The sequence below is a fragment of the Kocuria dechangensis genome (assembly GCF_014636775.1).
In the GTDB taxonomy this organism is placed as follows: Bacteria; Actinomycetota; Actinomycetes; order Actinomycetales; family Micrococcaceae; genus Kocuria; species Kocuria dechangensis.
This window is the reverse complement of record NZ_BMEQ01000001.1, coordinates 1-57,671: the sequence shown is the minus strand read 5'-3', so window position 1 is coordinate 57,671 and position 57,671 is coordinate 1. Positions and strand designations below refer to the sequence as shown.

47 protein-coding genes, 1 tRNA gene and 1 rRNA gene (1 of these 49 running past the window's edge) are annotated in these 57,671 nt (G+C 71.9%); 19 read left to right on the top strand and 30 right to left on the bottom strand.

All coding sequences use genetic code 11. From position 1 onward, the window contains the following. From IEW07_RS00245 to IEW07_RS00235, 3 genes are all read left to right on the top strand, one after another. On the top strand, positions 1 to 207 hold the 3' end of the coding sequence (locus IEW07_RS00245; protein ID WP_188533833.1) for a response regulator transcription factor. The gene continues 507 nt to the left of window position 1, outside the view; the window shows 207 of its 714 coding nt (coding positions 508-714); its start codon lies beyond the left edge, outside the window; the stop codon is at positions 205 to 207. 12 nt (positions 208 to 219) lie between these two features. Next, on the top strand, positions 220 to 1,686 hold the full coding sequence (locus IEW07_RS00240; RefSeq protein ID WP_188533832.1) for a sensor histidine kinase: 1,467 nt from the start codon (positions 220 to 222) through the stop codon (positions 1,684 to 1,686). Between the two features lie 173 nt (positions 1,687 to 1,859). After that, entirely contained in the window at positions 1,860 to 2,357 is a 498-nt protein-coding gene (locus IEW07_RS00235) for a hypothetical protein (RefSeq protein ID WP_188533831.1), read from the top strand. A 119-nt stretch (positions 2,358 to 2,476) separates the two neighbouring features. Here the strand turns inward: IEW07_RS00235 and IEW07_RS00230 are convergent, their stop codons facing one another. From IEW07_RS00230 to IEW07_RS00200, 7 genes are all read right to left on the bottom strand, one after another. Further along, positions 2,477 to 3,439 (bottom strand): ribonuclease HI family protein, encoded by a 963-nt coding sequence (locus tag IEW07_RS00230; protein WP_188533830.1) that lies wholly within the window; start codon positions 3,437 to 3,439, stop codon positions 2,477 to 2,479. Positions 3,440 to 3,501: 62 nt separating this feature from the next. Beyond that, positions 3,502 to 4,215: an MgtC/SapB family protein gene (locus tag IEW07_RS00225; RefSeq protein ID WP_188533829.1), complete on the bottom strand. Its 714-nt coding sequence runs from the start codon at positions 4,213 to 4,215 to the stop codon at positions 3,502 to 3,504. Between the two features lie 157 nt (positions 4,216 to 4,372). Beyond that, on the bottom strand, positions 4,373 to 6,004 hold the full coding sequence (gene groL, locus IEW07_RS00220; RefSeq protein WP_188533828.1) for a chaperonin GroEL: 1,632 nt from the start codon (positions 6,002 to 6,004) through the stop codon (positions 4,373 to 4,375). 252 nt (positions 6,005 to 6,256) lie between these two features. Beyond that, on the bottom strand, positions 6,257 to 6,856 hold the full coding sequence (locus IEW07_RS00215) for a GNAT family N-acetyltransferase (protein WP_188533827.1): 600 nt from the start codon (positions 6,854 to 6,856) through the stop codon (positions 6,257 to 6,259). Positions 6,857 to 6,921: 65 nt separating this feature from the next. Then, positions 6,922 to 7,200, bottom strand: coding sequence for a hypothetical protein (locus IEW07_RS00210; RefSeq protein WP_188533826.1), 279 nt, complete (start codon positions 7,198 to 7,200; stop codon positions 6,922 to 6,924). Beyond that, positions 7,197 to 7,457 (bottom strand): DUF3263 domain-containing protein, encoded by a 261-nt coding sequence (locus IEW07_RS00205; protein WP_229741453.1) that lies wholly within the window; start codon positions 7,455 to 7,457, stop codon positions 7,197 to 7,199. Before IEW07_RS00205 ends, IEW07_RS00210 begins: the two co-directional genes overlap by 4 nt. Then, entirely contained in the window at positions 7,454 to 8,155 is a 702-nt protein-coding gene (locus IEW07_RS00200; RefSeq protein ID WP_188533825.1) for an SDR family oxidoreductase, read from the bottom strand. Before IEW07_RS00200 ends, IEW07_RS00205 begins: the two co-directional genes overlap by 4 nt. 164 nt (positions 8,156 to 8,319) lie before the next feature. On the opposite strand from IEW07_RS00200, the gene IEW07_RS00195 reads away from it, so the two are divergent. Both IEW07_RS00195 and IEW07_RS00190 read left to right on the top strand, forming a co-directional pair. Further along, positions 8,320 to 8,997, top strand: a complete 678-nt coding sequence (locus IEW07_RS00195; RefSeq protein ID WP_188533824.1) for a uracil-DNA glycosylase — start codon at positions 8,320 to 8,322, stop codon at positions 8,995 to 8,997. A 26-nt stretch (positions 8,998 to 9,023) separates the two neighbouring features. Next, a complete protein-coding gene (locus IEW07_RS00190; RefSeq protein WP_188533823.1) occupies positions 9,024 to 9,854 on the top strand; it encodes a siderophore-interacting protein in 831 nt (276 codons plus the stop codon). Positions 9,855 to 9,902: 48 nt separating this feature from the next. Here IEW07_RS00190 and IEW07_RS00185 read toward each other — a convergent pair whose 3' ends face one another. From IEW07_RS00185 to IEW07_RS00155, 7 genes are all read right to left on the bottom strand, one after another. After that, on the bottom strand, positions 9,903 to 11,870 hold the full coding sequence (locus IEW07_RS00185) for a threonine/serine exporter family protein (RefSeq protein WP_229741452.1): 1,968 nt from the start codon (positions 11,868 to 11,870) through the stop codon (positions 9,903 to 9,905). A gap of 94 nt (positions 11,871 to 11,964) precedes the next feature. After that, the gene (locus IEW07_RS00180; protein WP_188533821.1) at positions 11,965 to 13,047 is read right to left on the bottom strand and encodes a lipid II:glycine glycyltransferase FemX; all 1,083 of its coding nucleotides are present in this window, start codon (positions 13,045 to 13,047) and stop codon (positions 11,965 to 11,967) included. Between the two features lie 202 nt (positions 13,048 to 13,249). Beyond that, the gene (locus IEW07_RS00175) at positions 13,250 to 13,528 is read right to left on the bottom strand and encodes an HPr family phosphocarrier protein (RefSeq protein WP_188533820.1); all 279 of its coding nucleotides are present in this window, start codon (positions 13,526 to 13,528) and stop codon (positions 13,250 to 13,252) included. 100 nt (positions 13,529 to 13,628) lie between these two features. Beyond that, positions 13,629 to 15,329 carry a phosphoenolpyruvate--protein phosphotransferase gene (gene ptsP, locus IEW07_RS00170; RefSeq protein ID WP_188533819.1) on the bottom strand — a complete coding sequence of 567 codons (1,701 nt, stop codon included), beginning with the start codon at positions 15,327 to 15,329 and terminating at the stop codon, positions 13,629 to 13,631. 66 nt (positions 15,330 to 15,395) lie between these two features. After that, positions 15,396 to 17,516, bottom strand: a complete 2,121-nt coding sequence (locus tag IEW07_RS00165; protein ID WP_188533818.1) for a PTS fructose transporter subunit IIABC — start codon at positions 17,514 to 17,516, stop codon at positions 15,396 to 15,398. 104 nt (positions 17,517 to 17,620) lie between these two features. Then, on the bottom strand, positions 17,621 to 18,595 hold the full coding sequence (locus IEW07_RS00160; RefSeq protein WP_188533817.1) for a 1-phosphofructokinase family hexose kinase: 975 nt from the start codon (positions 18,593 to 18,595) through the stop codon (positions 17,621 to 17,623). Then, positions 18,592 to 19,383, bottom strand: a complete 792-nt coding sequence (locus IEW07_RS00155) for a DeoR/GlpR family DNA-binding transcription regulator (RefSeq protein ID WP_188533816.1) — start codon at positions 19,381 to 19,383, stop codon at positions 18,592 to 18,594. The genes IEW07_RS00160 and IEW07_RS00155 overlap by 4 nt, the downstream gene beginning before the upstream one ends. Before the next feature lie 254 nt (positions 19,384 to 19,637). On the opposite strand from IEW07_RS00155, the gene IEW07_RS00150 reads away from it, so the two are divergent. The 4 genes from IEW07_RS00150 to IEW07_RS00135 all read left to right on the top strand — a co-directional run bounded on the left by IEW07_RS00150 (position 19,638) and on the right by IEW07_RS00135 (position 24,514). Then, positions 19,638 to 21,371: an ABC transporter ATP-binding protein gene (locus IEW07_RS00150; RefSeq protein WP_188533815.1), complete on the top strand. Its 1,734-nt coding sequence runs from the start codon at positions 19,638 to 19,640 to the stop codon at positions 21,369 to 21,371. Continuing rightward, positions 21,371 to 23,362 (top strand): ABC transporter ATP-binding protein, encoded by a 1,992-nt coding sequence (locus IEW07_RS00145; RefSeq protein WP_188533814.1) that lies wholly within the window; start codon positions 21,371 to 21,373, stop codon positions 23,360 to 23,362. Before IEW07_RS00150 ends, IEW07_RS00145 begins: the two co-directional genes overlap by 1 nt. Beyond that, a complete protein-coding gene (locus IEW07_RS00140; protein WP_188533813.1) occupies positions 23,349 to 23,804 on the top strand; it encodes a DUF3817 domain-containing protein in 456 nt (151 codons plus the stop codon). The genes IEW07_RS00145 and IEW07_RS00140 overlap by 14 nt, the downstream gene beginning before the upstream one ends. Before the next feature lie 107 nt (positions 23,805 to 23,911). Continuing rightward, a complete protein-coding gene (locus IEW07_RS00135; RefSeq protein WP_188533812.1) occupies positions 23,912 to 24,514 on the top strand; it encodes a TIGR03085 family metal-binding protein in 603 nt (200 codons plus the stop codon). Positions 24,515 to 24,599: 85 nt separating this feature from the next. Here IEW07_RS00135 and IEW07_RS00130 read toward each other — a convergent pair whose 3' ends face one another. From IEW07_RS00130 to IEW07_RS00080, 11 genes are all read right to left on the bottom strand, one after another. After that, entirely contained in the window at positions 24,600 to 27,119 is a 2,520-nt protein-coding gene (locus IEW07_RS00130; protein WP_188533811.1) for a hypothetical protein, read from the bottom strand. 20 nt (positions 27,120 to 27,139) lie between these two features. Further along, entirely contained in the window at positions 27,140 to 27,805 is a 666-nt protein-coding gene (locus tag IEW07_RS00125) for a hypothetical protein (RefSeq protein WP_188533810.1), read from the bottom strand. Between the two features lie 179 nt (positions 27,806 to 27,984). Next, the gene (locus tag IEW07_RS00120) at positions 27,985 to 29,010 is read right to left on the bottom strand and encodes a glycoside hydrolase family 26 protein (RefSeq protein ID WP_229741451.1); all 1,026 of its coding nucleotides are present in this window, start codon (positions 29,008 to 29,010) and stop codon (positions 27,985 to 27,987) included. A 322-nt stretch (positions 29,011 to 29,332) separates the two neighbouring features. Then, positions 29,333 to 30,082, bottom strand: coding sequence for a hypothetical protein (locus tag IEW07_RS00115; protein WP_188533809.1), 750 nt, complete (start codon positions 30,080 to 30,082; stop codon positions 29,333 to 29,335). Positions 30,083 to 30,573: 491 nt separating this feature from the next. Beyond that, positions 30,574 to 31,785, bottom strand: coding sequence for a heparan-alpha-glucosaminide N-acetyltransferase domain-containing protein (locus tag IEW07_RS00110; RefSeq protein WP_188533808.1), 1,212 nt, complete (start codon positions 31,783 to 31,785; stop codon positions 30,574 to 30,576). A 68-nt stretch (positions 31,786 to 31,853) separates the two neighbouring features. Then, positions 31,854 to 32,993, bottom strand: a complete 1,140-nt coding sequence (locus IEW07_RS00105) for a diaminopropionate ammonia-lyase (protein ID WP_188533807.1) — start codon at positions 32,991 to 32,993, stop codon at positions 31,854 to 31,856. A 6-nt stretch (positions 32,994 to 32,999) separates the two neighbouring features. Continuing rightward, positions 33,000 to 37,178, bottom strand: a complete 4,179-nt coding sequence (locus IEW07_RS00100; protein ID WP_188533806.1) for a Pls/PosA family non-ribosomal peptide synthetase — start codon at positions 37,176 to 37,178, stop codon at positions 33,000 to 33,002. 1,504 nt (positions 37,179 to 38,682) lie between these two features. Further along, positions 38,683 to 39,813 carry a sensor histidine kinase gene (locus IEW07_RS00095; protein WP_229741450.1) on the bottom strand — a complete coding sequence of 377 codons (1,131 nt, stop codon included), beginning with the start codon at positions 39,811 to 39,813 and terminating at the stop codon, positions 38,683 to 38,685. Then, complete coding sequence (locus tag IEW07_RS00090; RefSeq protein WP_188533805.1) at positions 39,810 to 40,532, bottom strand: winged helix-turn-helix domain-containing protein; 723 nt, start codon at positions 40,530 to 40,532, stop codon at positions 39,810 to 39,812. The genes IEW07_RS00095 and IEW07_RS00090 overlap by 4 nt, the downstream gene beginning before the upstream one ends. Positions 40,533 to 40,757: 225 nt before the next feature. Continuing rightward, positions 40,758 to 40,834, bottom strand: a tRNA-Thr gene (locus IEW07_RS00085). A gap of 188 nt (positions 40,835 to 41,022) precedes the next feature. Then, positions 41,023 to 41,907 (bottom strand): DsbA family protein, encoded by an 885-nt coding sequence (locus IEW07_RS00080; RefSeq protein ID WP_188533804.1) that lies wholly within the window; start codon positions 41,905 to 41,907, stop codon positions 41,023 to 41,025. A 142-nt stretch (positions 41,908 to 42,049) separates the two neighbouring features. On the opposite strand from IEW07_RS00080, the gene IEW07_RS00075 reads away from it, so the two are divergent. Both IEW07_RS00075 and otsB read left to right on the top strand, forming a co-directional pair. Further along, the gene (locus tag IEW07_RS00075; RefSeq protein ID WP_188533803.1) at positions 42,050 to 43,534 is read left to right on the top strand and encodes an alpha,alpha-trehalose-phosphate synthase (UDP-forming); all 1,485 of its coding nucleotides are present in this window, start codon (positions 42,050 to 42,052) and stop codon (positions 43,532 to 43,534) included. Next, a complete protein-coding gene (otsB, locus tag IEW07_RS00070; RefSeq protein ID WP_188533802.1) occupies positions 43,531 to 44,340 on the top strand; it encodes a trehalose-phosphatase in 810 nt (269 codons plus the stop codon). Before IEW07_RS00075 ends, otsB begins: the two co-directional genes overlap by 4 nt. A 100-nt stretch (positions 44,341 to 44,440) precedes the next feature. Here the strand turns inward: otsB and IEW07_RS00065 are convergent, their stop codons facing one another. After that, entirely contained in the window at positions 44,441 to 44,641 is a 201-nt protein-coding gene (locus IEW07_RS00065; protein WP_188533801.1) for a hypothetical protein, read from the bottom strand. Between the two features lie 311 nt (positions 44,642 to 44,952). Here IEW07_RS00065 and IEW07_RS00060 point away from each other — a divergent pair, with 311 nt between their 5' ends. From IEW07_RS00060 to IEW07_RS00045, 4 genes are read left to right on the top strand one after another with little or no spacing between them, the layout of a single operon-like run. Further along, positions 44,953 to 46,038 carry an ABC transporter substrate-binding protein gene (locus IEW07_RS00060; RefSeq protein WP_188533800.1) on the top strand — a complete coding sequence of 362 codons (1,086 nt, stop codon included), beginning with the start codon at positions 44,953 to 44,955 and terminating at the stop codon, positions 46,036 to 46,038. Then, positions 46,035 to 46,853 (top strand): ABC transporter ATP-binding protein, encoded by an 819-nt coding sequence (locus IEW07_RS00055; RefSeq protein WP_188533799.1) that lies wholly within the window; start codon positions 46,035 to 46,037, stop codon positions 46,851 to 46,853. The genes IEW07_RS00060 and IEW07_RS00055 overlap by 4 nt, the downstream gene beginning before the upstream one ends. Position 46,854: 1 nt before the next feature. Next, positions 46,855 to 47,739: an ABC transporter permease gene (locus tag IEW07_RS00050; protein WP_188533798.1), complete on the top strand. Its 885-nt coding sequence runs from the start codon at positions 46,855 to 46,857 to the stop codon at positions 47,737 to 47,739. Between the two features lies 1 nt (position 47,740). Then, on the top strand, positions 47,741 to 48,547 hold the full coding sequence (locus IEW07_RS00045; protein ID WP_188533797.1) for an ABC transporter permease: 807 nt from the start codon (positions 47,741 to 47,743) through the stop codon (positions 48,545 to 48,547). Positions 48,548 to 48,559: 12 nt separating this feature from the next. On the opposite strand, the gene IEW07_RS00040 is transcribed toward IEW07_RS00045, so the two are convergent. Further along, the gene (locus IEW07_RS00040) at positions 48,560 to 49,378 is read right to left on the bottom strand and encodes a MurR/RpiR family transcriptional regulator (RefSeq protein WP_188533796.1); all 819 of its coding nucleotides are present in this window, start codon (positions 49,376 to 49,378) and stop codon (positions 48,560 to 48,562) included. A 42-nt stretch (positions 49,379 to 49,420) separates the two neighbouring features. Between IEW07_RS00040 and IEW07_RS00035 the strand changes: the two genes are divergently transcribed. Beyond that, positions 49,421 to 50,695: a DUF4032 domain-containing protein gene (locus tag IEW07_RS00035; protein WP_188533795.1), complete on the top strand. Its 1,275-nt coding sequence runs from the start codon at positions 49,421 to 49,423 to the stop codon at positions 50,693 to 50,695. Positions 50,696 to 50,752: 57 nt separating this feature from the next. On the opposite strand, the gene IEW07_RS21370 is transcribed toward IEW07_RS00035, so the two are convergent. Together IEW07_RS21370 and IEW07_RS00025 are read right to left on the bottom strand one after the other, a co-directional pair. Beyond that, positions 50,753 to 51,328 (bottom strand): TetR/AcrR family transcriptional regulator, encoded by a 576-nt coding sequence (locus IEW07_RS21370; RefSeq protein ID WP_188533794.1) that lies wholly within the window; start codon positions 51,326 to 51,328, stop codon positions 50,753 to 50,755. 61 nt (positions 51,329 to 51,389) lie between these two features. Next, positions 51,390 to 53,648 (bottom strand): HAD-IB family hydrolase, encoded by a 2,259-nt coding sequence (locus IEW07_RS00025; protein WP_188533793.1) that lies wholly within the window; start codon positions 53,646 to 53,648, stop codon positions 51,390 to 51,392. A gap of 141 nt (positions 53,649 to 53,789) precedes the next feature. Here IEW07_RS00025 and IEW07_RS00020 point away from each other — a divergent pair, with 141 nt between their 5' ends. The 3 genes from IEW07_RS00020 to IEW07_RS00010 all read left to right on the top strand — a co-directional run bounded on the left by IEW07_RS00020 (position 53,790) and on the right by IEW07_RS00010 (position 57,092). Beyond that, the gene (locus tag IEW07_RS00020; protein ID WP_188533792.1) at positions 53,790 to 54,578 is read left to right on the top strand and encodes an SDR family NAD(P)-dependent oxidoreductase; all 789 of its coding nucleotides are present in this window, start codon (positions 53,790 to 53,792) and stop codon (positions 54,576 to 54,578) included. Then, positions 54,575 to 55,357, top strand: a complete 783-nt coding sequence (locus IEW07_RS00015) for a lysophospholipid acyltransferase family protein (protein WP_188533791.1) — start codon at positions 54,575 to 54,577, stop codon at positions 55,355 to 55,357. Before IEW07_RS00020 ends, IEW07_RS00015 begins: the two co-directional genes overlap by 4 nt. Positions 55,358 to 55,418: 61 nt before the next feature. Next, positions 55,419 to 57,092: an FAD-binding oxidoreductase gene (locus IEW07_RS00010; protein WP_188533790.1), complete on the top strand. Its 1,674-nt coding sequence runs from the start codon at positions 55,419 to 55,421 to the stop codon at positions 57,090 to 57,092. A 229-nt stretch (positions 57,093 to 57,321) separates the two neighbouring features. Here the strand turns inward: IEW07_RS00010 and rrf are convergent. Further along, positions 57,322 to 57,438 (bottom strand): 5S ribosomal RNA (rrf, locus tag IEW07_RS00005). Positions 57,439 to 57,671: the final 233 nt, after the last annotated feature.

Sequence of the window (57,671 nt, the reverse complement as noted above, 5' to 3'; positions counted from 1 at the left end):
CTCATGCTCAACCCGAACCGGGTGCTGTCCAAGGCGCAGATCCTGGACCACGTGTGGGAGTACGACTTCAACGGGGACGCCTCGATCGTGGAGTCCTACATCTCCTACCTGCGCCGCAAGATCGACAACGACCCCGAGCTGCCGCCGCTGATCCACACCAAGCGCGGCGTCGGCTACCTGCTGCGCTCCGCCCACAAGAACCACTGACCCGGCCCCGGGATGCAGTCGCTGTCCTCCCGGTGGCGCTCGGCGTCGCTGCGCTCGCAGCTGATGGTCCTCACCGGCCTGCTGCTGGCGCTGTCGATCCTGGTCACGAGCTTCGTGGCGATCTCGGTGCTGCGCAACTCGCTGGTGGACAGCATCGACGCCGACCTCAAGGACTCCGTCAACACGGTCTCCCCGGTCCTGGTCGCGGAGCTGCAGGGCGAGCGGGGCGGGCAGGTCCCGCACGCCGGGTACCTGCTCGACGCCGAGGGCCGGCTGCTCGTCGCGGCCGAGAACACCCCGGACGGCACCGGTGACCTCCGCCCGGACCTGACCGGGCTCGACCTCGAGTACGTGCAGGAGCACCCCTTCGAACCGTCGACCGTCGGGTCCGTGGGCGCCCCCGACCGCACCTGGCGGGTGCTCGTGGCCAAGCCCCAGGACCTGGACCTCGTGGTCGCGGTCGCGGAGCCGCTCGGCCCCACGAACTCCATGATCAGCGCGGTCACCCTGCTCACCCTGAGCTTCGGCACCGCGACGCTCTTCGCCGCCCTGGCGGTGGGCTGGGTCCTGGTGACGCGCGCGTTCGCGCCCCTGCACCAGGTGGAGCAGACCGCCGCCCGGATCGCCGAGGGCGACCTCTCCCAGCGCATGGAGGGCTACAACCCGCAGACGGAGATCGGCCAGCTCTCGGCCTCCCTCAACGCGATGCTCGGCCACATCGAGGACGCGTTCGACGCCCGCACCCGTTCGGAGGGGAAGCTGCGCCGCTTCGTGGCCGACGCCTCCCACGAGCTGCGCACCCCGCTCGTGACCATCCGCGGGTACTCCGAGCTCTACCGGCACGGCGCCCTGCAGGACCCGGAGGCCGTGGGCAACGCGATGCACCGCATCGAGTCCGAGGCCAAGCGGATGACGCAGCTCGTGGAGGACCTGCTGATGCTCGCGCGGATCGACGAGCGGCGGCCCACCGAGACCGTGGACGTGGACCTGCTGCACCTCGCCTACGACGCCGCCGGGGACGCCCGGGCCTCGTCCCCGGACCGGCCGGTCGAGGTCGTGGGCCTGCACGGCGCGGCCCCGGCGTCCGCGTGGGTGCACGGGGACGAGTCGCGGCTGCGCCAGGTCGTGGCGAACCTCGTGACCAACTCCCTGCGCTACACCCCGGAGACCACCCCCGTCGAGATCGCCGTGGGCGTGGAGCGCTCGGTCGACGAGACGTTCAACGCCGTCCTGCAGGTGCGCGACCACGGCCCCGGCATCCACGGGGAGGACGCGGAGCGCGTCTTCGAGCGGTTCTACCGCGCCGACTCCTCCCGCACCCGGGAGACGGGCGGCACGGGCCTGGGCCTGTCCATCGTGGCCGCGATCGTCCAGCAGCACGACGGCACGGTCCGGCTCACCGAGACCGAGGGCGGCGGCGCCACGATGACGGTGCGGATCCCCGGCATCCTGCGCGAGGACGACGCCCCGGAGGTCTAGACGGCCCGGGGTGGGCCGGCCCTCGCCGGTGATCGTTCGGGCCGTCGCGATCGACCCACCGGCGGCGTAGCCTGAGCCGTCCGGGGTCGGCGGTCCGTGCCGTCCCGACGGCACTGCCTGGGAGGTCTGCTGTGGAGCGTGAGCCGTTGGAGCCGCTGGTCCGGTTCTTGGCCGTGGATCATGCCGCGGACCTCACCGGGCTCTCGGCCCGGATCCCGGGATCGGGGTTCATCTGCTACTACCCCAACGAGGAGGAGTACGAGGGCTTCCTCGACGCCACGGGACGGACCTGGTGGCGCGGTGACGACGCCACTCCCGCCCAGGAGCTGCTGGAGGTGCTCGAGCCGCCGTTCCGGATCGCCTACCCGGTGGCTCCGGCGGTGACGGCCGACGAGGAGGTGGTGGTCTCGGCCGGGGTGCTGCACTCCCCCGAGGAGCTGGCCGCCTACCGTGCCCGCTTCAGCGAGGTGGACGGGGGCGTGGACCTGGACCACCAGGCCCACGCGGTGGACGCGACCGGGCAGCACTGGACGCTGATGCTGGGGGCGGACGCCGAGGTGGTGGTCGCGACCCGGGTGGGCCGCGACGAGGACGGCTCCCCGTTCTGGGAGCAGACCGCCTTCGACGCCGAGTCCCTGCCCCTGCCCGTCACCGTGGTGGAGCTCGACTAGACTCGCGCGCCCGGTGGCGGCGTGCACCGCCCCTCGGGGTCACGCCCTGTCCTTCCGGGAAGGCTGCGCACGGGGGAACCCGGTGCCGGGACCGTCCAGCTCCTCTCCCGGGACCGGCCCTAGGACTCGGGCGTGGTCTGGTGCAGCAGCAGCTGCCAGGGGCCGAGCTCGTTGCGGGCGTCCTGCCGGACCCACGTGGAGCTGCGCACCGTCGTGCGGGACGACGCGGTGAGCCGGTAGACCAGCTGGACGGCGGTGCCGCCCAGGCGCCGCCGGGCGAGCACGTCGAGGTCGTACGGGCCGGTCTCCGCCTCGGCCGCGAGGGCCTCGAGCGCGGCGCGGCGGTCCAGCCAGCGCCCGGTGCCCGCGACCTGGTGGAAGTCCTCGTGCAGCAGCTCCGCCGCGCGCCGGGGGTCCCGCCGCACCGCGGGGTCCAGCAGGCGGCGCTCGTGCTGCTCCACCTCCTGCTCCGGGGTCAGGCCGCGGGCGAGGCGCTGCTCGTGGGCGAGCAGCTCGCTCAGCAGGTCCGGGTCGTGACGGTCCTCGGCGGGCTCCTGCTCGTCCTCGCCGACCCGTCCCTGCGGCTCCGGGAGGGGGACGGCGCGGGCAGGAGCGGCGCCGTCGAAGCCGGGCCCCTCGGGGATGGGCCGGCCGGCCTGGAAGGCGGTGGCGACCGCGCGGGCGCGGACGTCGGCGGCCTCGTTGAGCTCGTGGCCGGCGTGGCCCTTGACCCACTCGAAGCGCACGTCCCGGCCCGCCATCGCGGCGTCGAGCGCCTTCATGAGCTCGACGTTGAGCACCGGCTTGCCGTCGCGCTTCTTCCAGCCCTTCTTCTTCCACCCGGGCATCCACTTGGTGATCGAGTTGATCACGTACTGGCTGTCGCACAGCACCCGCAGGGGCTCCTCCGGCCGGTGGGCGGTGGACTCGAGCAGGTCGAGGACGGCCTTGAGCTCCCCCATGTTGTTGGTGCCGTGCGGCCATCCGCCGGCCCGCCAGGTGTTCTCGTCGATGAACCAGGCCCAGCCCGCGGGGCCGGGGTTGCCCAGGGCGGAGCCGTCGGCGGCAGCAGTGATCGTCATGGGCTCCATCTTTTCACGGGGCCCGGACGCCGTCGGACGGACCCGGGCGGGTCCGCTCGCGCTCAGTCCCAGGTCTCCCGCTCGTGCTCGAGCGCCTCCTGGGCGACGTCGAGCACGCCGGGGACCGAGGACAGGTGCGTCGCGGCGACGCGCAGGTCCGTCTTGCCCTCGAGCCGCAGGAGGAGGTCGATCTCGGGGCGGTCGGCCGGGCCGGTCCGGCGGGTGGAGACCACGGAGGCGGTCAGCTGCAGGTCGTCGACGACGGCGAGCACGTCCCGCAGGACCCCGTGGCCGTCCTCGTAGCGCAGCCGCAGTCCCTGCGGGGCCACCATCGACGGCAGCCGGCGGGACAGGGGGGTCAGGATCAGGGCCGCGGCGAAGTGCAGCAGGGTGGCCGCCGCGGCCAGGGGCACCAGGCCCGCCCCGCAGGCCATCCCGATGGCCGCCGAGAGCCAGATGCTCGCGGCCGTGGTGAGCCCGTGCACCACGTCCCGGTTCGTGAAGATCACCCCGGCGCCCAGGAAGCCGATCCCGGTGATGATCTGGGCGGCGATGCGGGAGGGATCGGGGCCGGCGTCGACGCCCGGCAGGGGCGCGAAGCCGTAGGCGGACACGAGCGTGAACACCGCGGAGCCGGTCCCCACCAGGGCGTGGGTGCGCAGGCCCGCGCTCTTGCGCCGCAGCCGCCGTTCCAGCCCCACGAGGGACGTGAGCCCGAAGGCGGCCAGGAGGAGGGTCAGCTGGTCGGGGAACGTCCCCCAGTCGACGAACGTCACGGCTCCTCCTCCCGGTGGTGCTCCGATTGAACACCATGCCCGCCGTCCGCGGAACGGCGGGCGGTCCGGGGCCCGGAACGACGACGGGCCGGGCGCCCCGCGAGGGGTGCCCGGCCCGTGCCGGAGGCGTCAGGACGCCCGACGGATCACCCGTCGATCACATCATGCCGCCCATGCCGCCCATGCCGTCCTCGGCACCGGCGCCGGCGCCCGCGGGCTCCGGCTTGTCGGCCACGACGGCCTCGGTGGTGAGGAACAGGCCGGCGATGGACGCCGCGTTCTGCAGGGCGGAGCGGGTGACCTTGACCGGGTCGTTGATGCCCGCGGCCATCAGGTCCTCGTACTCGCCGGTGGCGGCGTTGAGGCCGTGGCCCTGCGGCAGGCCGCGGACCTTGTCCACCACGACGCCCGGCTCGAGGCCGGCGTTGAGCGCGATCTGCTTGAGCGGCGCGTCGATGGCGACCTTGACGATGTTCACGCCGGTGGCCTCGTCGCCCGTGACCTGCAGCTTCTCGAAGGCCTTCTGGCCGGCCTGGATGAGGGCCACGCCGCCGCCGGCGACGATGCCCTCCTCGACGGCCGCCTTCGCGTTGCGCACGGCGTCCTCGATGCGGTGCTTGCGCTCCTTGAGCTCGACCTCGGTGGCGGCACCGGCCTTGAGGACGGCCACGCCGCCGGCCAGCTTGGCCAGGCGCTCCTGCAGCTTCTCGCGGTCGTAGTCCGAGTCCGAGTTGTTGATCTCGGCGCGGATCTGGGCCACGCGGCCCTCGATCTCCTCGGGGGTGCCGGCGCCGTCGACGATGGTGGTCTCGTCCTTGGTCACGACGACCTTGCGGGCCTGGCCGAGCAGGTCGAGGGTGGCGGTCTCGAGGGAGAGGCCGACCTCCTCGGTGATGACCTGGCCGCCGGTGAGGATCGCGATGTCGGCCAGCTGGGCCTTGCGGCGGTCGCCGAAGCCGGGGGCCTTGACGGCCACGGACTTGATGGAGCCGCGCATCTTGTTGAGCACCAGCAGGGCCAGGGCCTCGCCCTCGACGTCCTCGGCGATGATCAGCAGCGGCTTGCCGGCCTGCATGACCTTCTCCAGGACCGGGACCAGGTCCTTGACGGCGGAGATCTTGGAGTTGACCACGAGGATGTAGGGCTCCTCGAGGACGGCCTCCTGGCGGTCCGCGTCGGTGACGAAGTAGCCGGAGAGGTAGCCCTTGTCGAAGCGCATGCCCTCGGTCAGCTCGAGGTCCAGCCCGAAGGTGTTGGACTCCTCGACCGTGATCACGCCCTCCTTGCCGACCTTCTCCATCGCCTGGGCGATGAGGCGGCCGATCTCGGGGTCGCCGGCGGAGATGGACGCGGTGGCGGCGATCTGCTCCTCGGTCTCGACCTCCTTGGCGGAGGCCAGCAGCTCCTCCGTGACGGCGGTGACGGCCTTCTCGATGCCGCGCTTGAGGCTCAGCGGGTCGGCGCCGGCGGCCACGTTGCGCAGGCCCTCCTTGACCAGGGCCTGGGCCAGGACGGTCGCGGTGGTGGTGCCGTCACCGGCGACGTCGTCGGTCTTCTTGGCGACCTCCTTGACGAGCTCGGCGCCGATCTTCTCGAAGGGCTCGTCGAGCTCGATCTCCTTGGCGATGGACACGCCGTCGTTGGTGATCGTGGGGGCGCCCCAGGCCTTCTCGAGGACCACGTTGCGCCCACGGGGGCCGAGGGTGACCTTGACGGCGTCGGCGAGGGTGTTCAGACCCCGCTCGAGTCCGCGGCGCGCCTCTTCGTCGAAAGCAATCATCTTTGCCATGTGACTTCGTCCCTCCTGGACGGTAGACAAACGGTCGACCTCCACGGTGCCCGCGACGGACGGCGCGCACGGCGGCGGTCTCTTCCCGACGCCGCGCGGCACCTCACCGTGGTGGTTGAGGTTCCACTCCTGTGCCCGTGGGCTGCCGGGCCGGCCCGGGGACCGTGCTCGTTGGCAGTCCACACGACTGAGTGCTAATCGCAATCTTGGCACTCGTCCCCGGAGAGTGCAAACCCCCTGAGCGGTTCCGGCTCAGCCCTGCCACTCCTCCCGGAGGATCCCGTAGAAGAGCCGGTCGTAGTAGCGGCCGCCCACCTTGCGGGCCTTGCGGAAGCGGGCCTCCTCGGTGAACCCGAGCTTGACGGCCACCCGGCACATGCCCTCGTTGCCGCTCCACGTCTCGAGGTCCAGCCGGTGGGAGTCCGAGTGGGCGAACAGGTGGTCGATCCACAGCCGCAGGGCCTCGGTGCCGTAGCCGCCGCGCCAGTGGTCCGGGGAGTAGACGGTGATGCCCAGGGAGCGCAGGGGCAGCAGGTGGGTGCCGTCGCCGGGGTCCTCGGTGGGCCTCTCCGTCCAGTACCAGGAGACCTGGCCGATGAACCGGTCGTCGCGGGCGTCCGCGATCACCATCGTCTCGCGCGGCTCCGGCCAGTTCCCCGCCGCCACGTGCTCACGCAGGGTGGTCAGCCAGCGCTGGGCGCCCTCCGCGGTGAAGTTGGGGTAGAACGGCCCGTCGGTGCGCTGCCAGTCGTGCTCGCCGCCGTCCTCGGGCGGCATGATCCACCCCTCGTAGGCGACGAGGTCCTCCTCCGTCCAGTCCCGGATGCGTACTTTCTCGCCGTCGATCTGCACGGTGCGTCCTCTCGGTGGAGCGGTTCTGGGTCGGGGAAGGTCTCGGGCCGGTCCCCGGGCCGGGCTCAGGGAGCGGCCGGGGCGGACGACGACGGGGCGGCGGGGCCGGCGTCGCCGGGGGCGGCCGGGTCGGTGGTGTAGGCCCAGACGCCGATGCCGAGGGTGAGCGCCCCCGCCACGACGATCGCCGTGAGCTCGCGGGTGCTCACCCGCACGGTCGGGCGGTGGCCCCGGTGGGCGCCCTGGCGCGGGCCGTCCTCGGGGACACGGTCGAACTCGTCGGGGGCGAACCGGTCGGGATCGAACTCGCCGGGGGCGGACCCGTCGCCCGGCCGCCCGGTCACTCCTGGGCCCCGCGCTGGCGGCGCAGCCGGCCCACGAGCAGGGGGTCGTGCTCGAGGGCCGCGCGGGTGTCGATCAGGACGTTGAGCCGCTGGTAGTAGCGGGTGGGCGACAGGCCCAGCCGGCGCCGGATCTCCATCTCCTTGGCTCCCTGGTACTTCCACTGCATGGCCTCGATGGCCAGGATCTGCCGGTCGGTCTCGTCGAGCCCGCCCGCGCCCCCGGTCTCCCCGGCGGGGGCGGCGTCCTCGCCGGTCACCGCGCCTCGGCCCGGGGCCGCACGGAGACCGTGGTCAGCTGCGCGTCCTCGCCCGCGTCCACGACGGCGCGCACCGCGGCGGCCACCGACTCGGGGCGGATGTAGCGCCCGGGCACGTACTCGTTGCCCAGGGCGGCCTGGATGTCCCGCTGCATCTGCGTGTCGACGGGACCCGGGTGCACGGAGCCGACCGCGACCCCGTCCGGCTCGACCTCCTGGCGCAGGGAGTCCGCGAGCGCCCGCAGGGCGAACTTCGAGGCCGCGTAGACGGCGTCCCCGGCGCGGGCGGTGAGCCCGGAGCCGGAGTTGATGAACACGACCGTGCCGCGCGCCGCGCGCAGGGCGGGCAGCAGGAGCCGGGTGAGCTCGGCGGGGGCCACGACGTTGAGCTCCAGCTGCGAGCGCCACTCGTCGACGGACGCGCTCTCGACGGTGGTGCGGCCGGCGACGGCCGCGGAGTGCACGAGGACGTCGACCCGGCCGAGGCCCTCCACCACGCCGGGCAGGGCCGCGAAGTCGGTGAGGTCCGCGGCGCGCGCGGTGACGTGGGGCAGGGCGTCGAGCTCGGCGAGCTGCGCGGCGTCGCGGCCCAGGGCGACCACGTCGTGGTCCCGGGCAAGGTCTGCCACGCACGCGCGGCCGATGCCGCCGGTGGCCCCGGTGACGACGGCGACGGGTCGGGGATCGGATGCGGTCATGCGCCCACTCTAATTCCCCGGTCCGGTTCCCCGCGGTTGCCGCGGCGGGCACGGCGGGGCCGTCGTCGGAGCGCGGCACCGGGCGGCGGCGCCCGCCGCCAGCCCACGGGGCGGGGGAGGCCGCCTAGAGTGGTGCGGACCGATCCCGACCCGTCAGGAGCACCGTGAGCGAGCCGCAGCCGCTGGAGAAGATCATGGCCGAGGACTGGGCCGAGGCCCTCGTCCCGGTGGAGCCGCAGATCCGGGAGATGGGCCGGTTCCTGCGGCAGGAGCACGCCGACGGGCACCGGACCTTCCCCGAGGGCGGTGCGGTGTTCCGGGCGTTCCAGGAGCCCCTGGAGCAGGTCAAGGTGCTGGTGGTGGGGCAGGACCCCTACCCCACGGCGGGCCACGCGATGGGCCTGTCCTTCTCCGTGCAGCCCCACGTGCGGCCCCTGCCGAAGTCCCTGCAGAACATCTACAAGGAGCTGCGCGACGACCTCGGCATCGACCCGCCCGAGCACGGCGACCTCTCCGCGTGGGCGCGCCAGGGCGTGATGCTCCTCAACAGGGTCCTGACCGTGCGGGAGGGCGCGCCCGCCTCCCACCGCGGCAGGGGCTGGGAGTCCGTGACCGAACGCGCCATCCAGGTGCTCGCCGGCCGGGACCTCCCGCTCGTGGCCATCCTCTGGGGCAACGACGCGCGCGCCACCGCCAAGTGGCTGGACGGCTACCCCACCGTCGAGTCCGCCCACCCCTCCCCGCTCTCCGCGTCCCGCGGCTTCTTCGGCTCCAAGCCGTTCTCCCGGACCAACGGGCTGCTGGAGGAGCAGGGCGCGGAGCCGGTCGACTGGAGGCTGTGAGCCGGCCCTCGGCTAGGGTGGGCGGCATGACGACGACGCCCGGGGCCCGTCCCGCGAAACCCCGCAAGCCGCAGCTGAACCTCACCGTCCGCGAGCGCCGGCAGCTGTCCCCCTCGATGGTCCGGGTGGTCCTGGGCCTCGACCAGCCGGAGCGCTTCGAGGACATCGCGCCTCCCGAGAAGTACGTCAAGCTGGTCTTCCTCGACCCCGCCCTGGAGTACGGGCCGGACCCGGACTACTGGGAGCTCAAGGAGAGCCTGCCGCCCGAGCACCAGCCGGTGACCCGGCACATGACGATCCGCCGGTGGGTGCCCGAGCGCCACGAGCTGTGGATGGACTTCGTCCTGCACGGCGACACCGGCCACGCCGGGCCGTGGGCGGCACGGTCCGAGCCCGGGGACCGGATCATCGCGCTCGGGCCCGGCGGCAAGTGGGTGCCGGACCCGGACGCGGCCTGGACCCTGGTCGCCGCCGACGACGCCGCCGTCCCCGCCGCGCTCGCCGTCCTCGAGTCCCTGCCGGCGTCGGCGCGCGGCGAGGCCGTCCTCGAGGTGGGCTCCCCGCGGGACGTGCTGCCCGTGACCGTGCCGGCCGGCATCCCGGTCCGCTGGGTGTTCCGGGAGGAGGGCGCCTCGCTGCTCGAGGGCGTGCGCGACGCCGCGTGGCCGGCCCGCACCGAGGGCGTCCAGGTGTTCGCCCACGGGGAGCGGGAGGCCATGAAGGCGCTGCGGGACGAGCTGTTCGCCCGCCGGGGGCTGGAGCGGGAGCAGGTCTCGCTGTCCGGCTACTGGGCGCGGGGCCGCACCGAGGACGTGTTCCAGGCGGAGAAGAAGCTGCCGATCGGCCAGGTCCTCTGACCTTCCCCGGGCGTCCCGGGCCTCCCGGTCCGTCCGTGACCGGGACGGTCAGCGGCGGCGGTTGCGCCGGGCGTTCGTGCCGTTGAGGTGCCCCACGAACGGGCGCATGAGGTACTTGCCGAGCACCACGCCCGAGGCCAGCGCCACGATCGAGGCCATGGCGTTGACGAGGCCGATGAACCCCTCGCCCATGGTCTCCGTCTCCACCGTGACGGCGTACATGCCCCGGAAGATCGACAGGCCGGGCAGCAGGAACGTCATGGCGGGGATGGCCACCACCAGCTGCGGGATGCGGTGGCGGGCCGCGAGCACGGTGGCCACGCACCCGCTGACGACGGCCGCGAGCGCCGTGTCGAGCCGGGCGCCCAGTCCGGCGGCGACGCCGGCGTGGTAGACGACCAGACCGCCGAGGGCCGCGGCCGTCGTGGCGAGGACGTGCCGGGGCTTGGTCTGCATCGTGACGGCCACGAGCGCGGTGGCGACGACCATGAACGCCGTGTTGACCACGGGGTCCGGCGGGTCGAAGACGCTCTGCGAGACGTCCACCCGCGGCATGCCGAGGTAGGCCGCCACGGACACGCCGCCGGCGATGCCGGCGATGATCCCCAGGAACGCCATCGCGGTGGACAGCAGCCGCCCGGCCGCGGTGACCGGGAACCCGTTGATCGCGTCCTGCATGGTGGAGACCATGCGGGTGGTGGGCAGGAGCATGATGATCCCGCCCGCGATGACCCGGGGCGGGGAGAGGTCGAGCCCGGACCAGGACACCAGCAGCGCCGCCGTGGTGACGATCCCGGAGTTGGCGGCCATCGCGAAGAACTCCGGGATCCGCCAGGTCCCCAGGCGGTGGGAGACGACCTGCACGAGGATCGAGGTGAGCCCCGCCACGAGCGCCCCCGTGGGCCCGCCGCCGATGCCGGCGGTGATGGCCATGGCCGCGACGACCGTGGCGGTCCAGACCATCCACTTGGCGTAGGGCTTGGGCTTGGCGTTGATCTCGTCGAGGCGCCGCTCCGCCTCCGCGCGCGGCATCTCGCCGCCGGTGATGTCGGCGACGAGCTGGTGGGTCTCCCCCAGCCCGGCATAGTTGTCGGTCCAGGAGCGCACGACCCGCATGACGGTGTGGCTGGAGGTGTCCGGGTCGTTGAAGACGTCCTCGCGGGTGCGGGTCCCGCCGCCGTCGGCGGTGGGGTCCGTGCCGTCGGCGATGTAGTTGATGGTCACGGCCTGGTTGGTGATGTCCACCTCGACGTTCTCCACGCCGTAGGTGGTGCACACGGCCACGATGGCGTTCTCGACGTCGAGGGCGTCGGCGCCGTAGTGGAACATCGTCTCCGCCAGGCGCAGCGCGAAGTTGAGGGTGCGCCTGGCGTCCCGGCTCGTGGCCTCCCCGAAGCGGCGGAGGTTGGCGAAGGGCGAGATGCTGAGCCGCTCGACGGCGCGCATCGGCGCCGTGGGGGCGCTGTCGCCGCGCAGGATGGAGCGCAGCCGGGCCCGGCCGTCGGGGCGGGCGCCCTCGGCCCGGGTCGAGGGGTACGCGCCCCGCTGCATCCGGTCGGCGCTCTTGCCCGGCTCCGGGACGGGCCCGATCGCCGTCGTGTCCGGGCGGGAGACGGGGCCCGCCCCGGTGCGCCGCCGCCGCTTCGAGGGCTTCGGCCGGGGCACCGTCTGCGCCGCGGTCAGCGGCTCCGGGGCCGGTGCGGCCGGCCCGGGAGCCGCGTCCCCCCGGTGCTCCCGGATCAGCCGGGCGTCGAGCACCGGCAGCGGCTGCGGGGCGTCGGGGACGACGTCCTGCGCGCCGGACCCGGCGCGGCGCCGGGCCTCGAGGGCCTGCGTCTCGGTGGGCCGCACCGGGGGCAGCCCGGTGCCCCCGAGAGCGGCGGGACGGGCGGCGCCGGTCAGGCCCGTGTCCCCGCCGGGGCCGAAGGGCTCGACGAGCTCCGGGGCGGGCTCCGGTCCCGCGTCGGAGGAGGGGTAGGCGGCGAACGGGCGCAGGGGGGTGCGCTGGTCGGTCACCAAGCGGGGGTCCTCCTTCCGGGGCACGGCCCGGCGGCCCCGTCCGTCGGGGCGCCGGTCAGGGGGTGGGCGGGGAGCCTGCGGGGGCCGCGGCTCAGTAGAAGGGCTGGCCGGTGCGGCGGACCCACAGCTGGCGCTGGACCTTCTCGGCCACGTTGGTCCACACCGCGTACTTGGCGGGGCTGAGCACCTGGTCGTGGACGCCGACGAAGTCGATCACGGACTTGGTGAAGCTCGTCTTGAACAGGCCCAGCCCGTAGTAGGAGTGCTCCTTGTTCTTGAGCTGGTCGCTGGGCGGGGTGCCGCAGAAGTCGTACTCCACGATCCCGTGCTCGCGCATCAGGTCGGTGATCGCCGTCCACTGCACCAGGTGCGAGTCGCCGTACTGGCGGCGCCGGGGCTTGGAGCCGCCGTCCTTGTACGTGCCCTTCCTCCCGTAGGCGATGACGTAGGCGCCCACGGAGGGCTCTCCGTCCTCGTAGGTGAAGTACAGCCGGCCCTGGCCGGCGCGCTCGAAAGCGGTCCAGAACTTGGCGTAGTACTCGTAGGAGCGCAGGTTCACGTTGGCCTCGCCCTGGCCCACGGTGTCCATGAGGCCGTACATCCTGCGCATGTTCTGCTCGGTGAGCTCGACGCGCTCCACCTCGCAGCCCTCGCGCAGCGCCCTCCGGATCGCGTTGCGCCCGCGGGAGTGCAGGGACTTCAGGACGGTCTCCTCGTCCGCGTCCGTGGCGAGGACGGCGGTGGAGTCGTTGGGCTGGATGTTGAACGACTTCTTCAGGCCGGCCCGGGCGAGCACCGCGCGGGCGTGCTCGGAGTCGAGGACGTCGGGCTCGATCTTGATGGCGAAGACGTTCAGCCGCTGCTCGGCCACGAAGCGGGCACTGGCCTCGACGACGCCGGGGACGTCCTCGACGTCGGCCACGTCCGGGCCCTTGATCATGTACCAGAGCTTGCCCAGACCCGGGACCTTCTTCTCGAGCACCAGGTTGTAGCTGGCCTGCGAGCCGTCCGCGGGCTCGTGCACGAGGTGCAGGGGCCGCCACCCGTGGTCCGCCTTGACGTCCGCGAAGGACGCGGACTGCAGCAGGTTGCCGCCGTTGGGGTTCGCGGTGACGTGGGTGTCCCAGTCAGCGATCTCTTCTGCGGTGGCGAAGCGTGCGGTGAACTCTCGCAAGGCTCTCTCAATCGTCGGGGTCGTGGTGTGGTCGCGGGGACCGGGGCGCCGGCGGGGGCCGGCCCCGGCAAGTCTAACCGGGTGCGCCTGGGCGGGCTCCGAGCAGGCCGGTGCCGGTGGGAGCGCGATGAGGAGCCGGACACGGCGGCGCCCGCCCACCGTGCGGTGGGCGGGCGCCGCCGTGTCCGGGGGCCGTGCCGGGCTACTCGGCGTCGTGGTCGGTCTCGAGGATCCGCACGAGCGCGTCGAGGGCCTCGTCCGCGCCCTGGCCGTCGGCGCGGAGGACGACCTTGTCCCCCTGGGCCGCGCCGAGGGACATGAGCGAGAGCACGCTCGAGGCGTCCATGGCCTCGTCCTCGGGCTCGCCCTCGGCGGCGATCGTGATCTCGAGGTCGTACTCCCCCGCGGCCTCGGCGAAGATCGCGGCGGGGCGGGCGTGCAGGCCGACGGACGAGGCGATGGTGGCGGTGCGTTCTGCCATGGTGGTTCTCCTTCGGGTTGCGGGGTCCTGGGTGCAGGGCCCCGGTGGCGGGTGGTGCTGGTGGGACGGTGCGGGTGGTGCGGTGCGGACGGTGGGGTGGTCAGAGCCCGAGTTCGGCGAGCACGGGCAGCTGCGCCCGCACGGCCGCCGAGGCCTCCTCGGCGCTGTGCTGCTCGACCGCGAGCTCGGCGAGGGCCTGCGCGGTGGGGAGGTCGACGCTGCGCAGGACGGCCGCGACCGAGGCCAGCGCCCGGGGGCTCATGGACAGGGTGTGCACCCCGAGGCCCACGAGCACCACGGCGAGGGCGGGGTCGGCGGCTGCCTCCCCGCACACGCCCACGTTCCGCGGGCCCTTCCCGGACGCCTCGGCCCGGCGCGCGCCCTCCACGGTGAGCCGGACCATGCGCAGCACGGCCGGCTGCCAGGGGTTGTTGAGCTCGGCGAGCGAGCCCAGCATCCGGTCGGCGGCCATCGTGTACTGGGTGAGGTCGTTGGTGCCCAGGGACACGAAGTCCACGTGCTGGAGGATCTGGTCCGCGGTCACGGCCGCGGACGGCGTCTCGACCATGACCCCCGGGACCCGCAGCCCGGCCGCGGCGACCATCGCGGCGAAGTCGCGGGCCTCCGACGGCGCGGAGATCATCGGGGCCATGACCCACACCTGGGCGGCCGTGGCCTCCTCCGCCCGGGCGATCGCCTCGAGCTGGCGGGCGAGCACCCCGGGCACGCTGCGGTCGGTGCGGTAGCCGCGCACGCCCAGCGCCGGGTTCGGCTCCTCGGTGTCCGTCAGGAAGGGCAGGGGCTTGTCCGCGCCGGCGTCGAGGGTGCGGACCACGACCTTGCGGGCCGGGAAGGCCTCGAAGATCGCGGTGTACTGCTCCACCTGCTCCTCGACGCTGGGCTCCTGGTCACGGCCGAGGAAGCAGAACTCCGTGCGCAGCAGCCCCACGCCCTGGGCCCCCGCGCCGGCGGCCGTGCGGGCGTCGTCGGGGGTGCCCACGTTGGCGAGCAGGGGGACCTCGGTGCCGTCCGCGAGCACGCCGTGGCCGTCGAAGGCGCCGCGCGCCGCGGCGCTGCGCTCCCATGCCTCCACGAGCGCCAGCTCGTCGGCGCCCGGCTCCGTGCGGACCTCCCCGGTGGCGCCGTCCACGAAGACCGGGGTGCCGTCCGGGAGCTCTCCGACCCCCCGGACGGCCACGATCGCGGGCAGCCCGAGGTTGCGGGCCAGGATCGCCGTGTGGGACTGCGGCCCGCCGCCGGACGTGACGAGCGCCAGGACCTTCGCGGGGTCCAGCGTCGCCGTGTCCGCCGGCGCGAGGTCCTCGGCGGTCAGCACGAACGGGTCCTCCCGCTCCGGGATCCCGGGCATGGGCACACCCAGCAGACGCGCGGTGAGCCGGGCGCGGACGTCCTCGATGTCCGCGGCCCGCTCGGCCATGTAGCCGCCGAGGGAGCGCATCTGCTCCGCGTAGGCGGTCGCCGCCTCCCACAGGGCCCGCTCCGGGGCCAGCCCCTGGCCGGTGACGAGCTTCGCGGCGTTCTTCAGCAGCGCCTTGTCCCCGGCCATGAGAGCGGTGGACTTGAGCACGTCCGCCGCGTCCTTCTCGGTCGTGGCCTCGGCGCGGCGCTTGAGCTCAGCCTTCACCTCGGCCGCGGCCTCCTGGAGCCGGGCCACGGCGGCCTCGGGGGCCTCGTCCCGCAGGGCGAGCCCGGGGGCGGGCTCGGCCACGGGGGCCGGCATGCTCACGAGCTCGCCGATGACGCGGCCCGCGCACACCCCCACGCCTGTCAGTGTCTGCATGGTGTTCTTCTTCCTCGGTCGGGTCGTTGCAGGAGTCGTTGCAGGAGCTGGTCGCCGGGGCGCCGCTCAGGCGGTGGCCACCGCGGGAGCCGCGGCCGCGACGTCCCGCTCGGTCTCGGCCACCTTGCGCTGGACCCCGCCCACGTGCTTCAGGGCGACGACGGCAGCGGCCGTGACCACGGTACCCACGAGCACCGCCACGAGGAACATCAGCGGGTTGCCGATCAGCGGCAGGATCCACACGCCGCCGTGGGGAGCCGGCGAGGTCACCGCGGCACCCATGGACACGGCGCCGGCGGCGGCGCCGCCGAGCATGGTCGCGGGCAGCACGCGCAGCGGGTCGGCCGCGGCGAACGGGATGGCGCCCTCGGAGATGAAGGACAGCCCCAGCAGCCAGGCCGCCTTGCCGTTCTCCTGCTCGACGACGGTGAAGTAGCGCTTGGCGATCGTGGAGGCCAGCGCCAGGCCCAGCGGGGGCACCATGCCGGCGGCGATCACCGCGGCCATGATCTCCTGCGGCGCGGTGTTGGCGACGGTCGCCGCGCCGAGACCGGCGGCGGCGAAGGTGTAGGCCACCTTGTTGATCGGCCCGCCCAGGTCGAAGCCCATCATGAACCCGAGGATCGCGCCCAGGGCGAGCGCGCTGGCGCCGGTCATGCCGGTGAGCCACCCGGTGAGCCAGGCCATGAACACCGCGATCGGGCCGCCGAGCACGAGCAGGAGCAGGCCCGAGGAGAAGAGCGTGGCGAGCAGCGGGATGATCACCACGGGCATCAGGGACCCCAGCCAGCGGGGCAGCTGCGGCTTCGAGAGCCAGTAGGCGGCGATGCCGGCCAGCAGACCGCCGACGATGCCGCCGAGGAAGCCGGCGCCCATGAAGTTCGCCACGAGCCCGGCCGCGAAGCCCGGGGCGATGCCCGGCCGGTCGGCGAGGCCGTAGGCGATGTACCCGGCGAGCGCCGGCACCAGCAGGCCGATGGCCAGGGCGCCCATCTTGAACAGCACGGCACCGAGGTACTGGGCGAGGGTGGCGTCGCCGAGGCTCCACAGGGTGGAGGCGCCCAGGACGTCGTCGGCGACGTTGGCGATGTCGGCGCCCGCGATCATGAAGCCCAGGGCGATGAGCAGACCGCCCGCGGCCACGAACGGGATCATGTAGCTCACGCCGGTCATCACGGCCTTGCGGATGCGGGTGCCCCAGGCCTCGTCGCCGGTGGAGGAGGCCTGCTCGGCGCCGGCGCCCCCGCCCTGCACGCGCGGGGCGTTCGGGTCGTCGGCCTTGGCGAGGGCCTCCTCGATCATGACCTTCGGCTCGTCGATGCCCCGCTTGACCGGGGAGGCGACGAACGGCTTGCCGGCGAAGCGGCCGCGCTCGCGGACGTCGACGTCGGTGGCGAAGATCACCGCGTCCGCCGCGGCGATCGCGGCGGGGTCGAGCTTCGTGAAGCCCGCGGAGCCCTGGGTCTCGACCTGGAGGTCGACGCCCATCTCCTGGGCGGCGTAGGTCAGCCCGTCCGCGGCCATGTAGGTGTGGGCGATGCCGGTGGGGCAGGCCGTCACGGCCACGATCCGGCGCGGGGCGGCGGGCGCCGGCTCGCCCTGGCCCAGGTCGGCGGACCGGGCGGCGGGGACGTCCGCGGAGGTGGAGCCGGAGGCCGATCCCGCGTCCGCCGAGGCGGGCACGGCGCCCGCCGTGGTGGCCCCGGCGGGAGCGCCCTCCTGCGGGGCGGCCGTGCCGAGCCCGAGCGCGCCGTCGACGATGCCGACGATCTCCTGCTCGGTCCGCGCGGCCCGCAGCGAGGCCACGAAGTCCTTCTTCATGAGGGACCGCGCCAGCTTGGACAGCAGCTTCAGGTGGGTCTGGTCGGCGCCCTCGGGCGCCGCGATGAAGAAGACGAGGTCGGCGGGGCCGTCCTTGGCGCCGAAGTCGACCTTGGGCGCCAGACGGGCCATGGCCAGCGTCGGGGCGGTCACCTCGGTGGACCGGCAGTGCGGGATCGCGATGCCGCCGGGGATGCCGGTGGCGGTCTTGTTCTCGCGGGCGATGGCGTCGGCCAGCAGGCCGTCCAGCTGTCCCACGCGCCCGGCGCGCTGGACCATGGTGGCCAGCTGGCCGATGACGGTTTCCTTGTCCTCCCCCAGGTTCTGGTCGAGCGCGACCAGGTCGGGGGTGATGAGCTCGGACACGTTGTCCTCCTTGAGCGGCGGGCCCTCGGGCCCGTGTGGTTCGTGGTGCAGTGGGCGGCAGTGCGGTGTTCGGAAGTGCGGTGTTCGGACGTCGGTGGTGCGGGTCAGCCGGAGACGGTGTGCGGGAACAGCTCCCGCACGACGACCGCCTCCGGGGTGGTCTCGGAGAGCGCCGGGACGCGGGTCCCGGGCAGGGCCGCGGCGGCGGAGCCGGAGGCGACGGCCTGGCGCAGGCAGTCCTGCGGGGCGTCCCCCCGTTCGTGCGCGAGCAGGTAGCCCGCGAGCGAGCTGTCCCCCGCCCCCACCGTGGAGCGCACGGTGACGGGGGCGTGCACGGCGTGCCAGGAGCCGGTGGGGACCGTCAGCACGGCGCCGCCCGCCCCCAGCGTGGTCAGCACCGCGCCCACGCCGCGCGCCACGAGGGCGGCCGCGGTCGTGGCGACGAGGTCGGGATCGGCCTCGAGGGCCTCCCCGTTGCCGGTCCCCACCAGCTCGGCGAGCTCCTCGCCGTTGGGCTTGATGAGGTCGGGCAGGGCGTCGTCGTGGGCCGTCGACCCGGCGAGCGCGGGCCCTGAGGTGTCCACGGCGAACCGGGGAGCCCCGGCCCCCAGGGCCGCGCGGACCCGGCGGACGATCCCGGCGTAGACGTCGGGGGCCGCCCCGGGCGGCAGGGAGCCGGCGAGGGCCACCCAGGACGCGTCCCGGCCGCGGCGCACGACGAGGTCGACCACCGCGTCCACGAGGTCCGGGGTCAGCGGGGCCCCCGGGGCGTTGATCTTCGTGGTGGTGCCGTCCGGCTCCGTGATCGTGACGTTGGAGCGGATCGGCGCGCCGAGGGGCACCGCCTCGTGGGGCACGTCCGCGGCGGCCAGCTCCGCGAGCAGCGGGTCGCCGGGGTCCCCGGGCAGCACGGCGAGGGTGTCGACGCCGCTCGCGTGCAGGACCCGGGCGACGTTCACGCCCTTGCCGCCGGCGTCCTGCCGGGCGCCGGAGGCGCCCTGCACGGCGCCGCGGCGCAGCGGGGCCGGCAGCTCGACCGTGCGGTCGAGGGACGGGTTGAGGGTGACGGTGAGGATCACGCGAGGACCACCTCGACGTCGGCCTCCTCGAGGGCCGCGGCCAGCTCGGGCCCGGGGGCCCGGTCGGTGATGAGCGTGTCGATGTCCGCGAGGGACGCGAAGTGCATGAGGGTCTCCTGATCGTGCTTGGCGGAGTCGCACAGGACGACGACGCGCCGGGAGGTCTGGACGATGGCGGTCTTGACGACCGCCTCGATGGGATCCGGGGTGCTGAGCCCGAACTGGGCGTGGATCCCGTTGCACCCGACGAAGGCGAGGTCGGGCCGCAGGCGCAGGTAGTGCTCCGCGGCCCGCCCGCCCGCCGCCGCCCAGGTGAGCTTGCGGACGCGCCCGCCGACGAGCTCGAGGCCGATGCCGTTGGCGTCGGCGAGCTTGGCGGCGATGTGCAGGGCGTGGGTGACGATGAGCTGCTCCTGCCCGTCGGGCAGGGTGGAGTCGGAGCGGACGATGAGATCCGCGAGCGCCTCGACGGTGCTCCCGGCGTCCAGCACGACCGCCCCGGCGCCGCTGGCGCGCAGCAGCCGGAAGGCGGCCTCCGCGATGCGGCGCTTCTCCGGGGTGTTGAGGTGCTGGCGGTTGTGGATGTTCTTCTCGTCGGAGGTGGACTGGTCCACGGAGACGGCGCCGCCGTGCACGCGCCGCACCCGGCCCGCCGCCTCCAGGGCCGCCAGGTCGCGCCGGACGGTCTCCATGGTCACGTCGAAGCGCCGGGCCAGCTCCGCGCCGTTGACGCGGCGCGACGTGGACACGAGCTCAGCGATCTCGGCCTGGCGTTCCTCTGCGAACATGATCTCCACCTCCCGGACGGGCGACTGTGTGTTCCTATGAGTTTATGTGAGTTCGTGTGGTTTTACCAGGGGTTCTGGTGATCTCCTTCACAGAGGGTCGTGAATCCGGTCGTGACCGGGTTCACGACCGGGCCCGGACCGCCCGCGGGGGCGCGGGCACCGGGGACGGTGTCGGGCACGGTGTCGGGAGCCCGGCGTAGCCTGGTCGCAGGCACCGTCGCCCTCCCCGACCCCGTGACCAGGAGCGGACGCGCATGCTTCTCCGACTCGTCCGGCAGTACACCGGCCGCTACCGGCGCTGGGTCCTGGCCGTCCTCCTCCTGCAGCTCGTCGCCACGGTCGCCGCCCTGCTGCTGCCCAGCCTCAACGCCCGGATCATCGACGAGGGCGTCACGCGCGGGGACACCGCCCTGATCCTGCGCGTCGGGGAGGTCATGCTCGTCGTCGCGCTCGTCCAGGTGGCCGCGGCCGTGACCGCCGTGTACTGCGCCGCCCGCGCGGCGATGGGCACCGGGCGGGACCTCCGCCGGGCCGTGTACCGGCGCGTCAGCTCCTTCGGCGCGCGCGAAGTCAACGGCTTCGGCGCGCCGTCCCTGATCACCCGGGGCACGAACGACGTCCAGCAGATCCAGATGCTGGTGCTGATGACGCTGAACTTCATGGTGGCGGCGCCCATCATGAGCGTCGGGGGGATCGTCATGGCCCTGCGCGAGGACGCGGGCCTGTCCTGGCTGGTGTGGGTCTCCGTGCCCGTGCTGGGGGTCGCCGTGGGCTCGCTGGCCGCACGGCTCATGCCCCTGTTCCGGCTCATGCAGGGCCGGATCGACCGCGTCAACGCCGTGCTCCGCGAGCAGATCATCGGCATCCGCGTGGTACGGGCCTTCGTGCGGGAGGACCACGAGCGGGACCGCTTCGCGGCCGCCAACCGGGACCTCACCGACGTCTCCGTGCGCATCGGCTCGCTGTTCGTGCTGATGTTCCCCCTGATCACCATGATCCTGCACCTGGCCACGGCCGCGGTCCTGTGGTTCGGCGGCCTCCGGGTGGACGCCGGCCAGATCCAGGTGGGCTCCCTCACGGCGTTCCTGCAGTACCTCCTGCAGATCCTCATGGCCGTCATGATGGGCACCTTCATGGTCATGATGGTGCCCCGCGCGCTGGTGTGCGCGGAGCGGATCACGGAGGTCCTGGACACCGAGCCGGGACTGCGCGAGCCCGGCGCCCCGGTCGTGCCGGGGGTCCGTCGCGGACTCGTCGAGCTGGCGGACGTCACGTTCTCCTACCCCGGTGCGGAGTCACCGGTCCTCGACGGCGTGAGCCTGCGGGCCGAGCCCGGCCGCACGACCGCCGTCGTCGGCGCCACGGGCTCGGGCAAGTCGACCCTGCTGAACCTGGTCCCCCGGCTGCTGGACCCCACGGGCGGGACCGTCGCGCTCGACGGCGTGCCCCTCCCCCGGCTCGCCCACGAGCAGATCGCCGCCCGCGTGGCCATGGTCCCCCAGCGGGCCTTCCTGTTCTCCGGGACCGTGGCCTCGAACCTGCGGCTGGGCCGGCCCGGCGCCTCGGACGAGGAGCTGTGGGCCGCGCTGCGGACGGCCCAGGCGGAGGAGTTCGTGCGGCGGATGCCCGGCGCCCTCGAGGCCCCGATCGCCCAGGGCGGCACCGACGTCTCGGGCGGGCAGCGCCAGCGGCTGTGCATCGCCCGCGCGCTCGTGGCCCGCCCGGCGGTGTACCTGTTCGACGACTCGTTCTCCGCCCTGGACGTCAGCACCGACGCCCGGCTGCGCGCGGCCCTCCGGCCCGAGACCCGTGACGCCACGGTGATCGTGGTGGCCCAGCGCGTGTCCACCGTCCGCGACGCGGACCAGATCCTGGTCCTCGAGGCGGGGCGGATCACGGCCCGCGGCACCCACGAGGAGCTGCTGGCCTCCTCGGGGACCTACCGGGAGATCGTGGCGTCCCAGCTCAGCGCCGAGGAGATGGCCTGATGGCGGCGCAGGAGACCCCGCCCCGGAGGGCCCAGCACTTCTGGCGCTCGGCGCGACGGCTGGTCGGCCTGCTCCGCCCGCACCGGCCCATGCTGGCCGTCGTCGTCGCGTCCGGCGTGGTGTCCGTGGTGCTCACCGTGTGGGCGCCCCTGGTGCTGGGCCGCGCCATGGACGTCATCTTCACCGGCGTGGTCGGCCGGGCCATGCCCGCGGGGGCGTCCAAGGAGGAGGTGGCGCAGGGGCTGCGGGACCGGGGCGAGACGAACCTGGCGGACATGGTCTCGGCGATGGACCTCGTCCCCGGCGCCGGCATCGACTTCGCGGCACTGGCACGGTTCATCGTGGCGGTCCTGGGGATGTACCTCGTGGCCTCCCTGCTCATGTGGGCGCAGGGCTGGCTGCTCAACCGGATCGTCATGCGGGTGGTCCACGACCTGCGCGGCGCGGTGGAGGCCAAGCTGAACCGGCTCCCCCTGGGCTTCTTCGACACCCGGCAGCGCGGCGACGTGCTCTCCCGGGTGACCAACGACATCGACAACGTCCAGACGGCGCTCCAGCAGTCCTTCACGCAGCTGGTCCAGTCCCTCCTGACCGTCGTGGGCATCGTGGTCATGATGTTCGTGGTCTCCTGGCAGCTGGCCCTCGTGGCCCTCGTGGCCCTCCCCCTCTCCGCCGCGGCGGCAGGGTTCATCGGGGTCCGGGCGCAGCGGCTGTTCACCGAGCAGTGGCGGGCCACCGGCGCGCTCAACGGGCACATCGAGGAGTCCTTCTCGGGCCACGAGCTGATCACGCTGTTCGGCCGCGAGGCCGAGATGGGCGAGCGCTTCGACGAGCGCAACGAGCAGCTCTACCGGGCGTCGTTCGGGGCGCAGTTCGTCTCCGGCACGATCATGCCGGTCATGCAGTTCGTCACCTACCTCACCTACGTGGGCATCGCCGTGCTGGGCGGGCTGCGCGTGGCGTCGGGGCAGCTCAGCCTGGGCGCGGCCACGGCCTTCATCCAGTACTCCCGCGAGTTCACGCAGCCGCTGGCCCACATGGCGGGCATGGCCAACAGCCTCCAGTCCGGGGTGGCCTCCGCGGAGCGGGCCTTCGAGCTGCTCGACGCCCAGGAGCAGCGGCCCGACACCGCCCGGGCGCACCTGCCCGGGCGCCCCCGGGGGCACGTGCGCTTCGAGGCGGTGGACTTCGCCTACGACCCGGCGGAGCCGCTCATCCGGGACCTCTCGCTGGAGGCCCGTCCCGGCCAGACGGTGGCGATCGTGGGACCCACCGGAGCGGGCAAGACCACCCTGGTCAACCTCGTGCTGCGCTTCTACGAGCTCGACGCCGGGCGGATCACCCTGGACGGGGTGGACATCACGGACCTGTCCCGCGCCGAGCTGCGCTCCGCGGCGGGGATGGTCCTGCAGGACGCCTGGCTGTTCGGCGGCAGCATCCGGGAGAACATCCGCTACGGCCGCCTCGACGCCACGGACGAGGAGGTGCTCGACGCCGCGCGGGCCACGTACGTGGACCGGTTCGTCCGCACCCTCCCGCAGGGCTACGACACGGTGGTCGACGAGGAGGGCAGCAACGTGTCCGCCGGCGAGAAACAGCTCATCACGATCGCCCGGGCCTTCCTGGCGGGCCCGTCCCTGCTGATCCTCGACGAGGCCACCTCCTCGGTGGACACCCGCACCGAGCTGCTCGTGCAGAAGGCCATGGCCGCGCTGCGCAGCGACCGCACCTCCTTCGTGATCGCCCACCGGCTCTCCACGGTCCGGGACGCGGATATCATCCTGGTGATGGAGGAGGGCCGGATCGTCGAGCAGGGCACCCACGAGGAGCTCCTCGCGGCGCGCGGCGCCTACGCCGCCCTGTACCGGGACCAGTTCCACGCCCCCTCCACCGCGGACGCGCCCGACGACGCGCCCGAGCCCGCCCCCACCGGCGTCCCCGCCGGCGCCGACCACGACTCCCAGGAGACCCCCGCCCATGACACCCCGTGAGCTCTACGGCCGCCTCGCCCTCGCGGAGGCCGTGACCTGGACGCTGCTGATCCTCGGCATGGTCCTCAAGTACAGCGGGACCTCTGAGGCCTTCGTCCCCGTCTTCGGCATGCTCCACGGTGTCGTGTTCCTCAGCTACTGCGTGGTGACGTGCTTCGTGTGGGTGAACCAGAGGTGGTCCGCGGGCATGGGCCTGCGGGGCCTGGCCAGCGCGTTCGTCCCGTACGCCACCATCCCCTTCGAGCGCCGGGCCGGGCGCGCCGGCCGCCTCGCCGGCGGCTGGCGGCTGGCACCGGGCCGGGAGCGCCCCGTCACCGTGCTGGAGAAGCTCCAGGCCTGGTCCCTGCGCAGCCCCCTCCTGGCGGTCCTCGCCGGGGTGGGCGTCGTCGCCGTCCTGGCCTCCGTGCTGCTGTACCTGGGACCGCCCGTCCCCCGGGGCTGAGCGGGCGCCCCGTCCGGCGGGCCGGGCGCGGCCCACCGGGGGCCCGGTATAGCGTGGAGGGCGGACGGCCCCGCCGACCGCCGGTGGCGCCACCGAGGAGGAACCCCGTGACCAATTTCGCCAATGTCGAGCGCCGGCACCTGGCCGCGCTCTTCCGCCGAGTGGGCCCCGAGGCCCCCACGCTGTGCGAGGGCTGGACCGCCCGCGAGCTGGCCGTGCACCTCGTGCTGCGCGACGGCCGCCCCGACGTCCTGGCCGGGAAGGCCCTGCCGCAGCTGCCCGTGCTGGGCGAACGTGCCCGCCGCTCCGAGCAGACCCTCGCCGGGCTCCCGTGGGAGGAGCTGGTGAAGAAGGTCGAGCGGCCGCCGCTGTACTCCCCCGCCCGCCTGGGCCCGGTGGACAAGCGGATGAACACCGCGGAGTTCTTCGTCCACCACGAGGACGTGCGCCGCGCCCAGCCCGCGTGGCACCGGCGCCCGCTGCTGCACGACGAGGAGAAGGACCTCTGGAGCAGCCTGACCCTGATGGCCAAGGTCCTGCTCAAGGACGAGGACGACTCCCTGGTCCTCATCGCCCCGGGCCACGGCGCGGTGCGCGGGGGCCGCGGGAAGTCCGGGACCGTGCGCGTGCTGCGCGGGACGCCCAGCGAGCTGCTGCTGTGGGCCTACGGCCGCCGCGAGCCGGCCGAGGTCGAGGAGACGGTCGAGTAGTCCCGGGCCCCACGACGGAGGGGAGCACGCTCGGCGTGCTCCCCTCCTCGCCTTCCCGGGACCATCCGGGACCGTCCGGGTCCGGTCAGCGGAACAGGTCCGCCCGCACCCCCATGATGATCCGGTCGCCGGGTCGCGCGGTGCGCATGTAGCGGGCCACCTCGTGCTCGTGCAGCGAGATGCAGCCCGCCGTGGGCACCTTGTTGGCGTGCAGGAAGATCGCGAAGCCGTTGCCCTGCACGATGGACGAGTCCGGCGGACGGTTGTAGTTGATCACCACGCCCAGGCGGTAGTCGCCGGACTGCGCGAAGTACCACATGTTCTCGTCCGGCCAGGTGTACCCGGTGGACTCGAAGTACTTGTTGTAGAGCGTGCCCAGCCGCCCGCCCCAGCGGGAGCTCGGGTTGAGCTGGCGGTAGGACAGCGCCGTGCCCGGGTTGTACACGCCGAAGGACTCCGTCACCGAGTAGGAGCCCTGGGGCGAGTAGAGGTACTGGGTGTGCCCCGAGGGCACCCCCGGCTTCTTGAACCCGCTCGCGCCCACGCGCGACGACGTGCGCCACTCCTCCACGTAGCTGCCGCCGATCCGCACGCAGTTGATGAAGGTGGAGGCGGACTGCCCGTAGCCCTCGGCGATCGTCAGGGACACCCGGGCGGCGTTGTGGGTGGGCTGGACCGAGCGGCCGTTGTTGAGGTTCTGGCACTCGCCCCGGAACAGGTAGCTCTTGACGCCCCCGGAGGCGGTCCACGCCATCAGGCCGTTGCGGAACTTCTGGTGCGCCGTGGGGGTGCCCTCGCCGACCTCGTCCGTGGTGGGGTAGCCGTAGGCGCCGCGCTCGTAGCTCGCGGACGCCCACGTGCGGCCGATCGCCCCAGCGGTGTTGACGGTGCGCGCGCCGGTGGCGGAGCTCCAGTAGATCGTGCGGGTCCGGGCGAAGCCCTGCCGGCAGCCGCCGCCGGCCATCCCGCAGATCTCGTCGGTGACCGGGTAGCCGTGGGAACCCCGCTCGTACTGTGCCCCGGCCCACTTGCGCCCGACCGGGCTGGAGATGTTGACGGTGTGGGCGCCGGTGCCGGAGCTCCAGTAGATCGTGCGGGTCCGGGCGAAGCCCTGCCGGCACCCGCCGCCGGCCATCCCGCAGATCTCGTCGGTGACCGGGTAGCCGTGGGAACCGCGCTCGTACAGGGCCCCGGCCCACTTCGCCCCGATCGGCCCGGCGATGCGCACCGTGTGCGCGTCCGTGGCGGAGCTCCAGTAGATGGTCCGCCCGGTCGCGAAGCCCTGCCGGCAGCCGCCGCCGGCCATCCCGCAGATCTCGTCGGTGACCGGGTAGCCGTGGGAACCGCGCTCGTACAGGGCCCCGGCCCACTTGCGCCCGACCGGGCTGGAGGTGTTGACGGTGTGGGCGCCGGTGGCCGGGCTCCAGTAGACGGTGCGGGTCCGGGCGAAGCCCTGCCGGCAGCCGCCGCCGGCCATCCCGCAGATCTCGTCCGTGACGGGCCAGCCGAAAGCTGCGAGGCCGCCGTCCGCGGTCCACTCCCGACCGATCGCGCCCCGGAGGTGCAGGTAGTGGGCGCCGTGGGCCTGGGACCAGAGCACCACACCGTTCTCGTGCGGCCACTCCCATCCCCCGTTCCAGGGGCGCGGGTCCGCGGTGGCGGCGCCCGTCCGGTCGTCCCGGGCGGCGGCGGCGTCGAGGGCGGCGCGGACGTCGGCAGGAATCGCCACGTCGGCAGCGGCGGCGCGGCCGGACACGTCCTCGGCCGGCCGGGCGGACGGTGCCGCCGTGGGCTCCGCACCGGGCGTGGCAGTGGGATCGGCGGTGGGATCAGCGGTGGCTGCCGCGGTGGGCTCCGGGGTCGGATCGGCAGTGGCTGCCGCGGTGGGCTCCGCGGTCGGATCGGCAGTGGCTGCCGCGGTGGGCTCCGCGGTCGGATCGGCAGTGGCTGCCGCGGTGGGCTCCGCGGTCGTCGGCCTGGCCGTCGGCGTCGCGGCCGGGGCCGACGGCGCCGTCCGCGCGGCGTCCGCGCTGTCGTCGATGGTCGCGTCGGCGGTCGCGCCGGAGTCCCCCTCCGGCGTGCGCGTCACGGTGAGCACGGCCCTGGCCTCGGCCCCGGAGGGGTCGGCCACGACGTAGGCGATCTCGGCGGAGTCGATGTCAGCGGAGTCGATCTCGGCGGGGCCCTCCGTTCCGGAGAGGTCGAGGGCGAGGACGGGGTGCTCGGGCAGCTCCCAGCCCTCCGGCAGGGCGGCCGGGTCGGTGCCGGGGCCCACCACGCGCAGGCTCCCGACGTCGGTGGCGAGCTGCTCCCGCGGCTCGTCGGTCGCGGGGTCCACGAGCAGCAGACGCGCCGCGGCGGGGTCGCCGAGCCCGTCGTTGGCGAGGACGTCCACGACCAAGGCCTCCTGGCCCTCCGCCGCGGTCAGCTCGTCGTCCTGCGGTGAGAGCGCGGCAGGGCCCTGCGTCGTCGTGGACGCCGCCGGGGCGGTCCCCGTGGGGGAGGTGAGGTCGGTCGGTGCCGCGACGGCGCCGGGGGACCCGGTGAGCACGACGGCGAGGCAGGCCGCGAGCGCGGCGGGGAGGCGCAGTGCTGAGATCTTCATGGTGGTCCCTTGCTGGCGGTTCAGGCCGTGAACTCGACGAAGTGGTTGGGGGTGCTGTTGTCGAAGACGCGAACGGCCAGGTCGGCGCCGGCCGGTGCGCTGAACGCGACGTCGAGGGAGGCCGACCCGCCGGGGGCGATGGTCGGGAAGGTCTCCATCCGCACGCCCAGCGACTCGTCGAAGGCGGGCAGGGCGGGGTCGCCGCCGTCCACGTGCACGGCCACGGGGAAGGACCAGGGCACCGCGTCGACCGGCGCGGAGCCCGTGTTCGTCAGCGTGACGGTGAAGACCTGCACCGGGGTTCCGGGGGCGGCGCGGACCGCGCGCTCCCCCGCCGTGGCAGGGCGGGGTCCCTCGACGACGGCCTCCAGCCCGTTCCCGAGGGGCTGGGTCGCGCCGAAGCGGGCGGCCGCGTCGCGGGTCGCGGTGTCGTCGTAGGGCGCCACGTCGTTGCCCGACGGTGCCGGCGTCGACGTGGCGACCGGACCGGGGGCCGGCTCGCTCGAGGGGGCCTCGCTCGCCGGGGCAGTGGACGTGGCGGTCGACGTCGTCGCGGACGTGGCCGCGGATGTCGTGGCGGCGGAGGGTGCGGGCTCCCCCGCACAGCCGGCCAGGAGGAGCGCCAGCAGCGCCGCACCCAGGGGGGCCAGGCGGCGGGCGGGCGGGGCGCGGAACGGGTCGGTCATGGAGGCTCCTCGTGGGGGTCCCGGGGGCGGACCCGATCGGCCCGGCGCCCCGTGGACCGCGGAGCCGCGCCGATCGTTGGGATCAACCTACACGCGGTCTTTGCGATTGTGATCACAGTGACGGCGTGTGGCGCGGGACGCCGTGCGGCCTCCTGGTCGTCGCCCGGGGCAGGAGCCCGTCAGGACGGGCAGGGCCGCAGGGACAGCCCCTGCTTGAGGGCGTCTGCGGAGGTCGCGCTGCTGTTGATCCGCCAGTCGACCTCCTTGTTCAGGTGGAACCACACGAGGGCCGTGACGTCGGGCTGGGCCGCCAGGTACGCCACGAGCCGGCGGTTCCACTCCGCCTTGGAGCCGCCGGCCTCGGCGGACGCCGTCTCCGCCACGAGGACCGGCTTGCCGGGGGCGATCCGGCGCAGCTCGGTCAGGCCCTCGCCGAGCAGCTGCTCCGGCGCGGTCCAGGTGCTCCAGGACTGGGAGGCGCCCCAGTTGTAGCCGTCCAGGGCGACCGCGTCGACGTAGTCGGCGCCGGGATAGAGGCCGTCGAGCGGGGTGGAGCCCCAGTAGGGGACATTGGGGTTCCAGACCCAGGTGACGTTGCCGGCCCCCTCGGCGACGAGCACGTCGTGGACGTGGCGCCACGCCGCCGCGTAGTCACCGGCCTCGTTGCCGTTGAGCCCCTCCGCCCACGGGTACCAGTTGCCGTTCATCTCGTGGCCGAAGCGCAGCATGACGGGATGGCCCCACGCGGCCAGGTCACGGCCCCAGCGCCGCAGGTGCTCGTCGTGGTCGCCGGCCGTGATCCGGTCCAGGGAGTAGGCGGGCTGCTCGGTGCCCCCGCCCCATGTCCACGGCTCCCACGTCAGCAGGGTGGTGGCCCCGCGGGAGCGCACCGCGTCGAGCTCGGCGATCGGCGGGGCCTGCTGGAAGTCCTTGTAGGACAGCACGATCGAGGGCGCCTCCCCCGCCAGGGACCCGACCGCCGCCAGCTCGGCCGAGGCCATCGGGCCTCCCGCGGTGCCCACGCCGAAGCGCAGGGGGCAGGACCTCACCTGCGGCGCGGTGGTCGTGACGGGCTTCTTCTTCTGCCCGGCGGCCGACGGCAGGCCCGCGGTGGGAGCCACCGCGTGGGCCGGGGGGACGGCGCCCAGCAGCAGGGTCGTGGCGACGACCGCCGCGGACAGCACGAGACGAGGGGATCGGGACACGGGGGCGCTCCTGCAGCCGGGGCCCGCTGCGACCGGCGGGCGGGAGTGGGGGGCCGGGCTCGGGGACCCGGGATCGCCGGCTCAAGCTAGCACCGGGAAGACCGCCCCGGGGAGGAGGCGGGGCACCCGTCGTCATACAGCGAGGTGGCGCGCCTGTGGCGCGCGTCATGGAACGGGACGCAGGCGCCGGCCGAACACCCCGGGCCGGCCCTCCCCGAGTCGCCACGGACCGCCCCTTCTGCACGGGGCAGCGCCCCGTCCGGCGAGGGACGGGGCGCTGCCGATCCGAGGCCCGCAGCCGGTCAGGCCGGCGCGGAGGACCTCAGTTCTTGGCGTAGTACTTCTTGTCCTTCTCGTCCTCGTCCTCGTCGTCGTCCTTGTCCTCGTCCTTGTCGTCCCACTTGGTGCCCTTGTCCTCCTCGTCGCAGTCCTCGTCGCCGTCCTTGTCCTTGTCGTGCCAGGCCCAGGCGTTCTTCTCGTGCTCCTCCTCCTCGTCGTCCTTGCCGTTGTTGTCCTTGTCGCCGTCCTCGTGCTTGTCGTCCCAGCGGCTGCCCTTGTCCTCCTCGTCGCAGTCCTCGTCGCCGTCCTTGTCCTTGTCGTGCCAGACCCACACGTACTTCTTGTGCTCGTCCTTCTTCTTGTCGTGCTCGTCCTTGCCGTTGTCGTCGTCGTCCTTGTCGTCGTCCTTGCCGTTGTCGTCGTCGTCCTTGTCCCAGGCCTTGTCGTGGTCGTGCTTGTGGTGCGCTTTCTTGTGCTTCTTGTCCTTCTTGTCGTCCTCGTCCTTGTAGCGGTCCTTGTGCTCGTCATCGCCACCGTGGTGCTTGTGCCAGTCGTCGTGGTCATGCCACTTGTCGTGGTCCTCGCAGTACCAGAGCTCGTGGCCGTCCTCGTCATGCTTGACCCACTTGTAGTGCCGCTTGTCGTCGTGGCGGTGGGATTTGCTATGGTTATTATCACGACCGTGGTCGTGGTCGTCACCGTTGCCACCTGCGAGCGCGGGAGTGGCGAGCGAGCCCCCTAGGAGGACGCCCGCGATGGCGGTGCTGGCGAGGGTTTTGCGCAGAGAGTTCACGATGGCTCCTGTGAGACAGGGCATGGCTATAAAAGGACCATGCGGAGTGATGGGATTCTGCACGACCTGCGAGCAGGTCGACCTGTGAGAGGTGCCTTCACCGTAGAAGTGCCCGTTCGCGCGGTTCAAGACTGCGAACGGAGGACCATGAGTCACAGTTGCATCACGCCGCGCCTCCGCGTTCGCGAACACCATCGAGGCCCTCGCCGGCTCTAGGGCCCCTCCCCCGCTGCTCAGGGAACCTCAGAACCCTGCCATGCCGCGAAAATCGCGGCATTACCGAACAGTCAGTAACCAGAGCGCCCCCTGCGGCACCACCACGGAGCCTCGTCCATCGACGAGTGCACATGAGAACCGATGTTAACTCTCGCACCGGTCGTGTGACGTCTGCAGAGGGTGGTCGACACCAGGAGAGGCCGAGAACGTTCGCTCGTTCCCGCGCGCCGCCGACCTTCCAGAAGCCCAGCCAATGGCTGGACACGGGTCTCTTCTCAGATCCATCTCTCCGCCGGCACTCGTGTGGACGCAGAAGGTGCGAGGCGCTTCCGCACCCAGCCGGTCACGAACGCGACCAGTCCCTCCAGAGGACCTTTGCCCACGGACCGTCTCCACAGCACGGCGAAACCGATGAACAGTCCCACCTGGATGGCGAGGGAGACCACAGAACGGTACCCGTCCAGAAGGTCCACGGCCTCTATGACGATGTGCGCGGAGTAGAGGGTCAAGGTCATGGTGCCCATGAGGGAGAGAGGCAGCAGGAGCGGTCTTGCATACTTCGCCGCGAGCAGCCCGCTGCCCACGATCGCGAGTGCTGTCCCCAGTGTGTGAAGGATGTGCAGCGGAGTCGTCGAATAGGGCGCGAGTATGGCCAGCCACCACCAGGTCGTGGTGGGAAGAGCAGGATCGGGTCCGAAGACGAGAATGTCCGCAACCTCCCGTTCGTTCGACCCGGGAGTCGACCGGACGAGCTGGTCGAAGCCGCCCCCGGGGCCCAGGAGCACCGCTGAGATCGCCCACCCCGTCACCGCCAGAACTCCACCCCCGAGCAGCAGCATGAGCGCAGCTCTTCGGGACATCAGTCGCGGCAGGCGACCGACGGCCATCCCGACGCAGATGTAGGCCATCCAGGGAAGCGCAGGATAACCACCTGTCAACAGCATGTCCTCGATGAATCGTCCGGGATGGGCCAGGACGCCGCCGAAGGTGTAGTCGGGCACCTGCACCTGCTGCAGATCGTCCCGATAGCGCACGACCTGCATGAGAACCGGGCAAACGATCGTGCTGACGAGGGCCGTGACGAGCAGCCAACGCGTTCGGAGACCGATCAGGGGTACTGCAAGGAAGAACATTATTCCGTAGTAGGTGAGGATGACGAGGTTGGAGGATTCCATGTATCCCAGGAGAAGACCGAAGACGACGATGAGCAGCGCACGGACGATCAGCGCTGCACGGGCCGCCAGCAGATTCCTGCCCGTCAGCCGGCGCTCCGCCCCGGACAGGAACGCGATGGAGATGCCGGCCAGCAGCGCGAATAGTGCTGCTGCTCGACCGGCGAGAACCAGCCAGGTCAGTGACGGTGCGCCGTGGACTGTGGCGGGAAGGACGTGGACAGCCATGATCCCGATCAGCGCGATGCCCCGAACGGCGTCCACCCCGACCACACGAGCCTTCGCTTGCAACGGATCAACGGAAGGAACAGCCACTTCTGCGCTGGAGGATGCCGGCGCTCCCGCCGCACCCCTACGGCGCTCGTTGTTGCGCCTGAGCCCGGTCACGGGTGGGCTTCACCATCCGGATCAACACTTGCCGCCGCCGGGGACTCGGTGGCGACGACCAGAAGCCGCGAATCAGGTCCGAGGCCGAGGTGCTGCCTGACCGGCTCGGCGAACGGTCCTTTCAAGCCCGCCAGCAGCCCGGCAAGACCGGCTGCGCCGCTGGGACCGGTCTCCACCCCGCAGGAGCCCATCTCGGCCACCGCGGCCAGGCTCCATCCGTCCTCGATGGCGACACAACAGCTGACGCCGGCGATCAGTTGCGGCAAGGCCGTCAGGGACACCGTCCCGCACTGCAGGACTGCCATGGCTGTCGACCTGTTCGCGCTGACGGATTCTGGTTCTCCCGCAGCCAGAGCGGCGAGAACGCATGCAGCATTTTCCGGCTCGGCGACAACGACACGTGTCGATCTCGACGAGCAGATCTGTCGCGCCCAGACAGTGGCCGCCGATGCCAGACCGCCGACGCCCGCCTGAATGCCAATGGCGTCAATGTTCTCCTGGCCCATGGCCGACAGCTGGGTCTCGACCTCGAGGAACGGAGTCGTGTACCCGGCCGTCACCAGTTGAGGGAGAGTGTCAGAGATCGAGCGTGCCGTATCACTGACGAGGAGCCGACCGTCCTGATCGGCAGCTTCCCCCGCTGCGTCCACTGCGGCGTCGTAGTTCCCGTCGACCACCACCAGTTCTGCGCCCTCCTCCTGGATGGCCCGGCAGCGTCCGGGCGACACAAAATCTGGCACATAGATGCGTGCCCCGAGGCCGAACCAGCGGGCGACACGGGCGACGGCCCTGCCATGGTTGCCATCAGTGGCCGCCACGAGAGTCAGCGGGCACGCTGGCGAGGCCCAGGCCCTCAGCATGGCCGGGGTGAGGTCACCGTCCTGGATCGGGCCCAGTTCGCGGCGGAGGGCCGCGTAGGTGGCCCAGGACGCACCCAGCACCTTGAACGCGGGGAGTCCGAACCGTGACGTCTCGTCTTTCACGACGACGCTTCCGACGCCGAGGAGGGAGGCCAGACCCGGTGCCTCGACGAGGCGAGTGACGGCGTACCCCGGTAGCCGACGGTGAAAGTCGATGGGGTGGTCGGCGTCGAGGTATTCCTGGGCCTGCACGGGCTGGTTGAGAAGGATGCGCACGGCCGGTCAGCCCCTCACGGTGGGGAGGGCTGAGCCGGCGCTGCCCACGGCTTGCGCGGGGTTGCCGATCCACGTGGCTCCGCTCTCGATCGCCTCGCCCTTCATCACGAACGAGTTCTGCCCGACGACGACGAAGTCTCCCATCGACACGTCGTAGTGCAGGTTGGCGGCGCAGTCGAGGGTGCAGCCCATGCCCATGTTCACCCGCCCCGACTTGAAGACTCCCTCTTCGAGAGAGTGGGGTTGGATGACGATGTGCGAGTTGAGATTGGTGTGGTCACCGATGGTGATCAGGGTGTATTCGTCGAAGTAGGCGCCGTCGTCGAACACCATCTTCCCCAGGTGGACTCCTTCCATGCGGGAGAACATGTTCTTGATCGGTGTGCCGGCGAACAGCGGAGCGATGAACCACAGTGTGGTGAGCTTCCAGACCCGCTCGTGGAACCAGAAGTAGGGATCGAGAAGCGGGACGATCTTGGGTTCCAGCTGTCCGAACCTGAGCACGCCCCGTTCGACGACCCACATCCACAGCACGGTGCAGAGCACCAGCAGCCCGCTGACGGCATAAACACCGAGGATCCCTGCAATCGGATAAGCCGCGATGGCCGAGATCACCCCCGTGGTCAGGATCAGGGAGGCGACCCAGGCATTGAGCAGGTACAGCACTGCGCTGCCGAAGTTGTACCGGTTCTTGGCATGCAGCAGGCGCTGCCGGGTGGGCTCGTCGATCTGGGACATCCGAAGGTCTCTCGCGGTGGCACGGGGGATCTCGAACGCGGGAGAGCCGAGGAGTCCGGTGTCCGTGCGCACGGGCCCGTAGATGGGGGTGAGTGCTTTGGTGCCTATGAGGACGTTCTCGCCGACCACCGAGTTGCTCGGAAGGTGCAGGTAGTTGCCCAGATAGTTCCGCTCCCCCACTTTCACGGTTCCGAGTTTGAAGGCGTCGCTGGACATCGTCTCGTTGACGAACTTGATGCCCCCGGAGACCATCGTGCCGGAGCCGACATCGACCATGAAAGGGTTCTCGTGCTTCTGGGTGATTCCGAAGTTGGACCCAGTCTGGATGACCTTGTTGAGCCGGTAGCCCACCCACCGCAGGTAGTACACGATGGCCGAGCTGTCCCCGAACAGACGGTTGTTGAAGACGGAGTTGCTGGTGCGGCTGATCATCTGCTGGATGAAGTAGTGGAAGCCGTAGAGCACATAGGTGCGCTCCTCGCGCAGGAACAGGTTGAGGATCCGAGGGACGATTCCGATGATGAGGAGCCTGAGCACGGTAAGACCCGCGAACAGGATCAGCGACAGGACGGTGGCCGAGATCACGTGGGTCAGGAGATGCACGTCGTGGGCGAGCAGTTCGTTCTCCCACTGGACGATCCTGCTCCACAGCTCAGGAGCTCCGTGGAGGATGAGGACCATCGGCACCGCTGCGAGGGCGAAGCCGAAGATCAGGAAACCCAGCGCGTAGGTCCAGCGACGCAGCGCGCCGCATCGCCTGGCATCGATCGCGCAGTAGTCGACAGTCGTCTCGACGGCGGGGCTGCCGTGGAAGTGCTTGCCCTCAGGAATCCTCTGCCCCTCGTGCAAGGACGAGGCGAAGGCCAGCTGCGTGCGGTCCTCCATGACGGTGTTGATGTCGACCACCCCCGCCTCACCGACGAAGGCGTTCGAGCCGATGTCGATGGATCCGATGTAGATACGGTTGGACCGGGCTTTGTATCCCTGGACGACCGTGTCCTTCTCGATGATGGTGTGCGACCCGATCGCCAGGAGATCCGTGGTCACGGGGATCATCCGGCACTGGATCACCGTGTTGGCGCCGATCTTGGCTCCGAGGAGCCGCAGGTACAGATTGCGGATCGGGCCCCCGACCAGCGCCATGGGAGCAATGCGCGTGGACGTCTTGACGAACCAGAAGCGGAAATATCTCATGCTCCAGATCGGGATGACCTCCGCCTGCCAACGGCCTATCAGCAGCCACTTGAGCACGATCGGGATGATGCTGTAGAGGACGAAGATCGCCATTGAGTAGACGATCAGACGCAGATAGGTCTCCGCCAGGTTCGGTAGCGCCTCGTACGCCCAGACGATTCCCGTCACGAAGAGCCAGAGACTGACGAGCGACCACCCGACGTAGGTGAACACCTGAAGCGTTCCGCACAGACGGTAGTCGAAGCTCGACGGCCGGTAGAAATCCTCCTGGTTCGACCGTCCGTCCGGGGCGGATGGTGCTTCCCGCACCATCAGCTCGAGTCGCGACGCGAGGTCTTCGAGATTCGGGTGGAGGTAGATCTCGCGCATCGACACGGAGGCGAGGTTCATCCGCTTGCGTATCTCGGCCCCGAACCTTGCCATCAGCAGCGAGTGGGCCCCCAGATCCTTGAAGAAGTCGTCTGTGACGGAGACACGGTCGAGATTCATGACCTCCATGAGCGCGTCGGCCAGGATCTTCTCGGTCTCCGTCCGCGGCGGCGTGTATGTGCCGGTGGAGACGGCCAGGCGAGGACCTTTCGGCGCGGGCAGCGCCCTGCGGTCCGCCTTGAGGTTGCTCGTCATGGGGATGACCGGCAGCTCCTCCAGGTATCCCGGCACCATGTACGGAGGCAGCTGACGGCGCAGGTTCTCGGCGACCTCGGACAGCGCGGGTTCGGGCGCACCCTGCTTCCGGGTGTAGTAGGCGACGAGCTCCGTCGTGCCGGGCTCCGTCTCGTACGGGTTGACCACGGCCTGCCCCACCGAAGGATGCTGCGCGAGCACCGCCTCGATCTCGCCCAGCTCGATGCGGTATCCGCGGAGCTTGACCTGGGTGTCGATACGACCGTGGAACTCGAGCTCACCGTTCGCCCCGATGCGGCCGTAGTCACCGGTGCGGTAGATGCGGTGCGAGGGGTTGTTGGGCAGATCGAGAAAGTCCGGAATGAACTTCTGTTCCGTGAGCTCGTCCCTGTTGAGGTAGCCGACCGCCAGGCAGGGGCCTGCGATGCCGATCTCACCGATCTCGCCGGGTGACGCCTCAGCGGGGCGATCCTCGTCGAGGATCACGGCCGTGTAGGTGGGCAGTGGGACCCCGATGGTGACGGGGCTGTCGGGCTCGAGCACCCGCAGGGTCGAACTCACCGAGCATTCCGTGGGGCCATAAGCGTTCAAAATGCTTCGTCCTGGTCGGTGCCACCGGACAACGAGGTTGTGCGGAACGGCTTCACCGGACAACTGGATGATCCGGACGTCCGGCAGGTCGTCCTCGATCGTCGCCCACAGGGTCGGCACGCAGGGCAGCACCGTGACGCGCTGCTGGCTCAGGAAGGCGTGCAGGTCGGCGCCGAAAAGGCTCCCGCCGGACTTGCCGGCGACCAGGGTCGCGCCGGCGATCAACGGAGTCCACAGATCTTCGACGTGGAAGTCGAATGCAAGAGTCATGCCCTGATAGCAGCGGTCGTCCTGCCGGTAGCCGTAGAGTTCGCCGGCGACCTTGACGAAATTGCAGATTCCCGCATGCTCGATGGCCACGCCCTTGGGTTTTCCGGTCGTGCCCGACGTGTAGATGATGTAGAACAGCTGGTTTTCCCCGGCGGTGGGCCTCTCATGCTCCTCGAGACGGTGAGAGGGGTGTGCCTCGAGCTGATCTGCGATGACGTCCTGGTAGATGCGCAGGACCTGGAACTGCGCGAGCTTGGCATCATAGGCCGAAACGGAGATGATCGTCTCTATCCCTGCATCCTCGATGATGTAAGCGATCCGGTCTGCAGGAAAGCTCGGGTCCAGGGGGACGTAGGCGGCGCCGATCTTCATGATGGCCAGCAGCGCCACATAGCCGTGGGTCGACTTGTCGAACAGCACTCCGACCCTGTCGCCGGTCTTGAGACCCTGAGCCCGGAAGTACCTTGCCGTCCGATTCGCCCGCTCGTCGAGTTGCCGGAACGTCAGGGTCCCGCTCTCGGTGATCACGGCGGGATGGGCAGGGGGCACCTCGTCGCAGCGCTGTTCGAAGTAGTGCTCGAGTCGTTCACCCGGACGCCAGCGAACGGTGTTGTCCACACCTTCCCGGATGAGCACTGCGGATGAGCCGGCACTGCGTTTCAGGACGTCGCCGGGCTCCGAGGTCTCCCGTCCGTCGCGGGCGGGAGACGGCACATGCACTCTGCGATTCCGCACATTGCCATGGATCACCCGAGAGATCTCGACCATTTCCCATTCCCCTTTTCAAGGCACGGCCGACGGGAGCCGCCATTGAATACGCCCTCGGCGCATGGTCGTCCCGCAGACGTGCACTATGAGCCCCGTGGCCAGCCCCTTCAGGCCACAAACATCGGGCGAACGCGCCGGAGCCAACCGGGCCGCTTCTTGTAGAATTGCCCCGCGCGGGGAGATGGTCAAGGGAATGAGCACTAGCAAAAATGCGTGTGGAAATATTTCAGATATCTATTTTGATACCGTGTAGTTCATATAACGATCGCCTCACCGCGCCAAGGGGAACACCTTGAGTCCCCGGGGGCCCCGGACCCAACTCCCATGGCGCCCACGACCAGCCACGATGCCTGCCCGTGGTGCCAAAGGAACGCAGAGCACGGATTTCCCCGCCGCGATGTTCCCGGCCCGGAGCCTATGCGAACGGCCGCGCCCCGTATCGGGTCATGTCGCGAGCGACGGCCGCCCCTGCATTTCAGCAGGGATGCAAGAATGCGAAGATACGGCAGATCTTTTGGAGCGCCCGCTTTCTGAAGTATGAACAGCTCAGCAAGAGAAAACCTTGGCGGGACCGGATTTCCGTAATTCACAGACGATTTTCCATGTCGCAGTGCGGAAAGCAGGGATCAATGAACCACCCGATCGTAATTCCCTGGGGAAGGGGTTGTGCCAGGCAGTTCTCCCGCCCGGAGAGCCCTCTCGGAAAGCCTCCGGCGACCGTTGCCGGAAGGCTACAGAGCGGGCGTAGGGGACCCCTCAACGGTGGAGTCTTGTCCGGCCCCGCTGCGTGAAACCTTTGCCCCCAAGGGAAAGGCTTCCGGTACGGGGGAGGGCTTGACGTGCCCTGTGGGATGACGGAGCGGGGTCCTTCTGTGTGCTTTCTCTCCGCAATCCTGTCTTCCGGCTTGCCGCCCAGAGGTCTTCACGGAATCTTGAGGATCCTGCGACAGGGCCTTGACCTCCGTCGGAGAGCATCGAACCAGCACGGACCCCGGCAGCAGCGGACCCGAGAGGGAGATCATGAGTGAGGGATCGAGCATGGAGGCATCCGTCCTGGCCGGCGACACACGCGGTGCGCGCCAGGACAGGAAGCACCTGGTGGACATCGACGCGGCCGGTGGCCTGGCGCTGATCGGGCTGGTCTCCGCGCTCCTCCTGCCGTCCCTCGACGCCGAGAACCGCCACGGTCAGCCCTACCTGTGGGCCACGGTCCACCTCACTGTGGCGGCCCTGATGACGATGCTCTGGCGGCGAGCGCGACGCATGAGCCAGCCCGAGCGGGTGGCCGGTCCCACACCGGAGGACACCCGGCGGCCGCTGCCGGCGGCACCTCCCGGACCTCTCCCTCCCCCACCGCTCCCGAGACGGCAGGACGTGTCGTGGCCGGCCGCGACCGGAGCACCGGGATACCTGCCGTGCCTGCGCCGACGCTTCGCCTGGGAGTGGGCGCGCCCCGTGGCCGTTGCGGTCCCGCTGCGCGTTCCGCCGTCGGGTCCCGAGCCGATCAGGTGGCAGGGGCGCTGCGGGGCAGGCGGACGCGGAAGGTGGCCCCTCGCCCGTGCCCGGGGCTGGTGGCATCCAGGGTTCCGCCCTGAGCTTCGACGAGGGCTCTGCTGATGGCCAGGCCCAGCCCGGAGCCGCCGCGGTCGTGCTCCCGCCCCGACCCGGCGCGGTAGAAGCGCTCGAAGACGTGCGGCAGGGCCTCCTCGGCGATGCCCTCGCCGGTGTCGGTCACGGTGACGGTCGCCCACCGGGCACCGAGATCGGTGTGCACGGTGACGGTGCCGCCGGGCGGGGTGTGGCGCAGGGAGTTCTCGAGCAGGTTGCCCAGCACCTGCCCCATCCGCTCGCCGTCCAGCATCACCGGTGCCGTCCGCACGCCGGTTGCCGTGACGGTGACGTTCTGCTGGGCCGCGACGGGCTCGATGGCCGCCACCGCCTGCTGGGCCAGCTGCGCCAGGTCGACGGCCGCCGTCTGGAGACCGGTGAGACCCTCCTCGGCGCGGGTCAGCTGCCGGATGTCACGGGTCAGCCGCTCCAGCCGGGTGATCTGGGCCTGCAGGATCGAAGTCGTCCGCTCGTCGAGAGCGACCACTCCGTCCTCGATCCCCTCCAGGTGTCCCTGCAGGCTTGCCAGGGGGGTGCGCATCTCGTGGGCCAGGTCCGCCAGCATCTGCCGGCGGGTGGTCTCGACGGCGTCGAGCTTGCGGGCCATGTCGTTGAACGACGCCGCCAGGGAGTCGAACTCGGGGCCCAGCCCCGGCGACGCGACATGGACGCTGTAGTCGCCGGCTGCCACGGCACGAGCGGCGCTCGTGAAGGAGGCCAGAGAGCGGCTGATCGTGCGGTGGAGGAAGAAGCTGAGCACCCCTGCGAGGTAGAGGGCGGGGAGCCCGCCCACGGCCAGGGCGCCGAGGATCACCTGGCGGACGGCGTTCTCCAGGTGCCCCAGCCCGTAGGCCTCCTCGGCGTGGCCGGCGTCCACGAGCTCCCGGTGGAACAGGTTCGGCCCCACGAGTGCGGCGATGGCGCTCACGGCCACCAGCCCGATCAGCAGCACGGCGGTCTGGGCGAGCATCAGCCGGACCGCCAGCGTGTTCCAGGACCGCATGCGCTCGCGCAGGTGGAGGCTCATCGCCCGGACCCCATCCGGTACCCGATCCCGCGGACGGTGTGGATGAACCGGGGGCTCGCCGCCTCGTCGCGGAGCTTCTTGCGGATCCGCCCGATGTGCACGTCCACCAGGTGCTCGTCCCCGCTCCAGCGTGCGTCCCAGACCATCTCCACCAGCTGCCCACGGCTGAGCACGAGCTGCGGGTGCGCCGCCAGGGCGGCCAGCAGGTCGAACTCGGTGCGGGTGAGCACCACGGGATCCCCGGCCAGCCGGACCTGGCGGGAGGACTCGTCGACCGTCAGGTCACCGACGACGTGCGTCTGCTCCGCGGGCGCCGGCATCGCGGACGGGATGGTGGCCTCACGGCGGACCCGGCGCAGCATGGCCTGGACCCGGGCCACGAGCTCACGGGGGCTGAACGGCTTGGTCACGTAGTCGTCGGCGCCCACCGAGAGACCGACGATCTTGTCCACCTCGTCGTCACGGGCGGTCAGCATCAGCACGTGGCAGTCCGAGAACGTCCGCACCTGGCGGCACACCTCGATCCCGTCCAGTCCCGGCAGTCCCAGATCGAGCACCAGCACGTCCGGGGCGACCTCCCGCGCCGCCGCCACCGCGTCGGGGCCGGTGTGGCGCACCACGACCTCGAGCCCCGCCTTGCACAGATACCCTTCGATCAGACGCGCCAGATCCTTCTCGTCGTCGACCACCAGGACCTTTCCGGCGAGGAATTCCGACATGGAGCCTCCTTCGGCCGTCGAGGGTCCCTCCCCGACACCCTTGCTGTTGCCCCGCACCGTACTCCGTCGCCCGTGCCGGTGCCGGGCGTGCGCCCCGTGGGGCCGGAAATGACGGACATGACGGAGACCGGTCATGGGCGGAGCCCGGTAGCACGCCGGGGGAAGCAGCCGGACGACAGAACCGCAGGCCGGACCCCGGATGCGGGGTCCGGCCTGCGGTTCCTGTGGAGCCCCCTACCGGATTCGAACCGGTGACCCCCTGTTTACAAGACAGGTGCTCTGGCCAGCTGAGCTAAGGAGGCGGGCGGCCGACGGATGCCCCTCGGGGAGGGAACGCCCGGACGGACGGTTGTCCAGAATATCGGACCCCCGAGGGTTGCTGAAATCCCTGCTCCCCGCGGACGCGCCGCGCGGCCCGTGCAGCTCGACGGCGCCGTGCCCCCTGGAGGGGGACGCGGCGCCGTCGTGCGTCGTCCGGGACGGGACCTGCTTACTCGTTGGCCTCGATCGCGTCGGCGAGGACGTCCTGGAACGGCTCGTTGCCGAGCTTCTCGCCGTCCACGAAGACGGTCGGGGTGCCGGCGACGCCGTTGGCCAGGGACTCCTGGGAGACCACGCTGACGAGGGGCCGGTGGGCGTTCTCCTCGAGGGCGGTCAGCACGCTCGCGCGGTCGGCGCCGTGCTTGGCCGCGATGTCCGCGATCTGCTCGTTGTCCAGTCCGCCGGTGCCCTGGTGCGAGAAGATCTCCTCGACGTAGGCGAGGTACTGCTCGGTGGAGACCTGGTTGGCGACCTCGTAGGCGGCGGCCGCGGCCCGCGAGGAGTACTGGGTGGGGGTCGCGCGGTCCAGGAAGTTGAGGTTGCGGTACTCCAGGGTGATGTCCCCGGCGGTCACCGCTTCCTCGAGGGCCTCGCCGTTCTCCGTCTCGAAGTCGGCGCAGTGCACGCACTCGAAGTCCTGGAAGATGACGACCTGCACGGGCTCGTCCGACTCCTCCGCGTCGGCGGGGTCCACGATGCCCGGCGGGACGGCGCTCTCGTCCGGGGTCGCCGGCGCCTCGGGCACCTCCGCGAGGTCGCGCTCGGCGACCTCCGACCGGTCCTTCACGACGCCGTCGGCCGTGAGCACGGTGCCGCCCCACTGGTTGGAGCTGGCCGGGACGGGACCGGCCTCGGGGATCTGCTGCGCACGGTTCTGGGCGATGACCACGCCGATCACCGCCAGGATCACCAGGACCAGGGCGATGATGCCGAACTGGAGCAGGCGCCGGGAGCGCTTGTCCTTGCGCTCGTGCTGGTCCGCGATCTGGCGCGCCCGTTCGCGGGCGGCGTCGCGGTTCCGGGGGTCGGGGGTCGAGCTGCTGCTGGATGCCATGGGTCCTCTTCGGAGATCCTCGGGGGCGGATGCGGGCGGTGTCGGAGCCCAGATTATCGGACCGGCTCCCGCCCCACCGACTCGGCCGGCCCACAGCCGGAACCGTGAGCGTACTGACGAATAGAATGGGCCCAGGACGACGATGACCGAACGGAAGGAACCACCCGTGAGCGCAGAGCAGAGCACCGATCCCGCCCAGCGGCAGCAGGAGGGCTACGACTTCGTGGTCGTCTCCAACCGGCTGCCCGTCGAGCGCGTCGTCGAGAACGGCGAGGCCACCTGGCGCCGTTCGCCCGGCGGCCTCGTCGCCGCCCTCTCCCCCGTCATGGCCAGCAACGACGGCGCGTGGGTGGGCTGGCACGGCGCGGCGGACGAGACGCTGGAGCGCTTCGACCACGACGTCTTCCACCTCGCCCCCGTGCCCCTGTCAGCCGAGGAGGTGGAGGCCTACTACGAGGGCTTCTCCAACGCGACCCTGTGGCCGCTCTACCACGACGTCATCGCGCCGCCGGAGTTCCACCGTGCCTGGTGGAACGTCTACCGGCGGGTCAACCGGCGCTTCGCCGAGATGACGGCCGAGGTCGCCGCCCCGGACGCGACCGTGTGGGTGCAGGACTACCAGCTCCAGCTCGTGCCCCGCATGCTGCGGGACCTGCGCCCGGACCTCACCATCGGGTTCTTCAACCACATCCCGTTCCCGCCGCTGGAGATCTTCGGCCAGCTGCCGTGGCGGCGGGCGGTCCTCGAGGGCCTGTCCGGGGCCGACCTCATCGGCTTCCAGCGCCCCGGGGACGCCCAGAACTTCCAGCGCTGCGTGCGCCGGTTCCTGGACGTCCCCTTCCGGCAGGGCGAGGCGCGGTTCGGCAACGGTGACGCGCACTGGACGGTCCGCGCCCACGCCTACCCCATCTCGATCGACGCGCAGGCGATCCAGGAACTGGCCGGCCGCCCCGAGATCAAGCAGCGGGCCCGCGAGATCCGCCACGAGCTCGGCGACCCGGAGACCGTCTACCTCGGCGTGGACCGCCTCGACTACACCAAGGGCATCGTGCACCGGATCAAGGCCTACGGCGAGCTGCTCGAGGACGGCAAGCTCACGGTGGGCCCGTCCGTGCTGGTCCAGGTGGCCAACCCGTCCCGGGAGCGCGTGGAGTCCTACGTCCAGCTGCGGGAGCAGGTCGAGGGCCTCGTGGGCCACATCAACGGCCAGTTCGACACGATCTCCCACACGGCGGTCCGCTACCTGCACCACGGCTACCCGTTCGAGGAGATGGTGGCGCTGTACCTAGCCACGGACGTCATGCTCGTGACGTCCCTGCGGGACGGGATGAACCTGGTGGCCAAGGAGTACGTCGCGGCGAAGACGGACGGCTCCGGCACGCTGCTGCTGTCCGAGTTCACGGGCGCGGCCGAGCAGCTCAAGCAGGCGATCCTGGTCAACCCGCACGACATCGACGGCCTCAAGGACGCCATGGTGCGGGCCAAGGACATGCCGGCGGCGGAGGCGAAGAAGCGGATGCGCGCCATGCGCCGCCAGGTCCTCGGCCACGACGTCCAGGACTGGTCGGAGGCGTTCCTGCGCGACCTCGCGCGCACGCGCGCCACGGCGGCGGAGGCCCGGCGGTGACGGGGGCGCATGACGACGCCCGGCCCGGTCTCGCGGACGCCCTCGACCGGGCGGCACGGGCCGGGACCCTGCTGGTCGCCCTCGACTTCGACGGCACCCTCGCCCCGTTCACCGACGACCCGGCCGACAGCCGCGCGACGGAGCAGGCCCAGGCCGCGCTGGAGGCCCTGCTGCGGCTGCCCCGCACGTTCGTGGCCGTCATCTCGGGCCGGCCCATGGCGTTCCTGCGCTCCGTGGTGGACCCGGCGGGCCGGATGCTGCTGTCCGGCTCGCACGGCGCAGAGATGCACCTGGACGCGCTGGGCTCGGCCGCAGGGGACATGGAGCTGCGGCTCTCCCCCGCACAGCAGGAGCTGCTGGAGCGGGCCACGGCCCTGGTCGAGGAGCAGGTGGCGCGCTACCCGGGCTCCCGGCTGGAGCTGAAGCCCACGGGCGCGGCGTTCCACACCCGCACGATGGCGGACCAGTCGCTGTGCGATCAGGCCGAGCGCGAGATGGCCGAGACGTTCGGGCGGCTCGAGGGCCTGAAGGTCACCCCGGGCCAGCACGTGGTCGAGTCCTCCGTGCACTCGGCCACGAAGGGCGAGGGCATCACCGCGTTCATGCAGGCCACCGGGGCCGACGTCACGCTGTTCGCCGGGGACGACGTCACCGACGAGAACGCGATGCGCGAGCTGGGCCCCGGCGACGTCGGGATCAAGGTCGGCGCCGGGGAGAGCGTCGCCGGGCACCGGGTGGGCTCCCCGGACGAGCTGGCCGGGGCCCTGGCCCGGCTGGCCGAGCAGCGCCGGGCCGCGTCCGGCTGAGCGGCGAGCACCCACCGGCACCCCGCGTCCCGCGGGTACGGCGGCGCCCTCCCCCTGGTGGGGAGGGCGCCGTCGCACCCGGCCGCCGCACCGGGAGGGATCAGTCCTTCGCGTGCCGGGCGAGGACGTCCTCGACGGTGCGCGTGTCGGCGTCGCGGACGGTCCAGCCGCCGGTCCGGTCGTGCAGCTCCAGCGCGGCGGCGGTCACGTTGAAACGGCTGGCGTCGCGCGGCGGGTCCGAGTGCTCGAGCACGTGGATGAGGTGGGTCTCGGTCTCGGCGAGAGCCTGGGGATCGTGCATGGCGGGGTCCTTTCCGGAGGGGTCGGCTGCCGGCGGCGCGAGGTGATCGCCCCGACATGATCAGTGAGCTTATCTCTTTTCCCGCCGCGGGCCCACCCCGCCGCACGTCGCACGCCCGTCGCGGCGCCGATCGGGGCCGCGCCTCCCCCGCGGCACCTTTTACACCGGCGTAACCGGCACGCCCCTCCGTGCAACACGGATTGCATACCGTCTTCCTTACGAACGCATAGTTCCGCCCCGCGCGGACCGCCGTTCCCGGCCCGTCCCACGGCGCGCCCGCGCGCCCGTGATCCACAGGAAGAAGGTCCGCCGTGCACCCCACCCCGGCCACCGCACCCCGCTCGCACCGTACCCGGCGGCTCCCCGCCGCGGCGCTGCTCCTCACCGCGTCGCTCGCCCTGACCGCCTGCGGGGGAACCGCCGGGACGGCGTCCTCCGGGCCGGAGGCGAGCGGCCACGGCACGCTCGACGTGAACCTGTCCTGGATCAAGAACGCCGAGTTCGCCGGGGAGTACTTCGCGGACTCGAAGGGCTACTACACGGAGGCCGGCTTCGACTCCGTCAACCTGATCTCCGGGGGCCCCTCCGGCGCCTCGACCGAGTCCATGGTGCTCGCCGGCAGCGCCCTCGTGGGCACCTCCTCGCCGCTCGGGGTGGCCCCGGCCATCGCCGAGGAGGAGGCGCCCCTGAAGATCATCGGCACGACCTACCAGAAGAATCCCTTCACGATCATCTCGCTGGGCGACGCGCCGATCGAGACGCCCGCGGACCTGGCCGGCCGGAGGATCGGCGTCCAGTCCGGCGTCAACGAGACCCTGTTCGACGCCCTGCTGGAGGTCAACGGGATCGACCCCGCCGAGGTGGAGAAGATCCCCGTGCAGTACGACCCGCAGCCGCTGGTCAACGGCGAGGTGGACGGGTTCTTCGGCTACTCCACCAACGAGGCGATCACCCTGGAGCTCGCCGGTCAGGACGTCGTGAACCTCCCCTTCGCGGACCACGGGCTGCCGTTCGTCGCGGAGTCCTTCGTGACCACCCAGGACGCCATCGACAACGACCGCGAGGCGCTGAAGGCGTTCCTCGAGGCCACGATCCGGGGCTGGCAGGACGCCGTGGCGGATCCCGAGGAGTCCGCCCGCCTGGCCGTGGAGGAGTACGGGGCGGACCTCGGCCTCGACCGGGAGAAGGAGACCCGCCAGGCGGAGATCCAGAACGCGGAGCTCGTGGTCTCGGAGGAGACCGGGGAGAACGGGCTGTTCACCGTCTCCGACGAGCTCGTGGCGCAGAACATCGAGGTCCTCGGCGTGGCCGGGTATCCCGGGCTCACGGCCGAGGACGTCTTCGACCTCTCGCTGCTCGACGAGGTCTACGCGGAGAACCCGGAGCTGAGGGAATGAGCACGGCCGCGCCGGCGTCCTCCCGCCGCAGGATCAACGCCACGGCGAGCGGGATCGACCTCAACGGCCTGAGCAAGGTCTTCCGCACCGGCCGCGGCAGCGTCACCGCCCTCGACGACGCCCACCTGCGCACCGACCAGGGCTCCTTCCTGTCCCTGCTCGGGCCCTCCGGCTGCGGCAAGTCGACGATCCTGCGCCTCCTCGCCGGTCTCGAGGAGCCCAGCGCGGGCGAGGTCCTCGTGGACGGCCACAGCCCCGCCGAGCTGCGCCGCTCCCACCAGCTGGGCATCGCGTTCCAGGACTCCGCGCTGCTGCCGTGGCGCTCGGTCGAGGCGAACATCCGCCTGCCGCTGGAGGTCTCCCACCAGCCCGTCGACAAGGCCTACGTCCAGGAGCTCGTCGAGCTCGTGGGGCTCAAGAGCTTCGAGAAGGCCAGGCCCGCCCAGCTCTCCGGCGGGATGCGCCAGCGCGTGTCCATCGCCCGGGCCCTCGTGGTCAAGCCGTCGGTGCTGCTGCTGGACGAGCCGTTCGGCGCGCTCGACGACATGACCCGGCAGCGGCTCAACCTCGAGCTGCTGCGGATCTGGACGGAGAAGCCCGCCACGACCCTGATGGTGACCCACGGGATCTCGGAGGCGATCTTCCTCTCGGACGTCGTGGCGGTCATGTCGCCCCGGCCGGGCCGGATCAAGCGGGTCCTCGACATCGACCTGCCCCGCCCGCGCACCCCCGAGATGCTGCGCACCCCCGAGTTCCACGCCCTGCACGACCGCGCCTCCGAGCTGCTGTTCGGCGCGCACGGGGACGAGGAGTGAGATGACCGACGCCGTGACCGCACCGTCCCCCGGAGCGCCCGCGCCCCGGCCCGCTCCCTCCCCCGCCGTCCGGCGGCGCGAGCCGCCCCCCGCGGCGATCGCCGTCCTCGGCGCGGTGCTGACCGTCGCCGCCTGGTGGCTCGGCGCCGCGACCTTCCTCAGAGGGGCCGGGGCCGCCGACGGCGCCGGCAGCGGGGCGGTCCCGACGCCCCCGGCGATCGTCCAGCAGATCGCCGCCGACGGCGTCGGCTTCTACTGGACCAACGCCTCGGTGACCCTCCTCGAGGCCGCCCGGGGCTACCTGGGCGGCAACCTCGCCGCGGTGCTGCTGGCCGCGGCGGTCCTGCTGCTGCCGTTCACCGAGCGGCTCGCCACGCAGATCGCCGTGGTGAGCTACTGCCTGCCGATCGTGGCGGTCGGGCCGATCGTCTTCATCGTCCTGGGCCCGCCCCGCTCCGGGGAGCCCTCGGGCACCGCCGTGGCCCTGGCTGCGATCTCCGTGTTCTTCACGACCTACGTCTCCGTGCTGGCCGGCTTCCGCACCGCGGACCGGTCCTCCCTGGACGTCATCACGGTGGCCGGCGGCAGCCGCTGGCACCAGCTGGTCAAGGTGCAGCTGGTGTCGGCCCTTCCCGGGCTGTTCTCGGCGCTGAAGATCGCCGCGCCGGCGGCGTTCCTGGGGGCCGTCCTCGGGGAGTACGTCGGAGGCGTGGACCGCGGGCTGGGTCCCGCCATGGTCAACGCGCAGCAGTCGCTCGAGATCGCCCGCGTCTGGGCCGTGGCCCTGGTCTCCGGCGCCCTGGCCTTCCTGGCGTACGCCGTGGTGGGGGTCGTCGCGCGCTCCGTGGCACCGTGGTCCGCCGGGGGCCGGGAAGTGGGGAACTGACATGTCCGCCACCGCCACAGCGGTCCGCGCCGGCAAGGACCTTGTCCGCGGGCTGCTCGACCTGGCCCTCTCCCTCGTGGCCGTGGCCCTCATCTGGCTGCTGCTGCTGCAGGCCTTCGACGTCACGTCCTTCATCGGCAAGACCCCGTGGGACGTCTGGGCCTTCCTGGTGACGGACGCCGACGCCGCGGCCAACCGCGCAGTGGTCCTCGGCCAGCTGGGCACCACCCTGGCCGACGCCGCGGTCGGCTTCGTGACGGGCCTCGTCGCCGCCCTCCTCGTCGCCACCGTCTTCTCCCTGTTCCGGGGGCTCGAGCACGCCATGATGCCGCTGGCCATGCTGCTGCGCTCGGTGCCGCTCGTGGCGATGGCCCCGATCATCATCCTGGTCTTCGGGCGGCAGGGGGCCTCCGTCGCGGCCATGGGAGCGGTGGTCGTCCTGTTCCCGGCGCTCGTCACCATCGTCCAGGGCCTGCGCTCTGCCAACCCCGTGATCGTGGAGGTCGTGCAGGTCTACGGCGGGTCGCCGCTCGACGTGTTCCGCGCCGTCGCCCTCCCCTCGGCCCCGCCGAGCCTGTTCACCGCCCTGCGCGTCTCGGTCCCGGGCGCGCTGACCGGCGCGCTGCTGGCGGAGTGGCTGGCCACGGGCGAGGGCATCGGCTACGCGATCGTCTCGAACGTGGCCCGGGCGAGGTACGACGAGGTGTGGGCGGCCGTGGTGGTCGTGACCGTCGCGTCGATCCTCCTGTACTCGCTCGTCTCGCTCCTCGAGAACGCCGTGACCGCCCGCGCCGGCGGGCGCCCCTGACCGGGAGGGCGGTCAGCGCAGGTCGAGCTCGTCCAGCTGCTCGTAGAGCTCCGCGGTGCGCCCCACGCGCCGGCGGCCCTCCGGACCCGTCGCGACGAGCACCCCGTTGGCCAGCCGCGCCACGAGGCTCATGGCCGCGGCGTAGGAGTCGAAGGCGCCCATGCTGTCGAGCGGGCACTCGATCCACAGGCCGACCTCGGTGGCGTGCCGCCGGGCGGTCCCGTCCGCGATCAGCAGGACCTCCGCGCCCGTGGCCACGCAGCCCTCCACGAGCTTGTCGAAGCCCCGGGGCCGGCGGCGGAACCCGACGAGGACGATCGCGTCCCCCGGTCCCATGTCAACGAGCTCCTCGCCGAGCGTCTGCCCCGGCAGCGGGGCGAGCCGCACGCCGTCCCGGGCCTGCTGCAGCTGCTGCTTCAGGTGCAGGGCCACGGGGTGGCTGTTGCGCATGCCGACCACCAGGATCCTCCCCGCCCCTGCGATCGAGGACACCGCCCGCGCCAGGCGGTCGTCCGCCGGGTCGAAGGCCCGCCGGAGGTTCTTGAGCTCCTGGTCCAGGTGCTGGGCCAGCTCCGGATCGGCGTCCGGACCGAGCGGCACTCCCTGCTGACGCAGGCTGCGGGCCACCTCCTTGACCTCGGTGAAGGACTCGAACCCCAGGTGCCGGTACAGCCGGGAGAGGGTGGCGCGGGAGACACCGCTCATCTGCGCCAGCTCGGCGGAGCTGTAGAGAGCGAGGTCGTCGAGGTGGTCGAGGATCACGTCGGCGGCCCGCTGCTCCTGCGGGGACAGCTCCGCGTAGTGCTCGTGGACGCGCTGTTCGATCGACACGGGCACCACCCTAGCCTGGGCTGGTTGGTAGCATGGCCCGTTATGAAGGGGAATCCCGCGCTCGACCCTGCCCGCGCCCCCCAGGGCGGTCCCCCCGGCGGCCGCGCCGGCCGGGTGTCGATCCAGACGGCGTTCCCGGACCCCGTCCTGCTGGAGCTGCCCTGGGAGCTGCCGCTGGAGCAGTGGCCGGAGGACGTCCTGGCCGCATACCCCCGAGGGCTCTCCCGCCACGTGGTGCGCTTCGCCCACGCCGGGCCGAAGGTCGTGGCCATCAAGGAGACCACCCCCCACTACGCCCAGCACGAGTACGGGATCCTGCGCCGGCTCAACCGGATGGGCATCCCCTCCGTGGTGCCCGACTCGGTGGTCACCGGCCGGTTCACGCCCGACGGCGAGGAGCTGCCCGCGGCGCTCGTGACCGACCACCTGGCCTTCTCCCTGCCCTACCGGGCGCTCTTCTCCGCGGGACCCAGCGCCACGACCGTCGAGCTGCTCGTGGACGCCCTCGCCTCCCTCATCGTGCAGCTGCACCTGTCCGGGTTCTACTGGGGCGACGTGTCCCTGTCCAACACGCTGTTCCGGCGGGACGCGGGCGCGTTCGCGGCGTACCTGGTGGACGCCGAGACCGGGGAGCTGCACCCGCAGCTGACCCGGGGCCAGCGCGAGTACGACATCGAGCTGGCCCGCACCAACGTGGCCGGGGAGATCATGGACCTGCTGGCGGGGGCGGCGGAGGAGGGCCACGAGCTCTCGGACCCGGTGGACCCCTTCGACGTCTCCGACCGGCTCGTGGCCAGCTACACGACCCTGTGGCGGGAGCTCACGGTCGAGGAGTCCTTCAGCATGGACGAGCGCTGGCGGGTGGTGGAGCGGGTGCGCCGGCTCAACCAGTTGGGCTTCGACGTCGAGGAGGCCTCGCTCGAGACCGACGACGGGAAGATCCGGCTGCGGCCGCAGGTCGTGGAGCCCGGCCACCACACGCGCCGGCTGCAGCGGCTGACCGGGCTGAGCGCGCACGAGAACCAGGCGCGGCGGCTGCTGACCGACATCGCGCAGTTCGGCCAGGACCTCTACCCGGGCCTGGACGAGGACCTCGTGGCCCAGCTGTGGATGCGGGAGACCTTCGCCCCGATCATGGAGGCCGTGCCCGCCCCGATGCGCCGCAAGCTCGAGCCCGCCGAGATCGTCCACGAGGTGCTCGAGCACCGGTGGTTCATGTCCGAGCGCGCCCGCAAGGACGTGCCCACCCGGGTGGCGGTGCAGGACTACGTCGCCTCCCAGCTCGCGAAGCGCCCGGACGAGCGGCAGGTCTTCTGAGCCGTCCCGCCGGGCCGCCCGCGGGCCCCGTCCGCAGCGGTGTCCCCGTGGCGGCCCTCAGGGCCGGTGCGCCGCCAGCACCCCGGTGAGGGTGCGGTGGACGCGGCGGGGCCAGTCCTCCCCCAGGCTCCCGTACCGGGCCACGTGGGAGTACGCCGAGCCCAGGACGAAGTCCAGGACCACGTCCACGTCGAGCTCGGGGCTCAGCCGCCCCGCCGCCGTCTCGACCGCCAGCAGCTCCCTGAGCCGTTCCACGCGCGGCCGCACCAGGTGCTCGCGCAGGATCCGGGAGGTCTCCGAGACGGGGTCGGTCAGCAGGGACACGGCCACGCCGATGCCCATGTCCCGGAACAGGAAGTGCAGGGCCTCGGCCAGTCCCTCCTCCCAGCTCGCGGGCGCGCCGGCCCCCTCCGGGGTGTCGGTGGGGACGGCGTGCTCGAGGGCGGCCTCGAGCATCTCCAGGCTGTTGGCGTAGCGGCGGTAGATGGAGGTCTTGGCCACCCCCGAGGCCGCCGAGACCGCCTCGATGGTCACCCGCTGCGGCCCGCCCTCCCGCAGGAGCCCCAGCGCCGCCGCGGTGATCTTTTTGTCGGTCGAGACGGTCCGCGGGTCGGGCCGGTCGTCGTCGTCCATGGCTCCCCTCCTGCCCCGCCTGCTGCCCGCCCGGGCGCCGTGCGCTCCCGGGCGGCCGTGCTCAGGCGGTCTTCCAGTCCTCGATGGGCCAGTGGTTCTTCTTCGCCAGCCGGTACAGGGCCAGGTCGGGATTGACGGTGTGCGGGTGGCCCACGAGGGACAGCCAGCTGGCGTCCGCGTGGGAGTCCCCGTAGCCGTAGGAGCGCGAGAGGTCGTAGCCCCCCTGCTCGGCGTACTTCTTCAGCCACTGGGCCCGCGCCTCGTCCACGAGCGGCGGGGTGGCCAGGTAGCCCGTCATCACGCCGTCGCGCTCGTCCATGCGCCCGGCCACGATCTCGTCGAACAGGTCGGCGAGGGGCTCCACCAGCAGGTCGATCGAGCCGGTGACCAGGACCGTGCGGTGGCCGGCGGCGCGGTGCTCCTCGATCCGCGCCAGGGCGCCGGGGCGGAGCAGCCGCCGCATGTCCTCGCCCAGGGGGCCGGCCACGAGCTGCCGCACGGTCGCCGCGGGCACGCCCCGGTAGCGGCGCATGAACGCGCGGATGAACTCGCCGCGGTCCCGCTTCTCCGCCTTCACGTAGGTGGGGGCGCTCGCGACGAGCTCGGCCACCTCCGAGGGCCACTGGGCCGGGGTGAGCGTGCGGCGGCGCAGCTGCAGGTACTGGTGGATCACCGTGGAGTTCAGGACGGTGCCCTCGAGGTCGAAGACCGCGACCACGTCCGTGCCCTGCCGGAGGGTCCGCTTCGACGCACTGCGGCGCTTGGACGCGGACCGGAGCCGGCCGTAGGCCTTGGTCATCTCGGTCAGGGCCGGCATGTGCACGTTCTGCCAGTAGTCGACCCAGTCGATGGACCGGACGTCGAAGGTGCGGTCCTCGGGGGTGCCGGCCGGCAGGGAGTCGTTGAGCTGGCGGGTGCGGGCGTCGTCGAAGATCATCTCGGTGCGGGTGTAGGCCTGGTACAGGTCCATGTAGGTCCGCAGGGAGCCCAGGGCGGACTGCGCGCGGTGCAGCGAGGTCGCCCACTCGCGGGTCCGGGCCGTCGCCGGGAGCACCGTGCTGAGCTTCCCGCCCGCGGCCGTGAGCCGCTCCTTGACCGCCAGCGCGCGCTCCACGGCGTTGTTGGCGGGGAACCGCCACTCGGGCACCCGGATGGGGTTGCCCTCGTCGTCCTGGAGGGGGTGGGCGAGGAAGAACGCCCGGATGTACTCGTACATCCGGTGGACCGGCAGGGGGTTGGAGGCCCCCGAGCACACCTGGTAGTAGCCGGGCTCCGGGGCCGGGTCGCCCTCCGGGGTGACCTCTCCCGTCGGCGTCCGGTGGCCGCCGACGGCCAGCGCCACGATCGCGTTGACCACGAAGTCGACCGGGATGACGTCCAGCACCGAGTCCGGCAGGCCCGGGAACTCCGGCAGCGCGCCCTTGCCGTAGGCCATGATCAGCGGGTCCGCGACCTTGTACCCGTCGATCCACCCCGGGTACGGGTGGCGCAGGGCCGACTCGATGATGGAGGGCCGGACCACGGAGAGGCGGTGGCCGTTGCCGGCCCACTTCTGCTCCGCGACGCGCTCGCCCAGGGCCTTGGTGAACGTGTAGACGTCGGTCCAGCCGAGGGACTGCGCCCGGGTCCGCCCGTACTCCACGAGGCGGGTCCGGATCCACTCCTCGCGGGCCACCTCGGCCGCGCGGGCCACCGACTTGGGGCCCTCCTTGCCGTGGCTCCCCGTGGCGTCGTCGATGAGGGCCTGCAGCCGCTCCGGGGCACGGGATGCCATCTCGGTCTCCTCGCGCGCCCGCAGGGCGGCCTCGAACTCGGCGGCCCAGTCGACGTCGTGGTCGACGGGCGCCTCGGGGCGCAGGCCCTTGGCGATGCCGCCGACGTAGCAGGTGGAGACGTGGATGACGTGGGGGTCGTGGCCCGCGGCGAGCAGCGCGTCGTAGAGCCCGGTGGCACCGCCGACGTTCGTGCTGAACGCCTCGTGGATCGGCGGGTCGAAGGAGACGGTGGAGGCCGAGTGGATCACCACGTCGAACGGGTCGGAGATCTCCGCCAGGGCGGAGAGGTCGCCCTCGAGCACGGCGGTGCGCTCGGCGATGAGCCGCTTCGCCTCGTCCTCCCCCACGGTCTCGCGCCAGGTGCGGAAGGCGGGCTTGCGCAGCAGCTGCCGCAGCCGCTGCTCACCGGTGGTGCTGCCCTTGGGCCGGATCACGGCCGTGACGTGCACGCCGTCGTGGGCGGACAGCAGCCGTTCGAGCACGGCCTGGCCCAGGAAGCCGGTGGCTCCTGTCAGCAGGACGCGCGTGGTGGGGGTCTCGGTCAACGGTGTTCCTCCGGGTGGTGTGCTGGGCCGCCGGCGGTGCGCAGCGGGCGGGGAGACGGGACGAGCGGCGGACGACGACGGCGACCCGCGAGCGGCTCGGACCCGGCTACGCTACGGCTACCGTAGTGTAACCTAGATCCCATGCTTACCGCTCTCGTGACGGGGGGAACGTCCGGCATCGGCGCCGCGTTCGCCGATGCCCTGGCCCGCCGGGGACACGCGCTCGTGCTGGTGGCCCGCGACGCGGTCCGCCTCGAGGAGGTCGCCTCCCGGCTGCGCGCGGCCCACGGCGTGCCCGTCGAGGTGCTCGCCGCCGACCTCGCCGACCGCGCCGACGTCGACCGCGTCGCCGCCCGCATCGAGGACCCGGAGCGTCCGGTCGACGTGCTCGTCAACAACGCCGGCTTCTCCGTGAAGACCCGCCTCGCCGACCCCGACCCCTCCGCGCACGACCGCGGCTTCGAGGTCATGTGCCGGACCGTGCTGGTGCTGTCCTCCGCGGCGGCCCGGGCCATGACGGCCCGGGGCTCCGGGTGGATCATCAACGTCTCCTCGACCGCCGGCATGATCACGATGGGCTCCTACTCGGCGATCAAGGCCTACGTCACCGCGTTCACCGAGTCCCTCGCCGTCGAGCTCGCCGGCACGGGCGTGCACGTCACCGCCCTGCTGCCCGGGTGGGTGCGCACCGAGTTCCACGAGCGCGCCGGCATCTCGGGCTCCTCCATCCCCTCGTTCCTGTGGCTGGACGCGGAGCGCGTCGTCGAGGAGGCCCTCGACGACGTCGCCCGCGGCAAGGTGATCTCCCTGCCCACCAGGCGCTACCGGTTCCTGATGTTCTTCGTCCGCCACATGCCGCGCGCGGCCGTGCGCCGGATCTCCGGGCTGCTGTCCTCGGCCCGCCAGAAGGAACGGGCGGCAGGCTCGTGACCCGCCGGGAGCAGCACGAGCCCGTGCCCGTCCAGCGCTCCATCGAGGGCGACGGCACCGCCGCGGAGGATCCGGCCCCGCCCGCGCCCCCGGCGTCCTCGGCCCACCTGGACCCCGAACGGTTCCGCAACCCCTTCCGCCGGGCCGCCCGCCGCATCGCCCAGGCCGTGTTCCTGCACGGCATCGCGTACCGCACGGTCCGCCGCACGGTCGTCACCCACCCCGCGGCGGAGGCGCTGGAGGGAGCCTGCGTCGTCGTCGCCAACCACTCGAGCCACCTCGACGCCCCGCTCGTCCTGGGCTCCGTGCCCCGGCGGATCCGGCGGGACCTCGCCACGGGCGTGGCCGCCGACTACTTCTTCACCGCGCCCCACAAGCGCCTGTTCACGGAGCTGATCTTCAACGCCTTCCCCGTGGACCGCACCGGCACCGGCGCCAACCGGGGACTGTCCAAGCGGCTGCTGAGAGCCGGCGTCCCGCTGCTGATCTTCCCCGAGGGGACGCGCTCGCGCTCCGGCAAGATGACCTCGTTCAAGATCGGCGCCGCCGGCCTGGCGAAGGCCGTGGACGTCCCGGTGGTCCCGGTCGCCCTGATCGGCGCCTACGAGGCCATGCCGCGGGGCAACCGCTGGCCGCGGCCCGGGCGCCCGCCCGTCGTCGTGGCCGTCGGCGAACCGCTGCGCGCCCGGGCGAAGGAGCCCACGGCCTCCTTCAACGAGCGCATCGAGGCCTCCGTCCGGGCCCTGTACGCCGAGCACCGCCCCCGCCTGGACGACTGACCACCCCCGCCCCCGACAGGCGTCGCTCCCGACGTCCCCGAACCAAGAGAGAACTGCGCAGATGGCACACGTGAAGCACATGAAGTGGTGGGGCTGGGGCGAGGAAGGCGTGCACTTCGAGTTCTCCAACAAGCCCGCCTTCGCCCCCTTCGTCAAGCGGGCGCTCGGCGTCGACCTGAGACCGCGCGAACGCGACACCATCGACTTCTCCACCGTGAGCGTCCCCGCCCCGCGGCTGGAGACCGACCTCCTGGACACCCTCGGGGGGATCGTCGGGGACGAGCACACGAGCACCGACGACGAACTGCGCGTGGTGCACTGGGCCGGCAAGTCGGTGACCGAGCTCCTGCTGACCCGCGCCGGGGACTTCGCCCGGGTGCCCGACGTGGTGGTCTACCCGGCCGACGAGGACGAGGTCGCCCGCGTCGTGGCCCTGGCGGTCGAGCGCGACCTCGTGCTCATCCCCTTCGGCGGCGGCACGAGCATCTCGCGCAGCCTCCAGCCCTCCCCCGACGAAGAGCGAACGATCGTTTCACTGGATCTGGGGCGCCTCGACAAGGTCCTGGCCATCGACGAGACCTCGGGGCTGGCCACCATCCAGGCCGGCGTGCTGGGCCCCGACATGGAGGACCAGCTCAACGCCCGGGGGTGGACCCTCGGCCACTTCCCCGACTCCTTCACCCACTCGACCCTCGGCGGCTGGGCGGCGACGCGCTCCTCCGGGATGCAATCGGACAAGTACGGGGACATCGCCGACATCGTGCGCGGCATGCGCGTGGTCCGCCCCGGGGGCACCGTGGTGCTGCGCCCCCTGCCGTCCACCTCCACGGGACCGAGCCTGCGGGAGATGTTCATCGGGTCGGAGGGCCGGCTCGGCGTCATCACCGAGCTCGACGTGCAGGTCCACCGGATCGCGGAGCACCGCGAGGTGATCGCCTACATGTTCCCGTCGTGGCCGAAGGCGCTCACCGCGATGCACGACATCGCCCGCTCGGACGTCAGCACGACGTTCGCCCGGGTCTCCGACGCCCACGAGACGGCCTTCTCCCTCTCCACCCAGAAGGCTGCGACCAGCCTCAAGAAGAAGGTCGCGGCGAAGGGCCAGGACCTGCTGTGGGAGGTGATGCGCCGCCGCGGCTGGGACACGGATGAGATGTGCATCTCCTACGTCTGCTTCGAAGGCACCAAGGCGGAGGTTGAGCGCCGGAAGAAGACCGTGGCCTCCATCGTGAAGCAGCAAGGCGCGATCGTCCTCGGCTCCGGCCCCGGCGCGCTGTACGACCAGAAGAAGTTCGACACCCCGTACCTGCGGGACTTCCTGCTCGAGCAGAACACCATCGGCGACGTCTCCGAGACGGCGGCTCCCTGGTCCAAGCTCACCACCGTGCACAAGGCCGTCTACGACGCCGCCCAGCGCGCGTTCGACGAGCAGGGCAAGACCGGGTGGATCATGTCCCACATGTCGCACTCCTACCACTCCGGGGCGTGCCTGTACTTCACGTTCGGGTACGAGATCGGCCAGGACCCGCACGCCGAGTACGCCGTGATCAAGAGCGCGGTCCAGCAGGCGTTCGTCGACGCCGGCGGGACCCTGTCCCACCACCACGGCGTGGGGATGGAGCACAGCGCCTGGATGGAGCAGGACGTCTCCCCCGAGGGCGTGCGCCTCATGCGGAGCCTGTTCGAGGTCGCCGACCCGGGCGCCAACCTCAACCCGGGCAAGATCGTCAGCTGACCCTGCCTCGAGCCCCACGCCAGGGATCCGGGCATAGCAGAAAGCCCCCACCGGTCTCCCGGTGGGGGCTTTCTGCTATGCCGGGCCGGCCATCCGGCCGGGTGGGGCTGCCGGCTTGGTGCGACGTGTCTCTGATGCCCGAGGGCGGTCGGAACCGGCGGGCTGTTCGGGGCTGTTAAATGCGGGGAGCCCCCGCACCGTGTGGTGCGGGGGCTCGACCCTGGGTGTGGTCCGGCGGTGTCCTACTCTCCCACACCCTGTCGGGTGCAGTACCATCGGCGCTGTGGGTCTTAGCTTCCGGGTTCGGGATGGGACCGGGCGTTTCCCCCACGCTATGACCGCCGTAACTCTGTTTCCGCCGCACCACCACCGGGTGGTGGTGTCGGGGACATCTGTGACGTGGTTCCCGCCCGTGGTGGGCGGTATTCGGTTGTGCTCCCGGGGGGTTGTTGGTTGGGAGCCGTATAGTGGACGCGGTGTTCTGGAGTGTTCCCCGTGCCCGCACCGTGAACGGTGGGGGGTGGGGTGTGGTGTAAGTTGTCGGCCTATTAGTACCGGTCGGCTGCGCACGTCGTTGGT

Coding starts and splice junctions, on each gene's coding strand:
- IEW07_RS00240 (WP_188533832.1), top strand. CDS start 220: ATGCAGTCGCTGTCCTCCCGGTGGCGCTCGGCGTCGCTGCGCTCGCAG.
- IEW07_RS00230 (WP_188533830.1), bottom strand. CDS start 3,439: ATGACGATCACTGCTGCCGCCGACGGCTCCGCCCTGGGCAACCCCGGC.
- groL (WP_188533828.1), bottom strand. CDS start 6,004: ATGGCAAAGATGATTGCTTTCGACGAAGAGGCGCGCCGCGGACTCGAG.
- IEW07_RS00200 (WP_188533825.1), bottom strand. CDS start 8,155: ATGACCGCATCCGATCCCCGACCCGTCGCCGTCGTCACCGGGGCCACC.
- IEW07_RS00190 (WP_188533823.1), top strand. CDS start 9,024: ATGACGACGACGCCCGGGGCCCGTCCCGCGAAACCCCGCAAGCCGCAG.
- IEW07_RS00175 (WP_188533820.1), bottom strand. CDS start 13,528: ATGGCAGAACGCACCGCCACCATCGCCTCGTCCGTCGGCCTGCACGCC.
- ptsP (WP_188533819.1), bottom strand. CDS start 15,329: ATGCAGACACTGACAGGCGTGGGGGTGTGCGCGGGCCGCGTCATCGGC.
- IEW07_RS00155 (WP_188533816.1), bottom strand. CDS start 19,383: ATGTTCGCAGAGGAACGCCAGGCCGAGATCGCTGAGCTCGTGTCCACG.
- IEW07_RS00150 (WP_188533815.1), top strand. CDS start 19,638: ATGCTTCTCCGACTCGTCCGGCAGTACACCGGCCGCTACCGGCGCTGG.
- IEW07_RS00145 (WP_188533814.1), top strand. CDS start 21,371: ATGGCGGCGCAGGAGACCCCGCCCCGGAGGGCCCAGCACTTCTGGCGC.
- IEW07_RS00140 (WP_188533813.1), top strand. CDS start 23,349: ATGACACCCCGTGAGCTCTACGGCCGCCTCGCCCTCGCGGAGGCCGTG.
- IEW07_RS00130 (WP_188533811.1), bottom strand. CDS start 27,119: ATGAAGATCTCAGCACTGCGCCTCCCCGCCGCGCTCGCGGCCTGCCTC.
- IEW07_RS00125 (WP_188533810.1), bottom strand. CDS start 27,805: ATGACCGACCCGTTCCGCGCCCCGCCCGCCCGCCGCCTGGCCCCCCTG.
- IEW07_RS00100 (WP_188533806.1), bottom strand. CDS start 37,178: ATGGTCGAGATCTCTCGGGTGATCCATGGCAATGTGCGGAATCGCAGA.
- IEW07_RS00095 (WP_229741450.1), bottom strand. CDS start 39,813: ATGAGCCTCCACCTGCGCGAGCGCATGCGGTCCTGGAACACGCTGGCG.
- IEW07_RS00090 (WP_188533805.1), bottom strand. CDS start 40,532: ATGTCGGAATTCCTCGCCGGAAAGGTCCTGGTGGTCGACGACGAGAAG.
- IEW07_RS00080 (WP_188533804.1), bottom strand. CDS start 41,907: ATGGCATCCAGCAGCAGCTCGACCCCCGACCCCCGGAACCGCGACGCC.
- IEW07_RS00075 (WP_188533803.1), top strand. CDS start 42,050: ATGACCGAACGGAAGGAACCACCCGTGAGCGCAGAGCAGAGCACCGAT.
- IEW07_RS00065 (WP_188533801.1), bottom strand. CDS start 44,641: ATGCACGATCCCCAGGCTCTCGCCGAGACCGAGACCCACCTCATCCAC.
- IEW07_RS00055 (WP_188533799.1), top strand. CDS start 46,035: ATGAGCACGGCCGCGCCGGCGTCCTCCCGCCGCAGGATCAACGCCACG.
- IEW07_RS00050 (WP_188533798.1), top strand. CDS start 46,855: ATGACCGACGCCGTGACCGCACCGTCCCCCGGAGCGCCCGCGCCCCGG.
- IEW07_RS00045 (WP_188533797.1), top strand. CDS start 47,741: ATGTCCGCCACCGCCACAGCGGTCCGCGCCGGCAAGGACCTTGTCCGC.
- IEW07_RS00035 (WP_188533795.1), top strand. CDS start 49,421: ATGAAGGGGAATCCCGCGCTCGACCCTGCCCGCGCCCCCCAGGGCGGT.
- IEW07_RS21370 (WP_188533794.1), bottom strand. CDS start 51,328: ATGGACGACGACGACCGGCCCGACCCGCGGACCGTCTCGACCGACAAA.
- IEW07_RS00020 (WP_188533792.1), top strand. CDS start 53,790: ATGCTTACCGCTCTCGTGACGGGGGGAACGTCCGGCATCGGCGCCGCG.
- IEW07_RS00010 (WP_188533790.1), top strand. CDS start 55,419: ATGGCACACGTGAAGCACATGAAGTGGTGGGGCTGGGGCGAGGAAGGC.